General features: G+C 44.0%; 52 protein-coding genes, 1 pseudogene and 1 riboswitch (2 of these 54 running past the window's edge). Of the genes and pseudogenes, 40 read left to right on the forward strand and 13 right to left on the reverse strand.

All coding sequences use genetic code 11. From position 1 onward, the window contains the following. Window positions 1–377, reverse strand: partial view of a phosphate/phosphite/phosphonate ABC transporter substrate-binding protein gene (locus tag GM612_RS02450; RefSeq protein ID WP_155430797.1) — the beginning only. The gene continues 649 nt to the left of window position 1, outside the view; 377 of the gene's 1,026 nt are visible here — the first part of the coding sequence; it begins with the start codon at window positions 375–377; its stop codon lies beyond the left edge, outside the window. A gap of 225 nt (window positions 378–602) precedes the next feature. Here GM612_RS02450 and GM612_RS02455 point away from each other — a divergent pair, with 225 nt between their 5' ends. Both GM612_RS02455 and GM612_RS02460 read left to right on the forward strand, forming a co-directional pair. Continuing rightward, complete coding sequence (locus GM612_RS02455; RefSeq protein WP_155430798.1) at window positions 603–1,940, forward strand: dihydrolipoyl dehydrogenase family protein; 1,338 nt, start codon at window positions 603–605, stop codon at window positions 1,938–1,940. Between the two features lie 230 nt (window positions 1,941–2,170). Further along, window positions 2,171–2,758, forward strand: coding sequence for a uracil-DNA glycosylase family protein (locus GM612_RS02460; RefSeq protein WP_155430799.1), 588 nt, complete (start codon window positions 2,171–2,173; stop codon window positions 2,756–2,758). On the opposite strand, the gene GM612_RS02465 is transcribed toward GM612_RS02460, so the two are convergent. Beyond that, window positions 2,755–3,987, reverse strand: a complete 1,233-nt coding sequence (locus GM612_RS02465) for an MFS transporter (protein WP_155430800.1) — start codon at window positions 3,985–3,987, stop codon at window positions 2,755–2,757. The genes GM612_RS02460 and GM612_RS02465 overlap by 4 nt on opposite strands. Window positions 3,988–4,137: 150 nt before the next feature. Between GM612_RS02465 and GM612_RS02470 the strand changes: the two genes are divergently transcribed. The 8 genes and pseudogenes from GM612_RS02470 (at window position 4,138) to GM612_RS02505 (ending at window position 12,543) form a co-directional block, all read left to right on the forward strand. Further along, complete coding sequence (locus tag GM612_RS02470; RefSeq protein ID WP_155430801.1) at window positions 4,138–4,800, forward strand: HAD hydrolase-like protein; 663 nt, start codon at window positions 4,138–4,140, stop codon at window positions 4,798–4,800. 271 nt (window positions 4,801–5,071) lie between these two features. Next, on the forward strand, window positions 5,072–5,530 hold the full coding sequence (locus tag GM612_RS02475; protein ID WP_155430802.1) for a MarR family winged helix-turn-helix transcriptional regulator: 459 nt from the start codon (window positions 5,072–5,074) through the stop codon (window positions 5,528–5,530). A 174-nt stretch (window positions 5,531–5,704) separates the two neighbouring features. Next, window positions 5,705–6,652 (forward strand): ABC transporter ATP-binding protein, encoded by a 948-nt coding sequence (locus GM612_RS02480; RefSeq protein ID WP_425500321.1) that lies wholly within the window; start codon window positions 5,705–5,707, stop codon window positions 6,650–6,652. Next, complete coding sequence (locus tag GM612_RS02485; RefSeq protein ID WP_343031776.1) at window positions 6,645–8,168, forward strand: ABC transporter permease/substrate-binding protein; 1,524 nt, start codon at window positions 6,645–6,647, stop codon at window positions 8,166–8,168. The genes GM612_RS02480 and GM612_RS02485 overlap by 8 nt, the downstream gene beginning before the upstream one ends. Window positions 8,169–8,541: 373 nt before the next feature. Beyond that, window positions 8,542–9,906: pseudogene (locus GM612_RS02490) on the forward strand (Nramp family divalent metal transporter). 90 nt (window positions 9,907–9,996) lie between these two features. Beyond that, the gene (locus GM612_RS02495) at window positions 9,997–10,629 is read left to right on the forward strand and encodes a TetR/AcrR family transcriptional regulator (RefSeq protein ID WP_155430803.1); all 633 of its coding nucleotides are present in this window, start codon (window positions 9,997–9,999) and stop codon (window positions 10,627–10,629) included. 231 nt (window positions 10,630–10,860) lie between these two features. Continuing rightward, a complete protein-coding gene (locus tag GM612_RS02500; RefSeq protein WP_155430804.1) occupies window positions 10,861–11,733 on the forward strand; it encodes an NAD(P)H-binding protein in 873 nt (290 codons plus the stop codon). Between the two features lie 201 nt (window positions 11,734–11,934). Continuing rightward, complete coding sequence (locus GM612_RS02505; protein WP_343031777.1) at window positions 11,935–12,543, forward strand: LysE/ArgO family amino acid transporter; 609 nt, start codon at window positions 11,935–11,937, stop codon at window positions 12,541–12,543. A 59-nt stretch (window positions 12,544–12,602) separates the two neighbouring features. Here the strand turns inward: GM612_RS02505 and GM612_RS02510 are convergent, their stop codons facing one another. Continuing rightward, window positions 12,603–14,489, reverse strand: coding sequence for a heavy metal translocating P-type ATPase (locus tag GM612_RS02510; protein WP_246147500.1), 1,887 nt, complete (start codon window positions 14,487–14,489; stop codon window positions 12,603–12,605). Between the two features lie 122 nt (window positions 14,490–14,611). Here GM612_RS02510 and GM612_RS02515 point away from each other — a divergent pair, with 122 nt between their 5' ends. The 5 genes from GM612_RS02515 to GM612_RS02535 all read left to right on the forward strand — a co-directional run bounded on the left by GM612_RS02515 (window position 14,612) and on the right by GM612_RS02535 (window position 19,281). Beyond that, a complete protein-coding gene (locus tag GM612_RS02515; RefSeq protein ID WP_155430805.1) occupies window positions 14,612–14,947 on the forward strand; it encodes an ArsR/SmtB family transcription factor in 336 nt (111 codons plus the stop codon). Window positions 14,948–15,173: 226 nt separating this feature from the next. Continuing rightward, complete coding sequence (locus tag GM612_RS02520; protein ID WP_155430806.1) at window positions 15,174–15,548, forward strand: cupredoxin domain-containing protein; 375 nt, start codon at window positions 15,174–15,176, stop codon at window positions 15,546–15,548. A gap of 27 nt (window positions 15,549–15,575) precedes the next feature. Next, window positions 15,576–15,848, forward strand: coding sequence for a cupredoxin domain-containing protein (locus tag GM612_RS02525; RefSeq protein ID WP_155430807.1), 273 nt, complete (start codon window positions 15,576–15,578; stop codon window positions 15,846–15,848). Further along, complete coding sequence (locus GM612_RS02530; RefSeq protein ID WP_155430808.1) at window positions 15,848–17,773, forward strand: copper-translocating P-type ATPase; 1,926 nt, start codon at window positions 15,848–15,850, stop codon at window positions 17,771–17,773. The genes GM612_RS02525 and GM612_RS02530 overlap by 1 nt, the downstream gene beginning before the upstream one ends. Window positions 17,774–17,961: 188 nt before the next feature. Further along, window positions 17,962–19,281 (forward strand): Na+/H+ antiporter NhaC family protein, encoded by a 1,320-nt coding sequence (locus GM612_RS02535; protein WP_173021199.1) that lies wholly within the window; start codon window positions 17,962–17,964, stop codon window positions 19,279–19,281. Between the two features lie 169 nt (window positions 19,282–19,450). Here the strand turns inward: GM612_RS02535 and GM612_RS02540 are convergent, their stop codons facing one another. After that, window positions 19,451–20,857: a C69 family dipeptidase gene (locus tag GM612_RS02540; RefSeq protein ID WP_155430810.1), complete on the reverse strand. Its 1,407-nt coding sequence runs from the start codon at window positions 20,855–20,857 to the stop codon at window positions 19,451–19,453. A gap of 66 nt (window positions 20,858–20,923) precedes the next feature. Then, window positions 20,924–21,883, reverse strand: a complete 960-nt coding sequence (locus GM612_RS02545) for a zinc-binding alcohol dehydrogenase family protein (RefSeq protein ID WP_155430811.1) — start codon at window positions 21,881–21,883, stop codon at window positions 20,924–20,926. Between the two features lie 235 nt (window positions 21,884–22,118). Here GM612_RS02545 and GM612_RS02550 point away from each other — a divergent pair, with 235 nt between their 5' ends. The 3 genes from GM612_RS02550 (at window position 22,119) to GM612_RS02560 (ending at window position 24,935) form a co-directional block, all read left to right on the forward strand. Further along, a complete protein-coding gene (locus tag GM612_RS02550) occupies window positions 22,119–22,949 on the forward strand; it encodes a YitT family protein (RefSeq protein WP_155430812.1) in 831 nt (276 codons plus the stop codon). A gap of 121 nt (window positions 22,950–23,070) precedes the next feature. After that, window positions 23,071–23,301 (forward strand): hypothetical protein, encoded by a 231-nt coding sequence (locus tag GM612_RS02555; RefSeq protein WP_155430813.1) that lies wholly within the window; start codon window positions 23,071–23,073, stop codon window positions 23,299–23,301. A 245-nt stretch (window positions 23,302–23,546) separates the two neighbouring features. Next, the gene (locus tag GM612_RS02560; RefSeq protein ID WP_155430814.1) at window positions 23,547–24,935 is read left to right on the forward strand and encodes a L,D-transpeptidase family protein; all 1,389 of its coding nucleotides are present in this window, start codon (window positions 23,547–23,549) and stop codon (window positions 24,933–24,935) included. A 179-nt stretch (window positions 24,936–25,114) separates the two neighbouring features. On the opposite strand, the gene GM612_RS02565 is transcribed toward GM612_RS02560, so the two are convergent. Then, entirely contained in the window at window positions 25,115–27,859 is a 2,745-nt protein-coding gene (locus GM612_RS02565; protein WP_155430815.1) for an HAD-IC family P-type ATPase, read from the reverse strand. Window positions 27,860–28,200: 341 nt separating this feature from the next. Here GM612_RS02565 and GM612_RS02570 point away from each other — a divergent pair, with 341 nt between their 5' ends. From GM612_RS02570 to GM612_RS02585, 4 genes are all read left to right on the forward strand, one after another. Beyond that, window positions 28,201–29,775 carry an Nramp family divalent metal transporter gene (locus GM612_RS02570; protein WP_155430816.1) on the forward strand — a complete coding sequence of 525 codons (1,575 nt, stop codon included), beginning with the start codon at window positions 28,201–28,203 and terminating at the stop codon, window positions 29,773–29,775. A gap of 14 nt (window positions 29,776–29,789) precedes the next feature. Beyond that, window positions 29,790–30,227: a universal stress protein gene (locus GM612_RS02575; protein ID WP_155430817.1), complete on the forward strand. Its 438-nt coding sequence runs from the start codon at window positions 29,790–29,792 to the stop codon at window positions 30,225–30,227. A gap of 427 nt (window positions 30,228–30,654) precedes the next feature. After that, on the forward strand, window positions 30,655–31,509 hold the full coding sequence (locus GM612_RS02580; protein WP_155430818.1) for an SDR family oxidoreductase: 855 nt from the start codon (window positions 30,655–30,657) through the stop codon (window positions 31,507–31,509). Between the two features lie 77 nt (window positions 31,510–31,586). Next, the gene (locus tag GM612_RS02585; RefSeq protein ID WP_155430819.1) at window positions 31,587–32,054 is read left to right on the forward strand and encodes an Rrf2 family transcriptional regulator; all 468 of its coding nucleotides are present in this window, start codon (window positions 31,587–31,589) and stop codon (window positions 32,052–32,054) included. A 192-nt stretch (window positions 32,055–32,246) separates the two neighbouring features. Here GM612_RS02585 and GM612_RS02590 read toward each other — a convergent pair whose 3' ends face one another. The 3 genes from GM612_RS02590 to GM612_RS02600 form a co-directional block, all read right to left on the reverse strand. Beyond that, entirely contained in the window at window positions 32,247–32,597 is a 351-nt protein-coding gene (locus tag GM612_RS02590; RefSeq protein ID WP_155430820.1) for an MmcQ/YjbR family DNA-binding protein, read from the reverse strand. 54 nt (window positions 32,598–32,651) lie between these two features. Then, window positions 32,652–33,341: a GTP pyrophosphokinase gene (locus tag GM612_RS02595; RefSeq protein WP_155430821.1), complete on the reverse strand. Its 690-nt coding sequence runs from the start codon at window positions 33,339–33,341 to the stop codon at window positions 32,652–32,654. Between the two features lie 231 nt (window positions 33,342–33,572). Then, on the reverse strand, window positions 33,573–33,896 hold the full coding sequence (locus tag GM612_RS02600; protein WP_155430822.1) for a winged helix-turn-helix transcriptional regulator: 324 nt from the start codon (window positions 33,894–33,896) through the stop codon (window positions 33,573–33,575). A 94-nt stretch (window positions 33,897–33,990) separates the two neighbouring features. Here GM612_RS02600 and GM612_RS02605 point away from each other — a divergent pair, with 94 nt between their 5' ends. The 9 genes from GM612_RS02605 to GM612_RS02645 all read left to right on the forward strand — a co-directional run bounded on the left by GM612_RS02605 (window position 33,991) and on the right by GM612_RS02645 (window position 43,472). Further along, on the forward strand, window positions 33,991–34,875 hold the full coding sequence (locus GM612_RS02605) for a LysR family transcriptional regulator (protein ID WP_155430823.1): 885 nt from the start codon (window positions 33,991–33,993) through the stop codon (window positions 34,873–34,875). A 123-nt stretch (window positions 34,876–34,998) separates the two neighbouring features. Next, the gene (locus GM612_RS02610; RefSeq protein WP_155430824.1) at window positions 34,999–35,742 is read left to right on the forward strand and encodes an SDR family oxidoreductase; all 744 of its coding nucleotides are present in this window, start codon (window positions 34,999–35,001) and stop codon (window positions 35,740–35,742) included. A gap of 11 nt (window positions 35,743–35,753) precedes the next feature. Then, the gene (locus GM612_RS02615) at window positions 35,754–36,161 is read left to right on the forward strand and encodes a cupin domain-containing protein (RefSeq protein WP_155430825.1); all 408 of its coding nucleotides are present in this window, start codon (window positions 35,754–35,756) and stop codon (window positions 36,159–36,161) included. Between the two features lie 13 nt (window positions 36,162–36,174). Further along, window positions 36,175–36,495, forward strand: a complete 321-nt coding sequence (locus GM612_RS02620) for a carboxymuconolactone decarboxylase family protein (protein WP_155430826.1) — start codon at window positions 36,175–36,177, stop codon at window positions 36,493–36,495. Between the two features lie 118 nt (window positions 36,496–36,613). Further along, window positions 36,614–36,781 carry a hypothetical protein gene (locus GM612_RS02625; RefSeq protein WP_155430827.1) on the forward strand — a complete coding sequence of 56 codons (168 nt, stop codon included), beginning with the start codon at window positions 36,614–36,616 and terminating at the stop codon, window positions 36,779–36,781. 338 nt (window positions 36,782–37,119) lie between these two features. Next, complete coding sequence (locus GM612_RS02630) at window positions 37,120–39,891, forward strand: cation-translocating P-type ATPase (RefSeq protein WP_425500322.1); 2,772 nt, start codon at window positions 37,120–37,122, stop codon at window positions 39,889–39,891. Window positions 39,892–39,907: 16 nt separating this feature from the next. Next, window positions 39,908–40,579 carry a TVP38/TMEM64 family protein gene (locus GM612_RS02635; RefSeq protein ID WP_155430828.1) on the forward strand — a complete coding sequence of 224 codons (672 nt, stop codon included), beginning with the start codon at window positions 39,908–39,910 and terminating at the stop codon, window positions 40,577–40,579. A 235-nt stretch (window positions 40,580–40,814) separates the two neighbouring features. Beyond that, on the forward strand, window positions 40,815–42,017 hold the full coding sequence (locus GM612_RS02640; protein ID WP_343031766.1) for a class I SAM-dependent methyltransferase: 1,203 nt from the start codon (window positions 40,815–40,817) through the stop codon (window positions 42,015–42,017). A 288-nt stretch (window positions 42,018–42,305) separates the two neighbouring features. Continuing rightward, window positions 42,306–43,472, forward strand: a complete 1,167-nt coding sequence (locus GM612_RS02645) for an NADH-dependent flavin oxidoreductase (RefSeq protein WP_155430829.1) — start codon at window positions 42,306–42,308, stop codon at window positions 43,470–43,472. A 238-nt stretch (window positions 43,473–43,710) separates the two neighbouring features. On the opposite strand, the gene GM612_RS02650 is transcribed toward GM612_RS02645, so the two are convergent. Both GM612_RS02650 and rpsN read right to left on the reverse strand, forming a co-directional pair. Continuing rightward, on the reverse strand, window positions 43,711–43,830 hold the full coding sequence (locus tag GM612_RS02650; RefSeq protein ID WP_155430830.1) for a putative metal homeostasis protein: 120 nt from the start codon (window positions 43,828–43,830) through the stop codon (window positions 43,711–43,713). A gap of 15 nt (window positions 43,831–43,845) precedes the next feature. Next, entirely contained in the window at window positions 43,846–44,115 is a 270-nt protein-coding gene (gene rpsN, locus GM612_RS02655; RefSeq protein ID WP_155430831.1) for a 30S ribosomal protein S14, read from the reverse strand. A 337-nt stretch (window positions 44,116–44,452) separates the two neighbouring features. Continuing rightward, window positions 44,453–44,550: riboswitch (TPP riboswitch) on the forward strand. Between the two features lie 73 nt (window positions 44,551–44,623). On the opposite strand from rpsN, the gene cytX reads away from it, so the two are divergent. Together cytX and thiW are read left to right on the forward strand one after the other, a co-directional pair. Next, a complete protein-coding gene (gene cytX / locus GM612_RS02660) occupies window positions 44,624–45,808 on the forward strand; it encodes a putative hydroxymethylpyrimidine transporter CytX (RefSeq protein ID WP_155430832.1) in 1,185 nt (394 codons plus the stop codon). Window positions 45,809–45,837: 29 nt separating this feature from the next. Next, window positions 45,838–46,344, forward strand: a complete 507-nt coding sequence (gene thiW, locus GM612_RS02665) for an energy coupling factor transporter S component ThiW (protein ID WP_155430833.1) — start codon at window positions 45,838–45,840, stop codon at window positions 46,342–46,344. Window positions 46,345–46,561: 217 nt separating this feature from the next. Here thiW and GM612_RS02670 read toward each other — a convergent pair whose 3' ends face one another. Continuing rightward, window positions 46,562–47,506 (reverse strand): FAD:protein FMN transferase, encoded by a 945-nt coding sequence (locus GM612_RS02670; protein ID WP_155430834.1) that lies wholly within the window; start codon window positions 47,504–47,506, stop codon window positions 46,562–46,564. Between the two features lie 665 nt (window positions 47,507–48,171). Here GM612_RS02670 and GM612_RS02675 point away from each other — a divergent pair. The 3 genes from GM612_RS02675 (at window position 48,172) to GM612_RS02685 (ending at window position 51,358) form a co-directional block, all read left to right on the forward strand. Next, window positions 48,172–48,609: a GNAT family N-acetyltransferase gene (locus tag GM612_RS02675; RefSeq protein WP_155430835.1), complete on the forward strand. Its 438-nt coding sequence runs from the start codon at window positions 48,172–48,174 to the stop codon at window positions 48,607–48,609. A gap of 426 nt (window positions 48,610–49,035) precedes the next feature. Beyond that, window positions 49,036–50,382, forward strand: coding sequence for an NADP-specific glutamate dehydrogenase (gene gdhA, locus GM612_RS02680; RefSeq protein ID WP_155430836.1), 1,347 nt, complete (start codon window positions 49,036–49,038; stop codon window positions 50,380–50,382). Window positions 50,383–50,752: 370 nt separating this feature from the next. Beyond that, window positions 50,753–51,358: a hypothetical protein gene (locus GM612_RS02685; RefSeq protein ID WP_155430837.1), complete on the forward strand. Its 606-nt coding sequence runs from the start codon at window positions 50,753–50,755 to the stop codon at window positions 51,356–51,358. 160 nt (window positions 51,359–51,518) lie between these two features. On the opposite strand, the gene GM612_RS02690 is transcribed toward GM612_RS02685, so the two are convergent. Next, entirely contained in the window at window positions 51,519–52,331 is an 813-nt protein-coding gene (locus GM612_RS02690) for a hypothetical protein (protein WP_155430838.1), read from the reverse strand. Between the two features lie 396 nt (window positions 52,332–52,727). On the opposite strand from GM612_RS02690, the gene GM612_RS02695 reads away from it, so the two are divergent. The 4 genes from GM612_RS02695 to GM612_RS02710 form a co-directional block, all read left to right on the forward strand. Beyond that, the gene (locus tag GM612_RS02695) at window positions 52,728–54,113 is read left to right on the forward strand and encodes a class II fumarate hydratase (RefSeq protein WP_155430839.1); all 1,386 of its coding nucleotides are present in this window, start codon (window positions 52,728–52,730) and stop codon (window positions 54,111–54,113) included. A gap of 21 nt (window positions 54,114–54,134) precedes the next feature. Beyond that, a complete protein-coding gene (locus tag GM612_RS02700) occupies window positions 54,135–55,529 on the forward strand; it encodes a flavocytochrome c (protein ID WP_155430840.1) in 1,395 nt (464 codons plus the stop codon). 25 nt (window positions 55,530–55,554) lie between these two features. Continuing rightward, entirely contained in the window at window positions 55,555–56,973 is a 1,419-nt protein-coding gene (locus tag GM612_RS02705) for an anion permease (protein ID WP_155430841.1), read from the forward strand. 168 nt (window positions 56,974–57,141) lie between these two features. Next, window positions 57,142–57,671 carry the 5' portion of a LysR family transcriptional regulator gene (locus GM612_RS02710; protein ID WP_155430842.1) on the forward strand. 367 nt of this gene lie beyond the right edge of the window, so the window shows 530 of its 897 coding nt (coding positions 1–530); the start codon lies at window positions 57,142–57,144; its stop codon lies beyond the right edge, outside the window.

The raw sequence follows: 57,671 nt of genomic DNA on the forward strand, positions 1-57,671 counted from the left end.
GCATCTTTCAGGGTACCTGATTTACCAGAGTAGGTGACGATTGGAGTGACGGCAGCATTTTGTTTGTGGGCTTGAATGTAACTATCTGGTCCCATCAAAGCGACTTGCGCTTTGCCGGATGAAATGGCTTGAATCGCCACGTTGTAATCAGTAGTCGTTTTGACAGCGACCTTTTTACCGGTGGCCTTGTGAATCTCATTGGCTAATGCGGTTCGGGCTGGACCAGCTTCCTTAGCAGAATCTCCGGGAAGAAAGACTACGGTTAAGGCCTTGGCCTTTTGTTGGCCTCCAGTGGCGTTGGTTGAGCTACAGCCAGCAGCTGCCAAGGACAGGCCTAGGATTCCGGCCGCGAGTAAAGTCGTTTTCAAAGATTTCATGGTATATCTCTCCTAATTAATTTTTTGATACGCTTAATACTAACGATTTATTGTAAATACGAGATAAATCCTTGGTAAATGTTTATGTATTATGTGTAAAACTTCCGTAAATTAATGCTTAAAAGTAATTATTTAAGACGGGTTAAAGCTTATTATTGGCGTCTTTGATAGGGGAGTAGTATGTTTGATGGTGAGTGATAAGATTGTGAATAAGGAGGGATTGGCATGGCGTATGATTACGACACGATTATTATTGGTGGAGGGCCTGGTGGTCTAGCGGCAGCATATGCACTGAATAGGGCTCAGAAAGTTTTAGTAGTGGAAGGCAATCTTTGGGGCGGAACTTGTCCAAACTTTGGTTGTGATCCCAAAAAGATGTTATATGGTGTCATTGAAACTAAACGACAAGCTGTTCGGTATCAGAATAGCGGATTACCAGAGGCCCCAACAGTCGATTGGCCCGCTTTAATGAGATTTAAGCATAGCTATACGGATAAGATTCCAACTGGTACTGCGGCCGGATTAAAGGCGGCGGGGATTGCACAGATTCATGGTCGGGCTAGTTTTGTAGATGCGCACACATTGACCGTGGCTGGTCAGCAGGTAACGGGTGCACAGATTATCATTGCTACTGGAGCTACACCAACCATTCCTGATATTCCTGGAAAGGACGCTTTTCAAACCAGTACAGACTTTCTAGACCTACCTCATTTACCAAAGAAAATTGGTTTCGTAGGAGCTGGTTACGTGGCAATCGAATTAGCTAATATTGCTGCTGAAGCAGGCGCTGAGGTTCATATTTTTCAGCACAATAATCGACTTTTAAGGGGTTTCCCACAGGAATATACTGATAAACTAAAGAAAATTTTAACTGATAAAGGGATTACTTTCCATATGAATACAAACGTGACGGCATTAAGTACAAGCGGGGAAGATCAGGTGACTGTTAGCACTGATATCTCAGCACCGATCAATTTAAACGTTATTTACGCCGCAGCGGGTCGACGTCCAAATCTCGATGGACTTAACCTACCTGGAATTGGTGTGGATACTAAGCCACAGGGAGTCGAAGTTGATGATCATTTAAGAACTAGCGTGCCGACCATTTATGCCATTGGCGATGCAATTGCCAAAAACGTACCGAAGTTAACACCAGTCTCAGGTATTGAAGGCGGATACGTAGCTAAACAAATATTAGGTACTTCAAATGAACCTATTCGATATCCAGCCATTCCGCACACGGTTTTTGCCGGACCAGAATTAGCCCAAGTGGGAATTAGTTTGGATGCCGCAAAGCAACAACCAGAGCGTTATCGGGTGAGTGACCAAGAGATTGGCCAATGGTACACATATCATCGGATTCAAGATGACAATGCCCGCGTTACGACCATTGTTGATAAGACAAATGGTAAATTAGCTGGGGCTATTATGCTGGCAGTCAATGCTGAGGAGTTAGTGAATGATTTCAGTGAGATCATTACCCATGGTGAGTCCGCTGATGAGGCTACCAACTGGACGCCTATTTATCCGAGCGTTTCTAGTGACTTGAGTTACTTCTATTAAGATGGCGCGGATAAAAAATGAAGCAGTAATATTATTTAGTTAATAATAGGGCTGCCTGAGATGAATTGATTGCAATTCATCTCAGGCAGCCCTATTTGAATGAGCTCAGATTTAAAAGAGAGCTTAGCATTCGGTTTTTTGATTATTTAAATTCAGTGGTAGATGTAACTTCTAGTTTGTCGTGATATGATTGGAACAACATTATTAATGAAGGGGTGTACAGGAAATAAATGATTGATGCAGTCGAAAAAATTACCCAGGAAATAATGGCTGATCCGCAAAATACTGATTATACCAAACAGGGAATTGAACCACTTTATCACGTGGAGCCAGAAGCTAGAATTCTCATTATCAGTCAGGCACCTAGTCGAAAGGGACAGGCCTCAATGACCTACTGGGATGACCCCAGTGGCGACCGCCTACGCAGTTGGATGGGGATGAGTCGCGAGGAATTCTATCACTCTGGAAAACTGGGTGTCGTTCCATTGGACTTTTATTTCCCGGGAAAAGGTAAGCAGGGTGATCTGCCACCAAGAAAAGGGTTTGCGGAGAAATGGCATAAACCAGTATTGGCTTTAATGCCACACGTTTCGCTAACGCTTTTGATTGGGGCTTATGCTCAAAAATATTATCTGCAAAAGCGTCGCCAAAAAACGCTAACGGCCACGGTTGAGCATTATCAAGATTATCTGCCGGACTATTTTCCAATCGTTCATCCATCGCCCTTGAATTATGGTTGGATGCATCAACACCCCTGGTTTGAAGCTGATGTTGTGCCAGATTTGCAGAAGCGTATTCGAAACTTACTGAATGATTAGGAAATTGGGTGCAACCAACCGTGAACTAAGTGACGGTGACGGTAGAGTATCGGTAATAATAAAATAAGTGCCAAAATGCCGCAGGAGGGGAACCCCCAGAGCCCCGTTGTGACGTCCATGATCCCACCGACAAAGACGCTACCAATCGGTGTTGTTCCTTGGTTCAGGAGCACGTACACGCTCATTACCCGTCCACGCAATCCGTTTGGAATTGAAAATTGAAACGAGGCGTTGGACTGATTCAGGAAAATCATATTGCAAAAACCGATAGCAACCATCATCACCATCGCGAGCTGGTAATTCTGGACAAACAGCATTAAAGCTTGAAGACTGGCTGTTCCTAGTGCAACGCCTAAATAGATGTTTCTTTGAAGCCCAAATCGGGATAAATAGCTCATTAAAAAGGCCGCTATTAGTGAGCCAACACCAGTTGCTGATAATAAGCTAGCGTAAGTTTGTGCGCCGGAGTGTAAGACCGTTTTGGCAAAGATTGGAATGATGACATTGTTATTAAAATTGAGCGTGCAAACGATAATCATCAATTCGGCACTCATACGGACATTTGGGTGTTGCCAGACGTAGGCTAACCCCTCTTTAACATCCTGCCAGATGTGCTGGCGTTTAGAGGATATGATGACAGGCTTTTGCTTAATTAAAAAGAGGCCCAGTAGGACAGCTAAATAGCTGATTGCATCTACCAAAAAGCAAAACCCTAGGCTAAATTGAACCATTAAGATACCAGCAAGTGAAGGACCAGCAATTTTAGCGAGGTTGAAGATGGTGGAGTTTAAAGAAATTCCATTCATGAGGTCCTTTTGGCCAACTAGTTCAACCACATAGGATTGTCGAGTAGGCGTATCAAAGCTTTGCAGAATACCGTAACCTATAGCAATGAGCAACACTTGCCAGTATTGTACGATTTTTGTGTAGACGATGATGGTCATGACGACCCCTAAAATAAGGAAGCCGCCTTGTGTTAGCAATAGGATGCGCCGTTTAGGGTGACGATCAATTACTGTGCCAGCGACCAGTGTTAAAAATAAGATCGGCACAAATTGGCAGGCAGAAAGGACGCCTACTAGAAAAGCGGAGCCGGTCATTTGATAAACTAGCCAAGTCTGTGCAGTTCGTTGGACCCAAGTTCCCATGACCGAAATGACTTGTCCAAACCAAAAATAACGAAAATTTTTATTTTGAAGTGACGAGAAGATGTTTTTAAAGACGCTCAATGAAAACCGCCAGCCTTCCAGTGTAAGTTGTTGAATAGTTAATAGGCTACACTATCCCTCAATAATGTCAATATTGTTTAATAGTTTGCTTGTGTCTGTTGTGCAATTAGAGTAGTCTATAGACTTAATCTTCTAGAATGGAGTTTTACAATGAATAAGCAAGTCTTCTTTGATTTCGATGGTACCTTGGCGGATTCAGAGCGGGGGATCATTATTTCAATCAAAGAAATGGTTAAAAAATTAGGCTTACCACAACTAAGTGATGCTGAATATCGAACCTTCATTGGCCCCGCAATGACAGCTAATCTAAAACGGGCCTATCCTGATTTGTCTGAGGCTAAAGTGGCCCAAGGCGTTGCTGAGTATCATCGTAGCTATGCTCAAGATGGGTATGCTGAACTCGATATTTATCCCGGGATTCAAAGTGCATTGGAGCAGCTTAAAGCTGAGGGCTTTCGACTAAACATTGCTTCAGCCAAACCGGTTGATGTGCTGCCGCAGATTCTAGACCGTTTCCACTTAACCAATTATTTTGATGGTGTTTATGGGGCAACTACTGATGAAAAAATGCGCAGTCGAAAAGCTGATATCTTAGCTTATGGAATAGCACAAAGTGGTGCTGATCCTAAGCGGAGTGTGATGGTTGGTGATCGCTATACGGATATCAATGGCGGAGCCGAAAACAACGTTCGAACAATTGGCGTAAGTTATGGATTTGGCGATGCTGCGGAGTTACGTGCTTCAAATGCAAGTGCAATTGTGGCTAAACCGCAAGAAATCCCTGGTGCTGTAGATTTACTATTGAATTCATGACGTTCGGGTAAATGGCTAGGACATTAAATAATACGTTTGGAAACCCCCTTTAAGATTCAGAGGTGCTTTCTGAACGTATTTTTTGTGTTTCTCGTCTTAACTCAAGAAAACATAGCTGTATTTTAATTTTAAATGATAGCTAAAGGGTTTAGTTAAATGCCATTTGTTTTTAGAAATTCAATAAAGTAAATTCTAATGGTTGACATGGGTAGTTTCATACGATATGATTTAGTCCGAAATCAGACAGTCCATTATTTTACGAGGTGGTCTAATGAAACGAGATGATATCCACAGGTATACCGAGGAATACCGAAAGCTCCGTGACGCTCAGTTTTCGGTATTTACGATGTATGCAAAGGAACACGATTTAACAACCAAGGAGTTATTTGTCCTTTATATCCTTTGGTTTTCACCAAATGGGCGTCAACAATCGCAAATTAGGGAACGGCTTTCGGCGACCAAACAGACGATTAGTTCAATTATTAAAAAGTTACGTCATGAAGGACTTGCTGAAATAACTGAATCTCAAGCTGATCATCGGCAAAAACTGGTCAGATTAACACCGGAGGGAAGTCGATTTACTAAGCCAATCATCGTCCCTGCAGCTGAGGCTGAAATTGAAGCTATGGCAGAACTATCAGAAAAAGATGTCATGGAATTAGTTAGAATAACGAGCCTCTTTTCAAACAATTTAAAGAAGCAGTTTCACGCAGTTAATAAGAAGCGTTAATAGACACACATCTATGGCCAAGAGTAGGGGGCCGTTGATGCCCATGAGTATAGAGTATGGTCATGATCTTTATTACGAGCAAACTATATTTTAAACAATTTGATTGCAGACAAGATTTAGAATAGTAGAATTAAAATTGTTGAGCGAATTGAAAGTGTCACCGAGGTGAAATTAGTGATTGAATTAAATAATTTAAGTAAAGAATATGACGGCCAGTATGCACTGGATAATATGAATCTGACCGTTAATGACGGGGAATTATTCGTGCTCGTTGGGCCTTCTGGAAGTGGCAAAACGACCATTTTGAAGAGTATTAACCGGCTGATCATACCTAGTTCGGGGACGGTTAAAATTGATGGCGAAGATGTCTCAAAGGTTGATTTACAGCAGTTGCGACGGCGAATCGGTTACGTTTTGCAGACTGGCGCGCTATTTCCCAATATGACGATTGCTGAAAATGCAAGTGTTCAACTTGATAATCTAGGTTGGCCAGCTGATAAGAAGCAAGCCCGAATTGCCGAATTAATGAATCAAGTGGGACTAGATCCGGATCATTTTTTGAGCCGAATGCCAAGTGAACTTTCTGGTGGTGAATCTCAGCGAGTTGGAATTGTTCGGGCACTAGCTAGCAAACCCCGACTGGTTTTGATGGATGAACCATTCAGTGCCCTTGACCCAGTTTCAAGACGCCAACTGCAGCAGATCGTTATCGATCTTCATCAAAATATGGATACCACTATTGTCTTCGTGACTCATGATATGCAAGAAGCGCTTCGTTTAGCTGATCGAGTGGCCGTAATTTATGAAGGCAAGCTGCAGCAAGTTGGCACGCCTGAACAAATTTTAACGGAGCCAGCTAATGCATTTGTCAGCAACTTCTTTGCCGATGAACAGCAGACCAATCAGCTTTTGGGGCAGGTGCTAGCTTCAGGCTTTGGTCGTCACATCACCGATGCAGATACCGGGCCTAAGCTAGTTAAAGGACAGAGCATCTTCGAGTGGGCGACTGCTTTAAAGAAATCGCAAACGGATCAGATTATTGTGGATGACACCGTTTTGACGGATCATGATTTAATCGATTACGTGGCATCATTGGAAACGGAGGGTGACGACCATCAATAGCTTGATCTCCTACATTCAAAAGAATAGTCATGACCTGTTACAGGCACTGTGGCAACACATTTCGATTTCTCTGATTGCGATGGTCATTACGATTCTCATTGCGATTCCGTTAGCCATTGCGCTCATTAATCATCGTCGGCTGGGCGAACTGTTTCTGCAAATTACGGGTATCATTCAAACGATTCCAAGTCTGGCAGTTCTTGGGATTCTAATTCCGATTGTGGGGATTGGAACCGTGCCTGCTATTATTGCTTTAGTGTTATACGCAATCATGCCGGTCTTTCAAAATACCTACGCGGGACTTACCCACATTGACCCCGTGCTGCTTGAAGCCGCTGATGCACTGGGTGTTACACCCCGTTTCAAACTGTTTCGGGTTGAATTACCGTTAGCAATGCCAATGATTCTTTCGGGGATTCGTATCGCTACTGTGTTAGTGATTGGGACTGCAACGTTAGCTGCACTGATTGGTGGCGGTGGTCTTGGGACTTTCATTTTACTTGGAATTCAAACCAATAATAATACGGCGTTATTAGTAGGTGCAATATTGTCCGCTATCCTAGCACTGTTAGCTAACTGGCTAATTGAGTTGCTCTCAAAGGTTCCTTTGAAGCGACTCGGAATTGGGGTTTTAGTGCTCGCTGTTTTGGGCTTTGGCGGTGCTGGCGTCCACGCACTTCTTACCCCTAAGACTGAAAACGTGACGATTGCTGGTAAACTTGGTGGTGAGCCAGAAATTTTGATCAACATGTATAAGGACCTGATTGAACAGGATAATTCAAAGGTTAAAGTGACCTTGAAACCTAATTTTGGCGGTACTAGTTTTCTGTTCAAAGGTTTGCAAAGCGATAAAATTGATATTTATCCGGAGTTTACGGGAACGGTTTTACAGTCATTGGTGAAAACGAAAACCGGTATTAGCCGCAATCCTAAAGTTGCTTACAAAGACGCCAAAACGCTGCTTAGACGGCAATTTAAGATGACTTATCTAAAACCAATGGCTTATCAAAATAACTACGCAGTCGTTGTTCGTCGGTCAACAGCTAATCAATATCATTTAAGGACGATTTCAGACTTAACTAAAGTTTCGAGCCGTTTTGCCGGGGCGTTTGATCCTGACTTTTACCAGGAATCTAACGGGTATCCTGGGTTACAGAAGACATACGGACTCCGACTAAAATCGGCGCGAACAATGGAACCTTCATTGCGGTATGAGGCCTTAGCCAACGGCCGGGTCAACGTTACTGATGGCTATACAACTGATCCGCAAATCAAGGAGTACCATTTGGTTGCTCTAAAGGATAACAAATCTTTCTTTGCAATTTATCAGGGGGCACCTTTAATGAAGACCAGTTTTGCAAAAGCCCATCCGGACGTTGTCAAACGGCTGGATAAGCTAAGCGATAAAATTTCAAATGCTGATATGCAAAATATGAATTACCAAGTCACGGTTAAGCATCGGAAAGCATCAGTAATTGCCAGAAATTATTTGAAAGCTCACCACTATTTAAAGTGACGTGTAAAACAAGGCATTTTTAAAGTAAAATTGGAAGCGCGGTAAACTGTTAAATACAGGTTTGCTGCGCTTTGTTACATATTTAGGAATATCCAAATTATTACTTCGTAGTAGGTTTAAGAAAAAAGGAATAAAGCCTTACTTAATGCGCTTACATGGCGAAGTTTTGCTTGTAATTAATCCTAAAGGGTGTATTATATGGTTTGGAAATTGAGCGGGCGCTCAGTTTAAAAGATAATTTAATTGCTTTGAATGTTTGGATCGAAGAAAGCATAACTTGATATGAAATTAAACCAGATGTTTTATCTTATATCAAATCACGCATTTCAATGACCGACCGAATTTCTAAGTCAATAGAAAAGAGGTTTCACTAATGAAAAAAGCAGATACAGAAAAGCATTCACACTTCGTTGAAACTACGAGTGCCGATGGCAAGAGCCTAGACGAAGTTAACGGGAGCGTTCAGGTTCCCAAGAACGCCGGATTCTTCAAGACGTTAATAGCCTATACAGGGCCAGGAATCCTGATTGCTGTTGGGTATATGGACCCAGGAAACTGGATCACTTCGATTGCCGGTGGTGCACAATTTAAGTATAAATTACTGACGGTGATCTTAATTTCCAGTTTAATTGCGATGTTGCTGCAAGCAATGTCTGCTAAGCTTGGAATTGTTACTGGTAAGGATTTAGCACAATTGACCCGTGAACGAACCAACAAGGCTGTTGGAATCATCTTATGGGTAATTGCTTAACTTGCCATTATGGCGACTGACATTGCCGAGATTATTGGGTCTGGGATCGCGTTGAAGCTGCTGTTCAAGATTCCGTTAATTGTCGGAATTTTGATTACCGCTGCTGACGTTTTGATCCTGTTGTTATTAATGAGGCTTGGCTTCAGAAAAATCGAAGCCATTGTTGCTACTCTGGTCACCGTGATCTTGCTAGTTTTTGCTTATGAAGTTGCACTGTCAAATCCCAGCATTGCGGGTATCTTGGGTGGCTATATACCATCCTCTGACGTAATCACTAACCACTCGATGCTATACCTATCATTGGGAATCGTTGGTGCGACCGTCATGCCTCATGATTTGTATTTAGGCTCATCAATCTCACAAACACGTCAGCTGGATCGTTCTGATCGAAATGATATTGCCAAGGCGATTCGGTTTTCAACGATTGATTCGAACCTCCAACTGTTCATTGCGTTCATTGTCAACAGTCTACTGCTGATCTTGGGTGCGGCACTGTTCTTTGGTACGAACAGCACACTAGGGCGTTTCGTAGATTTGTTCAATGCTTTGAGTAATCCACAGATTGTTGGTGCCATTGCTAGTCCGATGTTAAGTATGTTATTTGCGATTGCGCTGTTATCCTCAGGTCAAAGTTCAACGATCACCGGAACCTTGGCTGGCCAAATTATCATGGAGGGTTTCATTCGCTTGCGCATTCCGCTTTGGGCACAACGATTGATCACACGTCTTCTCTCAGTTACACCGGTACTGATCTTTGCAATTTACTACCATGGAAATGAAGCAAAGATCGAGGATCTGTTGACCATTTCCCAAGTCTTCTTGAGTATTGCCCTGCCGTTTGCGGTGGTTCCACTGGTTTTGTTTACCAGCAACAAGAAGCTGATGGGTGAATTTGTTAACCATGCATGGGTGAAGTACACAGCATGGGTCGTCACAATCGTACTGGTTGTTTTGAATCTGTACCTGATCGCACAGACTTTGATGTAAATGATTTAGTGCTTTAGGGTCAGTCTTCTAATTAGAGGGAAGCGGCCCTTTTTCATAGGGACCAACAGGACAACAAAATGGGGTGGAATCATGAGTAAGCGAGAAGTAAAAAGTGACCAACAAAGAGAAAAAATAATTACAATTTCCCGGGAAATGTTTGCCGAGCATGGATATGAAGCAACGACGACCCGGATGATTAATCAAGCTGCCGGTATTTCTGAAGGTTCTCTGTACTACTACTTTCCACATGGTAAACATGAGATCCTAGATACGATTGTTTATCAAGGGATCGTGAATAGAATGAGTCAAGTTAAGATGTCATTTTCTGAATGCATGTCAATAACGGATGTTGAAGAACGTTTAATGGCTATCTTTCAAGCTATTTGGCGTATTTTTCAAGACGATGAAAACTACCAGTCCTTTATGATTACGATTCATGAAAGAATGTTACTTTCAGATAACCAAGCTAATTGGTTACTGAAAGTGCTTGATAGTCTCGTAGTGGAAATTGCCGTTAAACTTAAGCAAGCAGAGCCACTACGAAAAATGAGTGATGAACAGCGTCAGGCTACGGCTCAGGTTATCATCTCGATTTTTCAAAAGGTCATTTATGATGAGTTGTTAATCAAGAACACGCGCAAGCTTTCTGCAAAGATGAAGGCGTCGATTTTACCTCAACTACAAATCGTTTTGAATGTTAATGATTTGCAAAAGACTGAGTAACCAGCGATTTACCGTAAAAATCTCATTAATCATAAGCCGATAATCTAGAAACTGTATTTCCTCAAAAATGGCGGGAATGGTTTCTAGATTTTTTCTTATTTCTGAACTTTTGCGACGAAGTGCGATCTGATCTAATTTCGATATTAAAAAAACCATAATTCTTTTTTTGATGCGACAACGATATTAAAATAAAACTAATCGTGTTGAAAATTCACGAAAGGAAGTTTTGAAATGAAATATACAGTCACTGGAGCTACTGGTCATTTAGGCCAGCGTGTTATACAAGATTTAATTCAACGAGTGGATGCTAACTCAGTGACAGCAGCTGTCCACACACCTTCTAAAGCTGCCGCATTATCCACCGCGGGTGTGAACGTGGCAGCCATTGATTATCTTAATATTGACAGCATGACAGCGGCATTCAAGGGCAGTGACGTTGTGGTTTATATTCCAAGCAAGACCTACGACGTTCTACAGCGCATTACCGAGTTTGAGCATGCTATTAGTGCGTTGAAAGCAGCCAGTATTCCAAGCGTTATTTTTGTGAGTTTTTTTGCTGATCAAGTCAATAACCCGTTTACAATGTCACCTTACTATGCGTATGCGCCAAGAAGGCTGGCCACCAGTGGGCTGCGTTACGCAGTCGTGCGAAATTCACTGTATGCCGATCCTTTGGTACCCTACTTACCCGAATTGATCAAACGTCAGCACCTAATTTACCCTGTCAATGATCAGGCAATGTCCTTTATCACGCTGGACGATAGCGCCCTCGCCATTACCGACTTAGTTCTAACCCCAACGTTTCGTGATGCTGGCCAGCTGTATACGCTGACCCAAGATCATAGTCTGACGATGCCTGAACTTGGTCGGATCATGACTGGGGTGACGGGACATCAAATTGGTTACGATCCAGTATCAAGTGAGGAGTTTGGCCGTATTTACGCTGGTGAAGGGGACGGGACTGAATTAGCCAGCATGTATCGTGCGGGTGCACTTGGCCTGTTTGATGTTGTGACGCCAGATTTTAGACGGATTACTGGTCAGGCACCAGAGGGCATGAAGGCTTTTCTTTCTCGCAATTACTCAGACAATCTTGGAAACTGAAATGAAGGTGTTAAGTCGCTTGACTTTTCGCCTGACTTCCCGTAATCTATCTGAAGGAATTTAAATTGCTAATAGCTTGGTCATCATCGGGTGACCTCGATAGGCATCTACTCATAGTCGTAGATACAACGTCAATTTGGCGTTGAAGACTAGGAGCAGGTGCCTTTTTTTGTGATAAAAGGAGGACCTACTTTGACAGCCGTGATTTTAAAGGGAATGCTGATCAGTTTTGCCTTGGTTTCATCCATTGGCATGCAAAATCTATTTATCTTCAACAGTGCTATGAGCAATCGGCTTCGACGGGCTTTCTTGATCGCCGTCTTTGTTTGGTTGGCGGATGCGACTCTGACTGCTATTGCGTTTCTTGGTATGGGTGCGCTTGTTAGCCACTACCTCTGGTTAAGACTTGGAATCATGTTGATTGGTGGTTTGATCGTTGTTTGGATGGGCTTTGGTATTTTACGTTCCGCTAGCCAAATCGAGTTAGGTAAAAATGATTCACAAATGCCACTGAAAGAAGCCTTTGCGAGTGCTTGGATCGTTGCGTTTGCAAATCCTCAAGCCATTATTGACACCAGCGTGACACTGGGTGCCTTGCGCGGGACGTTGACTAACGCGCAAGCATTGCCATTTCTGTTTGGGATTGTTTCTGCCACCGCCATTTGGTTTTTGGTGATCACCTTGATCGTTGGTGCGTTAAAGAACCGATTACCCAGACGTGTTTTGATGTGGGTCAATATCATTTCGGGAATCGTTGTGATGAGTTATGGTGTTATTTTGATTTTTAATGCGCTTAAACTCATTTTTTAGGACAAAATAGCCTTGATTCAAGCTCGATTTAAAATCGGTCCTGAATCAAGGCTGTTTTACTATTCCCTCTGGAGTCGCAACGCGTTGATGATGGCAATTAGTGTCACCCCAACATCGGCGAAGACGGCTTCCCACATGCCGACGATGCCAAATGCGCCAAGGCTGAGGAAGAGAATTTTAATCACTAGTGCAAAAATAATGTTTTCCCAGACGATTCGTTTCGTATGCTTTGCAATCGCCATTAATTTGGCAATTTTGGAAGGCTGATCGTTCATGATCACAATGTCAGCAGCTTCAATTGCCGCATCGGCGCCTAAGCCACCCATGGCAATCCCAACGTCGGCCCGTGCTAAAACGGGTGTATCATTGATACCGTCACCAACAAAAGCCACTCGATGGTGGGCTTGGTGAGCGTTGTCGGTGAGACGATCGACTTCGGTCACCTTTTGTTCGGGCAACAGCTCTGCAGCGATGTGACTCATACCCAGTTGTTGACCGATCGTATTGGCCGTTTGCTGATTATCACCCGTTAACAGGACGGTTTGGTGAACACCATGCTGTTGCAAAGCATTGATTGCTGCTTTGGCGTCTGGCTTGGGCTGGTCAGCGACTTGAATTCGACCTGCAAGTTGGCCGTCAATTGCAACAAACACCGTCGTGCAGGTTGGCTGGCTATTTGGAACTTTGATGTCACCTGCTTGCATTGCCTTGACGTTGCCCGCAATCACTGAATGGCCGTCTACATGACCGCTGATGCCATGACCAGCAGTCTCGTGCAGCTCATCCAAACGGTATTTGGACAAATCACCCTGATACGCTTCAACGATTGAACGTGCAATCGGGTGTATTGACTGGCTCTCAACAGCGGCTGCCAGACCCAGTAATTCATCCTGATGCCATGGCTGGAGCGGTAATACGTCAGTCACGCTAAAGTGGCCCTGAGTCAGGGTACCCGTTTTATCAAATGCAATTGTGCTGACCTGATTCATCGCCTCTAAGAAATTACTTCCCTTGACCAGAATCCCGTGACGAGAGGCTGCTCCAATGCCGCCGAAGAAGCTAAGTGGTACTGAGATGACCAGTGCACAGGGACAACTGATTACTAGAAATACGAGTGCGCGGTTGATCCAGGTGGCCCAGCTACCGACCAGCAAAGGCGGGACAACAGCAAGCAAAACAGCCAGGCCGACCACGACCGGCGTGTACACCTTTGCAAACCGCTTAATAAACTTCTCCGTCGTAGTTTTCTTCTGGCTGGCATTTTGAACAAGGTCCAAAATGCGGGCAATGGTAGAATCTCGGTAAGGCTTTGTCACTCGTACGTCAATCACGCCGGTTAAATTAATTGCGCCACTGAGCACCTGGTCGCCAACCTGAACGTCTCGGGGCAACGATTCGCCGGTCAGTGCAGACGTATCAAGACTTGTATTGCCCTGAATCAGTTCCCCATCAAGGGCGACACGTTCTCCCGGCTTGATCCGCATTAATTGTCCAGGTTGGACGTTTTCTGGTTTCATAGCGCGTTCACCATTAGCGGTAACGATAGTGGCAATTGTTGCTTTAACCTTCAATAAAGCAGAGATCGACTGTTTGGACTGATTGACTGCCACGTCCTCAAATAAGTCACCAATTTGGTAAAATAGCATGACGGCGATAGCTTCTGGATAATCACTGAGCAATAAGGCGCCAACGGTAGCTACCGTCATCAGAAAATGTTCGTCAAGCACCTCACCGTGGACGATATTTTTAATCGATTGCCAGATCACTGGATAGCCAATAATTAAAAATGCAGTTAAATATAGTAGAATTGTTAGCTCTGAAACTGGTAAAAAGAGCGCAATTAATAATATAATGGTTGAGCTGGCAATCATCAGCAAGTCACTTTTATGGTTAAAGATGGCTGCCAACGTATTACCAGTACGCCTTGGGACAGAGAGTGTTTTCAAATGATCACCTCACTTATATTTACATATGAACATATCTCAATGTGTATTGTAACGTCTCTAGCGTTAAAATGCAACCGGAACCAAGCCCGTTATTCAGGCAAATATGGAGGTAACAGAAATTTATGGAAGACCCTAAACATCTAGAAATCGTTAGTCATCTTAAGGAACACTTGCCCGTGTCATCAGAACTGGAGAACGTGGTCGCACTTTTTAAAGCGCTTGGCGATGTGACGAGGGTTCGGATCATTTTGGCGCTGGCCCAGTCCACGTTGAGCGTCACAGAACTTACACAGGTTCTTGATTTAAACCAGTCAACTGTTTCTCACCAATTGAGCTTGCTTAAGCAGCGCAATCTAGTACGGGGGACTCGGAATGGTAAAAACGTGCATTATGAACTATCTGACCGACACATTATGACGATTGTTGACCAGGTAAAAGCTCACGTGACAGAGCATTGAGTGTTTGAAGTGGGGTTACCGAGGTAAAAACTTGTCTGTAAATAACGCCAGTCCCAGATAGACGTGCTGTTTTGCCGTCTTTGTGATTGCAATATTGTCATATTAGCTACAAGATGCAATTTCTGCATTTTGTAGCTTTTTGTTGTTGACATTTGTAAACGGTGGGACTATCATACAGTTAAGGTTTACAGATGTAAACAATAAAACGAGTTGAAAGGGGATCCGAATGATGATCAAGATCATTGTTTTAATCGTTGGATTAACACTGATTGGTTTTATTTCTTGGTGGTTCTTTGGCAAGCATGCTGTTGCAACCGAGACCGCCAATGTTGAAAATAACGTTCAAAAAGTTGACGTTGAAGTTAACGGTGGCTACTCACCTGAAACGGTGGTGTTGAAACAAGGGGTCCCAGCTATTTTGAACTTTACCCGACAAGATCCGTCTAGCTGTTTGGATCGCGTTGTTTTCCCAGAATTTGGTATTAACCGTGAATTACCGAAGGGCCAGCTCGAACCTATTAAGATCGATACCAGTAAAGCTGGCGAATATCAATGGGCTTGTGGCATGGATATGTTTCACGGCAAGCTGATCATTAAATAATTGAAGAACGTCTAGGAGGCCTTGATGATGAGTGAAAAAGTACAAAATGTAAACGTTGAAGTTGCTGGTGGTTATCAGCCAAGTGTTGTGAACTTAAAAAAGGGTGTACCGGCAACCATCAGTTACACTAGAACGAGTGATCAGGGCTGTTTGGATGTCGTCCACTCCAGGGAATTGAACTTTGAAGAAGCACTCCCCTTAAACGAGACGAAGACGGTTCAGATCAATACTGATCAAGCAGGTGAGTTTGGCTTCAGTTGCGGCATGGACATGTTTCATGGGAAAGTGGTGATTCAGTAATGTCAATTACATCCCGTTTTTGGATTTCATTGGTGCTTTCACTACCAATGTTAGCTGAGATGATCTTAAAGCCGTTTGGCTGGATGCTGCCTGGTGGCGAGTGGACCATGCTGGTATTGACAACGATCATCATGGCGGTTTCAGCAGGTCCGTTTTTGCAAAGTGCTTGGGCGTCGTTTAAAAAGCACCACTCTAACATGGATACCTTGGTTGCGATTGGCACGGCTACTGCGTATTTTTACAGCATTTATGCCATGATCACCGGACAAGCAGTTTTCTTTGAAAGTGCGGCTTTCGTGACGACGTTTGTACTCCTAGGGCAAGTGTTCGAGGAGCGGATGCGTCATAACGCTTCTAGCGCAGTGGAGAAGCTAGTTAATTTACAAGCTAAGGAAGCAGAAGTGCTTCGGGATGGTAAATTCATTAAGATTCCGCTGGATCAAGTTGTTGTTGGCGATGAGATTCGGGTCAAGCCCGGCGAAAAGATTGCAGTTGACGGTCTGATCACTAGCGGCAGTTCTTCAATCGATGAATCAATGGTCACTGGTGAGAGTATGCCCGTTGAAAAGAAGCGGGGCGATCACGTGATTGGTTCAACAATCAACAGTAATGGTTCGTTTACGTTTAAAGCTGAAAAGGTTGGCAATGACACGATGCTTTCTCAAATTGTTGAGCTGGTAAAAAGGGCGCAGACCAGTCACGCCCCCATTCAAAAGCTAACTGATAAAGTTTCCGACATCTTTGTGCCGATCGTTTTAATCATCGCTATTTTAACCTTCCTCGTCTGGTATGTATTTATCGGTGCCAGCGTTGCCAACTCACTGATTTTTGCCGTCTCCGTTGTCGTTATCGCCTGCCCTTGTGCACTCGGTTTGGCAACCCCCACGGCCTTAATGGTGGGAACTGGTCGTTCGGCTAAGATGGGTATCTTGATCAAGAATGGTGAAGTTCTTGAAGAAGTTAATGACATCAACACGGTGGTCTTTGATAAGACTGGGACAATTACCGTTGGTAAGCCGGAAGTTACTGACGTTACTGGTGACGAAAAACGGGTTCTATCAATTGCCGCTAGTCTCGAAGGTGCTTCCGAACATCCGTTGGCTGCAGCTATTTTGGCCAAAGCTAAGGCTGATAAACTGGATGTACCAAGTTCTTTTGATTTCAAAGCCATCGAAGGTAAGGGTGTCCGGGCCACAGTTGATGGTCAGACAGCGTTTGTTGGCAACGGCAAACTGCTGGCAGACTTTGATATCTCGGCTGATATGAAACAACAGATGGCTCGCTTACAAGACGAAGCTAAAACGGTTGTCTTTGTTGGCTTAGGAGATCGGGTCATCGGTTTGATTGCAATTCAGGATGCTCCCAAATCAACGTCTAAGGAAGCGATTGCTGCTTTGAAGGCCCGTGGCTTGAAGACCATCATGTTAACTGGTGATAACGAACGTGTTGCACGAGCGATTGCTAATGATGTTGGGATCGATCAAGTTATCGCAGATGTGTTACCTGGTGATAAGGCCGACCGTGTGAAGGAATTGCAAGCTAATGGTAAAGTTGCATTCGTGGGTGACGGTATCAATGATGCACCGGCCCTGACGGTTGCTGATGTCGGGATCGCTATGGGTTCCGGTACCGATATTGCGATTGAATCTGGCGGCATTGTTCTGGTTAAGAACGATCTGCGAGACGTTGACCGAGCGCTTGCGTTGAGTCGGAAGACCTTCAACCGAATCAAATTAAATTTGTTCTGGGCCTTTGTCTACAATGTTTTAGGAATTCCAATTGCTGCTGGTGTTTTCTTCGCAATTGGCTTGACCCTGAGTCCTGAGCTGGCTGGTCTAGCAATGGCATTTAGTTCATTGTCAGTGGTGACAAGCTCCGTTCTGTTGAACAAGGCCAAGATATCTACCAATGTTGCTATGGCTTAGGATGGTCAATTACAAAATAATAATCACTCTTTTCTGCGTGAGTATTAGCTGAAAAGAGTGATTTTTTGGTATTCTGATATAGGCAGCATCGGCGATAACAATGTGATAACTCTCAGTAATCTCCCATTTTGCTCAAAATTGCGACCAGTATAATATCATTAATAGAATGTCGAAAGAGAGAGATTATTTTGAAGGATAATGAGCCATCACCAAATGGGAACTTTGTCGGTTTGCTGCCGTTAATATTTTTCCTTGTGTTATATATCAGCTCCGGCATTTTAACCGGTAGCTTTGATAATTTGCCACTGTTAGTCGCAATGATGCTGGCCAGTGTCGTCGCCTTTTTACTGAAGGGCGACCACCCTGAAGATACGTTTGAAGATAAACTGACGGTATTTTTCAAAGGGGCCGGCCAAGAGACCATGATCTTGATGATTGTCATTTTTATGTTAGCCGGAGCCTTCTACTACATTACTAAATCGATGCACGCCGTTGAAACGATCACTAACATTGGGTTAACGTTCCTTCCAAGGTCGTTTTTAGTCCCAGGAGTCTTCATTTTGGGCTGTATATTAAGCTTTGCCATGGGCACTTCAATGGGAACGGTGGCAGCGCTCATGCCAATTGCAGCCAGCATTGCCCAGATTGCACACATCAACATGCCATTAATGGCTGGAGTTGTTGTCAGCGGCGCGATGTTTGGTGATGATTTGTCCCTGATCTCCGGTTCGGCCATTGTATCGGCGAAGACGCAGGGGGTCACGATTTTTGAAAAATTCAAAACGAATACAATCATGGTCGTTCCAGCCGTGCTGATCACGATCGGTCTTTTGATGACTGTGACGGTGGGACATGCCAATCTAACTGGTCTTGGTGCTATTCACTGGTTAAATATTCTGCCCTACGTGGTCGTCATTGCCTTGTCATTCATGAATATCAACGTTTTGATCGTTTTGCTATTAGGAATCGTGACTGCCGTGGTCATCGGCCTTAGTTCTGGAGCCTTTGATTTCATTGGTGCAATGGATTCGATCCATAAAGGGATACTGTCAATGGCTGATATTGCAATGATCTCAATTATTGTCGGTGGCCTAGCGCAATTGATGCACCATATGGGTGGTATTCAGTGGTTATTGACGCGAATTACAAAGCATGCCAACGGTGCTCTTGGTGGTAAATTTGCCGTGGCGTTTTTAATTCTACTACTGGACTTGATCACTACCAATAATACCGTTTCAATCATGATCGCTGGTCCAATTGCCAAAGATCTAGCGGAGACCTACCATATTTCTAAGTCGTATACGGCTAGTATCTTGGACGTTTTTTCCTGCGTTGGGCAAGGCATCATTCCATACGGCGGTCAATTATTGATGGCGGGCGCAATTGCGCAAGTTTCAGCAGCTTCGATCGTCCCTTATAGCTGGTACTGCATGGTTTTAGGAATCGTCTCGGTCATTTTCTTGTTAACCAAATTTTCGCCGCGAGATCGTCGGCTTTCAGCAATGTGAGTAACTGAAGATTATCCGCTAAACCGCGCAACATCATTGATCGCAGTGAAGTACGTGTTTAACCGAGCTGCCTCAAACACAAACAAAAAAGATGACTAGCAGGCCCAAATTAGCTGATAGTCATCTTTTTCAGTTTATGCTGTAATAGTAAAATGCAGTTTGTGACACATTAGTCATTTAACGTAAACTGCAATTTCATCCGTGGTTCGCCAAGAGCTAGCATTTGCCCCAGGAGTGTATTTGAATTCTTCTGTGCAACTTCAGCCATTTGTCCGTTTATCTTTTCCAAGTAGGCTGACAGGTCAGACTGTTTAGCTGCCCCAGCATCTGCTTTAATTTGAAGGTTACGGCATGCAGCAACTGTATGTTCTTCAAACAAGTTTTCTTGGTCTTCATACAAGCCAAAATTATTGTCTCCAAGTAATGCCAGTACGTTTGGTAGCCAATACATATTGGTCGGATCGCAATCACCCGTTGTATTCTTATATGCTTTAGGAGTATCCGTTACGTTGGCGTAAAATGGGACGACAGCATTAAAGGTGTTCGGTCCAAATGCTAACCAATGGATCGCCGCAATTTCAGCTGGCACATCGTTACGGATTTGGAGAATGTGCAATTCTTGATTCCGGTTGATACCAATTGGCCGGAACTGTTTCTTCTGGGCTTCGGTTCCAGTTCCATACGGGTCATAAGGGGTATTTTGATAGTGTGAACTCAAGACGAACTTCATATCCTCGATACTGATCTTCTTGCTTGTCCGACAAATGAACGGCAAGTCTTGGTCGATCGGAGTTGTATCGAATTCTGGGTTGAAGTATTTTTGGCCATACCAGGCCCGTGGGTTGTTATAGCGCGTATCTTTGATGGTTGCACTACCGAAAATATGACGCAGGTTGACCTGGTTACTATCAGGATTCATATGATATTTTTCAATAATATCCGGTAAGTCCTTGGCAAATAATGTATCATCAGAGTTGAAGTCGTATTTGTCAATATTTAAGCGGTTTGGTGCAATCACATACGCGTCGTCAGGAATCCGAATCGCCGCCCAGTGGTGGCCGCCAATTGATTCGAAGTACCAAACTTCATCTTTGTCAGAAAAAGCCATGGCATTCATTTCGTAAGTGCCATACTTCTCAAGTAAACTGCCCAAGCGTTTAACACCCTCACGCGCAGAATGAATATATGGCAGCGTAATTGTCGTGATATCTTCTTCACCAATGCCATCGTCCACTAGTGGATCGACACCCAAGATACGTGAATTGGAAGTAATCGTTTCAGTTGCGGTCATTGCCACGTTCTCACTATTGATACCCGCTGCTGCCCAAGTTCCATGACCATCAGTAGCGTCAGGTGTTGAGGTATAACGCAAAGGGTCATCAGGTAAATCGATGGCGACTTTGCTGAGAACCGCCTGATAGTGACGCGACTGGTCTTGTGGTTTAACAACGATAAATTTTTGAGGATTCAGCGGACCGGCGCCATCTTCATTTCTTGCAATCATGGTGGAACCGTCGATTGAGGCCTTCTTACCCACTAAAACAGTGGTACATGAGCCCTTGATCCGTTTTGTCATGCAAACACTCCCTTTAATTTAGTTACTGCTTTAATTGTAGCACGATAGCAGTTACTTCAGCCATATTTAGGGCAAGACGACAACTTTGCCTAAACTCTCACCACTTTCTAGGTAGGCGTGTGCTTTAGCGGTATCTTCAAGTGAAAAAACCCGGGTCGGACTGACATCAATGTGGTGTGCCGCAATAAAATCGAGTAACTCCTGTAATAACTGACCAGGATTTTCGTCGGATGCAAAACCAGTTAAATAACGGTCATTTGGAATACCCATAATTGGATCAAAATTGGGGATAGTCCACTCCCCACCCAAGTCGCCAGTAACGTTTAAGATACCGAAACGACGAAGGTGCTTGAAACTATCTGAAACGGTTGTCGGGCCGACTAAATCAATGATTTTGTCAAATGCCCCTGCTGAATCGGGAACGTGATCGGCGTCAGGTGTGACGATCACATCATTAAAGCCATTCTTTTTCAATCGTTCAACCTTTGCTGCCGAACGGGTGGTGCCGATGATTTGGTTATCCAAGCTATGGCCGCGAATCAATTTTGCTGCGGCAATTCCAACACCGCTGGATGCTGCTCGAATCAAAATTCTATCATTTTTCTTCACCTGCACGCTTCGAACGGCACCATAAGCGGTATAGAAGGTCTCTGGGACGGCGGCCAGATCCTGCCAGCTCAGCGAAGTGGTGACCGGATAAATTTGTTCGTTTGGTAGCAGTGCATACTGTGCGTAGCCACCGTCGAATGCCCGACCCATTTCGCCCATAATCGAAACGACTTTTTGACCAGTATGGAATTGTTTGGGAGCCGAAGTTGCGTCAATTTCTCCAACGGCTTCGATTCCTAGGATGCGAGGAAATTTAACTGATGGTGAATCACCTTTTCGCGTAAAAATCTCTGAGTGATTGATTCCAAACCCCTTAACTTTAATGCGGGTCCACCCAGGCTTGACAGCAGGTGTTGGCACGTCTGTATATTCCAACACTTCTGGTCCGCCTGGGTGTTTAACAACGATTGCTTTCATGATAGATTCTCCCATATCTGTTAGGGAATGTTTCATGTGAAACATTCCCTCACTTACTGTCAGTTACATTCTTTATAAGTATTATGAAGTTGCTTATCACTATTATAACCGGCTGGTTTGAAGATTGCATCATCCAATGTTCAATGTTGATACTTGTGAATTTAAACGAGGTTGCTTAAATGGTAATTTATAGCGTAAAGTAGATCATAAATATAGTTAAGGGGGAGATTGGCCAATGAAGCAAATCGTGAAGAACGGTCTTGAAATTATTTTTGGCGCCATGCTTTACGCCATTGCGATCAACTATTTTTTGATTCCTAACCGAATCGGTGAAGGCGGCGTCACCGGGCTGACAACGATCGGTTATTACACACTACGAATCACCCCCGCACTGACTAACCTAGTACTAAATGGCATTATTTTGATCATCGGCTTTCGTTATCTTCCCCAACGAACAATATTCTATACGTTTTGGGCGATTCTATGGATCTCAATATTTTTAAAATTGCCAGTTTTATGGCCATATCAGACCAATCAGACGTTGATTGCCACTCTAGCTGGTGGCGTTTTGATGGGGGTGTCCATGGGCCTGATTTTCCGCGCAAATGGCACGATAGCCGGTAGCACGATCTTGGCTAAAATCGTGAATCGTTATTTGGGTATTCGTAACGGTTCAGCGATGCTCTTTTTTGATTTGATCGTAGCAATCCCATCTGGCCTAGTTATTGGCTTTCAAAATATGTTACTGACAGTCATTGAATTGTATGTGTCAGCAGTGGTATTAAATAAATATCTCGATGCATTTGGCGCTAAAAGGTCGGTCTTGGTTTTCTCCGAACGTAATCAAGCAATTGGGAAAGCACTGTCTGAACAACTGGGGAAGGGCGTGACAATGATTCAGGCTAAGGGATTCTACAGCCAGAAAAATGAAGATGTTTTATACTACATATGCAGTAGTAAAGATTGGACAACTGTGATCCCGATTATTTCCTCGGTTGATCCGCACGCGTTAGTCGTAACCGACCAAATTCGTAGCGTTCGCGGTTGGCATGTGGCTGATTTATAATCTAGTTTGATAGGGGCAGGTTGTGTCGTACAAAACGCCTGCTCTTTTTTATTCGATTATGCAGATATATATTTTAGGTGTACCTAAAAATGTGTTATAATCATCCTGGAGGCGAAGAATAATGACAACCATTTACATGCACCCAACTGCTAAGGATGAAATTGCAAAGTTGTCGGATGGCAGCCGTGCTTTAGTTGATGTTGAAAAGACGTCCGAAGGGCAACGGTATGGTTTCAAGTTTACAGGTCATTGTCATCCTAATTTTTGGTGCAGTCAGCCGTTGCAAGATGGTTTAACGGTCAGGGTTGATTCGATCGATGGACCAGAACAGTTTAAGATTGCATTGCGTTGATAAGTTGAAACATGGTCATATGTTGGTAGAATATGTGAATGTATTTCAGATTAGACAGCCACGATAAAAGTTTCCTGGGGAAAGATAAAATGACATCATTCGACTTGACTAGGGGGGTCAAGCGAATGATGTCATTTTTGAGTTTGCTGCTAATTCTTTAAATCAAAGTTAAGATTTGCCACCTTTACTTCCTTTTAAGCTTAAGCCTTCATACTATAATCACGTAAGACAAAGGCGGCGAAAAAATGAAACATCGAACAAATCGGCAACTTAAGGGCCTTCGGTGGCTTATTGCTGCCCTGACATTTCTAGTTGTTTTGGGTATCGGTGGTATGGGATATGCGAGTTACTATTCTCAGCGTTTTAAACCGGCACAGATCAATGGTGTCAAAGTGACAAACTTGACTGCCGCCCAAGCGACAAAAAAGCTTAATCAAGCGGATAGTCAGACTAAAAGGAAGACGTTAACGGTCACACAATCAAGGGTAACGGTGAGTCAAACCACAGTTGAAAAAGCTCTTCGAAAGCGCAATGAGGGCTCAAGTCCTTTGAAAACGGTTCAGTTAACAGTTAAAGCACCCGTTTCAAAAGTTCAGTTACAGGCTAGAAAGACGACGTTGTTGAGCCAATTTAAGCAGCAAATTGAAACGATCAATGCAACGCGCACAAAACCGATTGCAGCTAAGGTAACACTTAAAAATGGTCAAACCACTGTTACTGCTGGTCGAAACGGTAATGCTCTTGATGAAGCCAAAATGGTTGCCAGTTATAAGAAACAGATATCAAGCGCAGCGGTTATTCGGGTGAAGGACAGTCAATCACAGGTTGGCAGTACTAGCAGCAGTAATATGAAAGCTACTAAGGTGAAGATGCAGCAGTTATTGAATCGGATGGTTTCTATTAAGCTGCCAAACCGAACAATTACGCTAAAAGCGCGTGATTACCTTAAAAACGGTTATATGACAACTGCGGGGCAAACCTACTTTGACCCAACCACCGTTCAGCAACTGGTGGCAAAACTAGCAAAAGAGTACGACACACAGGGTAAATCAATGCGCTTTACGACTCATAGCGGAAGCAAAATCACTGTCCCAGCTGGTGGAACGTATGGCTGGTCTATCTCTCAGGCTAAATTAACGGCTCGTATTCTTCAGGGCTTTGAAGGTAGTGCAACACAAGCAATCAACCTTAAAAACGATGTCGCTGGGACAGGTTACGGGTCTACTAACGGAATTGGAAAGACTTACATTGAAGTCGACCTTAAGAATTTACGGGAATACGCGTACGTAAACGGTAAATTAAAATTCTCAACAGCGGTTATGTCTGGAACGATCACCGGTGGGAATAAAACGCCGCAAGGGGTCTACTACATCCTCTATAAACAACGTAATACAACGCTCACGGGCGCTAATGACAACGGTTCGACTTACCATTCAAAGGTCAAGTACTGGATGCCGATTACAAACGATGGTGTTGGCTTGCATGATTCGCCTTGGCAGCCAAGTTACGTTTATGGTAATCCTAGCTATCGTAGTACTTATCATTCCCATGGCTGTATCAATAACCCGCCATCTAAGATCGGCAGCTTGTACAAAATATCCTATGCGGGTGAACCAGTCGTGATTTATGATTGATCAGCAACTCGGAGTTTGAACAATAACTTAAATTCTAAATAATTAAAATGGTCGTAACTGAATTTTCTAAATTTGAAAATTCAGTTACGACCACTTTTTTCTGACCTGTAAGTACTTATGCTTGCTAGCTTTAAGTCTAATTGGGTCATCTTAGATTACGTTCATCACGCTATCTGATGTCATCCTACGCGGCCCTGGTAGACTTTTGCCCAGCGTGACCGTAAGAATTTGACGATTTCAGTAACCACTAGCACAATGATACCCGCAATGATTGGGATTCCCCAGCCATACCAGAAGTTAACGCTGGTAGTGTGGAAGACACCCTGCATAAATGGCAGGTAAATAATCGCCATTTGCAGGAGAATTAAAATCGCAATGATGTAGAAGGCCATCTTATTTTGGAAGAAGTACTTCGAAATCACGGGATGGTTATTCCGTAAATTGAAGAGGTAGAAGATTTTTCCGAAAATGACCACGTTTAGCGTCATTGTACTGCCAACTAGGGCGTTGATCGTACCATTTACTAACGTATCATAGGCAATGATGCCCAAACCAGAAATCAGCAGTGAAACATAAACCACTTCAACAACGTCCATTTTAGACAAGATGCCGGCTTTAACATTTCGTGGGCCACGAATCATGATTCCTGATTCAACGGGTTCGAAAATAAAGGCGAACTGAATCGTTAGAGCTGAAACCATGTTGATCCAAAGCAGTTGTGTTGGATAAAGTGGTAATGACTGATCAAGCAGGATACTAAGCACCACGATCAGACCTTCAGCAAAGCTGGTTGGCAACAGGAAACGGATCGTTTTGCGAATATTATCGAAAACATGCCGGCCTTCTTTGACTGCCGCAAGAATGGTCGTGAAATCGTCATCGGCTAATACCATATCGGCGGCACCTTTAGCGACGTCAGTGCCTTTAATTCCCATTGCTACACCAATATCAGCCTGTCTAAGGGCTGGCGCATCGTTCACACCATCACCGGTCATGGAGACAACGTGGTCGTTGACCTGTTGTGCTTTGACTATTCGTAACTTATCCGAGGGTGTTGTTCTGGCGAATACCGTGTAGTTGTCAATCACTTTTGAGAGCTGCTCGTCTGTTAGTTGATTTAATTCCGGACCGGTAATCGCTTTAGGCTGGTCTGACAGGTTGAGCTGCTGGGCAATTGCCGCCGCAGTATCTGGATCGTCACCGGTAATCATTTTGACTTGAATACCGGCATAGCGCAGTTGCTTTACGGCCGTTGCAACTTCAGGTCTTGGTGGATCAATAATGCCAACTAAGCCAACTAAATTGAGACCATTACCAATTTGGTCTGGATTAATTTCATCTATTTCCTGGGAAATGATTTGGTATCCCAAGGCGACAACTCTTTTACCCTGCTTGGCTAATTGAGTCATTTGGCTACGAAGGGTCTCTTCTGCCGCAACTTCACCACCATGCTCGCGAATCAGCCGAGCTAGCGTTTGGGGAGCACCCTTGACCATTAAGACTCTTTGACCACTTTGATCGACTAACCTAGCGGAGTAACGGAAGGCAGAATCAAAGGGCAGTGAATCAATTTCATTGACGATGGGATCAGTGTGATTGAGCTTATGGAACAAAGCGATTAATGCGCCGTCAGTCGGTTCACCAGTTAGAACCCATTTGCCATCTTCATTGTTGAAGACGGCATCAGAAGTTTGGCCGGCGATTTGAACTAGCCAGTTCAGGCTTTCATTACTTTGCCAGTTCACTGGTTTACCATCAGTGGATTGAATCTGCCCTTCGGAATCGTAACCGACCCCTGAAACTTGGTACTGGGCATCAGGAGTCAATATGTCGGTGACGGTCATTTCATTTTTGGTTAACGTGCCAGTTTTATCCGTGTTGACAATATCGACTGCACCTAAGGTCTCAACCGCTGGCAACGTTTTGACGATCGCATTTTGTTTAGTCAGTTGGCGAGTTCCCATTGCTAAAACTACTGAGGTACTGGCGGGTAATCCTTCTGGCATTGACCCAACCACCATCGTGATGACGGCAATAAGAAGCGTTGGCAAACTGTAGACCTTAATGATGGCACCTAAGATAAACAGGACAATTGCGGCAATGACGATCGCCAATGAGAGACCAAAGCCTAAGCGGTTTAAGTTCTGCATCAGCGGCGTTGGCTTAACTTTAACGTCAGCGACATCTTGCTGAATCTTACCAATTTCGGTATGGGTGCCAGTCGCCACGACGATCCCCAGTCCAGAACCGCTGGTCACGGCCGTGGAAGCATAGGCTTGGTTACGACGCTCTGCAAGCGGAAGGCTCACTACATCAATTGGCTCTTCGATCTTTTCTACCGAGTCGGTTTCACCGGTTAGGATCGATTCTTGGATCTTTAGGTTATCCGCTTCAACCAAGCGGAGATCAGCTGGAACGGAATCACCTGCTTCAAGCCGGACAATATCACCGGGTACGAGTTCCCTAGACGGTAGGGTGACTTTTTGGCCGTCACGAATGACAAAACTTTCAGAGACCAAGAGATCTTTGATTTTTGCTAGGGCATTGTCGGCTGAGATCTCTTGAAAATACCCGATGAAGGCGTTTGCGACGATGACTAAGGCGATAACGATTGAATCTGAATAACGGTGAAGCACGAAGGTAATAATCGCTGCCGCCGCCAAAATATAGATGATACTGTTGTTGAATTGTTTTAGAAACCGCAACAAATTTGACACTTTCTTGGCTTCCAGCTCGTTGGGACCATGTGCTGCGAAACGTTTCTTTGCCTCAGCTGTACTAAGCCCGTTATCGCAGTTGGTTTGCCATTCATGTTCAAGCTGAGAAGTGGATTGGCGCCAAATTTGTTGCTGACTGGGTCCGGCGTCAGTATTTTCGTCGGTGGCCCGAGGTGGCACTTGTTGATTATTTGAATCTGTTGCCATGTTATGAATCATCCTTTCTTAGTTCAGTTAAGATTAGCGGTCTGGAATTGCCAAATTAATAAAACGACCCTTCAATGATATCCCTTCCTTTCGTATTGTTATGTAATAGATTATATATTATTGGAAGTAAACGCAAGCGTTATCCAATCAAATTGTGACACATTTAGGCGGAAGTTCATAATTTTGAAAAAATTTTATTTTTATTATTAATTGGTATAGCGGGAATGAAAGCGGCAACAACTATCGTTTGGATTAAGGCACACCTAAAAAGTGTTTTACAAACGTTCAAATAAATGTACAATTAACATGTTAAATAAATCAATGAAAGGTGGCATTTTATTTTGAAAGATGAAAAAACACCTCGTAAACACCATTTGATTGAATACGCAAACGGTAAATCGTTGGAAGAGATCAATGGTTCAATTGAGGTTCCAAAGGGGAAAGGATTCTGGCGGACGCTATTTATGTACTCCGGACCAGGTGCGTTAGTCGCAGTTGGCTACATGGATCCAGGTAATTGGTCGACATCAATTACCGGGGGACAAAATTTTCAGTACCTGTTAATGTCTGTTATCTTAATGTCAAGTTTGATCGCGATGCTGCTGCAATACATGGCGGCTAAACTTGGCATCGTGAGTCAGATGGATCTTGCTCAAGCAATTCGGGCACGAACCAGCAAAGCGCTAGGAATTGTGTTGTGGATCTTAACGGAATTTGCAATTATGGCAACTGATATCGCGGAAGTTATCGGGGCGGCAATTGCCCTTTATCTTTTATTTCATATTCCACTTGTGATTGCAGTTTTCATTACAGTTTTTGATGTTTTGCTCTTGCTATTATTGACTAAGATTGGTTTTCGGAAAATTGAAGCCATTGTTGTCTGCTTGATTTTAGTAATCCTGTTTGTTTTCGCTTATCAGGTAGCCTTATCACAACCTAATTGGGCTGGGGTATTTGGCGGTTTGGTTCCAAATGCTGATACCTTCTCAAGTTCCATTAAGGTTAGCGGCAGTACGCCGTTGACTGGTGCACTGGGTATCATCGGTGCAACTGTAATGCCACATAATCTATATTTACATTCAGCTATCTCACAGACTCGAAAGGTTGACCACGCCGATGAAGATGATGTTGCTCGAACAGTTCGTTTTACAACTTGGGATTCAAACATTCAACTTACGGCTGCCTTCTTTGTTAATGCGCTCTTACTGATTATGGGTGTTGCGGTATTCAAGACTGGTGCAGTTAAGGACCCTTCGTTCTTCGGATTATTCCAAGCCCTTTCGAATACCTCGATGCTTAGCAATGGTGTCTTGATTGGCGTTGCCAAGTCCGGTGTCCTTTCAGTTTTGTTTGCGGTTGCGCTGTTGGCATCCGGGCAAAACTCGACGATTACTGGGACGTTAACTGGTCAAGTGATCATGGAAGGGTTCGTTCACATGCGGATGCCACTGTGGTTACGTCGGTTAGTGACCCGATTGATCTCCGTGATTCCAGTTCTGATCTGTGTTGCCATGACTGGTGGCGAAACACCGATTCAACAACACGAAGCGCTGAATACGTTGATGAATAATTCTCAAGTCTTTTTAGCCTTTGCGCTACCATTCTCAATGCTGCCACTCCTAATGATGACGGATAACCGTCTGGAAATGGGTGACCGATTCAAGAACAGCTTAGTCATTAAGATCCTCGGCTGGTTCTCCGTCATCGCGCTAACGGTATTAAACATGAAGGGACTACCAGCAAACATTGAGGCCTTCTTCCCGGCTAATGCAACTGCTGCGCAGCTCCGATTGGCCGATGATATTGCATACGGTCTGATTGCTGCAGTGATTGCACTGCTGATTTGGACAGTATACGATCTTCACCAGGGTAACAAGCGCTTAGCGGCCAAGTTAGGTGCTAACACTGCGGCATAAACGGAGGATAAGAGATGGCAGAGAAAAAAGTATTTAAACACGTTTTAGTTGGTGTAGATGATTCGGAAGATGCGCTGTTAGCCTTTGACTACGCAATTGGTTTTGCTAAACGGCGAGACGCCGAATTGACGATTGTTTCAGTTCTGGAAGATCATAATTTGAGTGTCTATCAAGCTTTGGATAAGGACTATATTCACGGCGAAAGAGCTGATTTGGAGGTCCACCTTCAAGATTACGTCAAGCAAGCTCAGGCTGCTGGCGTGGAAAAAGTGAATGCACTGGTCACCGAGGGCAATCCCGGTGAAGCCATCGTCAAAGATGTTATCCCGCATGCTAAGCCGGATGTACTGGTCATTGGTTCGATTTCAAAGAAGGGTCTCCGACGCCGTTTTGGGAGTCAGGCCGCCTACATGGCAAAGTACGCACCAATCTCTGTACTAGTGATTCGCTAAGAGTCTTTTAATGATTTAAAAATGGGGAGTAGGACTAAATTTAGTTGGGTCCGAAATGATAGAAAAGAGCGTCGTGGATTCCTAATTGGGAATCTGCGACGCTTTTATTTGCATGAATGGAACCTGAGGGATGAAGCACTAGACTAGGTGCAGATTCGAGATTGAGCCGTATTTTACGTTAAAAGGCCAGTTCAATACCTGCCGACATTGATTTTTATCTCCATTCCTTTTGAAATAAAAACTTGCTGTCAATTGGTATTTGGATCCATCGACTACCCTGAGATATTTTGGCGACATTTACACATCATCGTTTAAAGCCAATCATACTGAGCACAATTTGACCTTTTTTTGGTAACGTGTTACGTTGTAAGTAACATGTAAATTATAATATAACACGTTGAAACTAAATTAAAGAAGGTCGTTAAATATGACAAGATATGCAGTAACTGGCGCAACTGGCCATTTGGGTACAAGGGCAATTCAGACGTTATCAAAGTTGGTTGAACCAAGTGACATCGTTGCACTGGCTCGTAATGTAGAAAAGGCTAAAGCCTCAGTACCCGAAGGCGTTGAGGTTCGTCACGCTGATTATGATCATGAAGATAGTTTCGTGAAAGCGTTGCAGGGTGTTGATAAACTGCTACTGATTTCTTCTCAGCCTGGAGGCCCTGTATCCCGTCAACAGCAGCACCAAAACGTCATTGATGCAGCTAAAGCTGATGGCGTGGAATTTATTGCCTACACCAGTTTTGCGCACATTGAAACTGCTAAGTCGCCATTGGCTAATGATCACCGATTTACCGAACAGGCAATCGTGAAGTCAGGAATCGCACATAGTTTTCTGCGAAATAACTGGTACTTAGAAAATGAAGCTGCTACTATTCAGGCGGCCTTAAAAGGGCAACCATTTGTTTACGCCGCTGGAGAGGGCCACATAGGCTGGGCGGCTGAAATTGACTATGCAGATGCTAACGCTCAGGTCATGGTATTAGAGCAGCCAAAGGAAATTTACGAATTTGCTGGCCAATCGAGAACCTACGCCCAACTAGCAGACGTTGTTAAAACGGTCAGTGACCACGATTTTGAGGTTCAATCCATTAGTGAAGCTGAATACCAAAAGAATCTTGAGGCCTCTGGTCTAAATACTCAAACTGCAGCGGCCATTGCATCACTTCAGAAGTTCATTAAGTCGGGGGACCTCGCTGAAAACAGTACGGATCTGCAAGACGTTCTAAAACGCCCACTAACAGATCTCGCTACTGTCATCAAAGCGATGAAATAGCGCGATTTAGCATCAATACTTGCGTCTTTTAGCCGTCTAGCTTACAATGACAACACTAACCAATCGAGGTAATTAATATGAAGTATTCTCACAAACTAAGCGATGCTGTTCATATCTTAGCTTTTGTCGAAATTTTCAAAAATGATGGCGATTTATCCAGTAAGGGTATCGCGCTTAGCATTGAGTCTAATCCTAGCCTAGTGCGGCGGTTAATGGCGTCTCTGGTTAAAGCGGGCCTTTTAAAAACACGCCCAGGAGTGGTTGCCCCTGAACTAGCCAAGCCCCAAAAAGAAATTAGCTTATTAGATATTTACCGGGCTATTGATGATGATCACAACTTGTTGCACGTTGATGACAAGACCAATATGAATTGTCCAGTCGGCGCTAATATTCAAGATACGTTAAATGTTGTTTACGCCAAAGTTCAAGCTGATGCAGAACAGAGCATGGCTCAAATTACTCTTGATCAGATTGTGACCGATTTACAAGATCGGCAGGCTAGAAAAGAGGCAGCTAAAGCCACTAGTAAAATATCGACTAAGTGAACACTCGATGTCCCAAGTGTTAGCCACTTCTCAGTTGAAACCTAACGCCAAGGATGTAACCGACAAGTACTCCGTTTTAGAGATATAAAAAGCAATGATCAGTTTTGAAATTGACAAACGATCATTGCTTTTTTGATACTGTCAGATTGTTAAATGGACTGCTGCGGTTCAACCCCAGACTTAATAATTAGTTTACTCGGTGGCTGAAAAACTACCTTCGATTAGGTCTGCTAACTCGTCAATAGTTTTAAAACGGGGGAGGATGGCCGTGATCCAGTGGGCTTTAGACATGTGGTAACCTGGCAGAAAGTTTGGTTGCGTCTGTAATATCGAGTTTAATTCTGGATCGACTTTCAGGTCTAAAATATCAATCTTGTCTGAACCGGGTAAACCAAGTTTATCGGCAGGGACGTCCATGATCAGTGCAAACCACTTCCCATTGAGGTGCCGGATGGCAACATAGTTTGGAAAATGTTTGAACGGTTTAGTGATCTCCGAGTTATATTCATTGTGACAGTAAGTAATAATTTCGTCCCTAGTCATAAAAATACCTCCTGATTAATGTTTCATGTGAAACATTAGTTAGTCTAATCGGCATCAATCGTCCTGGAGATCCTTAAAAATCATTTGTAAATTGGTTTCGATTTGATTAAGTTCTGAAGAATAGCCCCGTAATTGATCACCATACTGTGCCACTTTATCCTGATCAACATTGGTTTTATAGCGCAATTTGTGCTCCAAACTTGCCCACATATCCATTCCAACAGTCCGTAGCTGAATCTCTACAGGCGTTTCAACTGGGCCATCAATTTGAAAGACCGGGACGGAAAGGACCAGGTGCAAACTGCGATAGCCACTTGGCTTTGGGTGGTTAATATAGTCTTTACGCTTCAACAGTTTCACGTCGGTCTGGTTTGTCAGGGCCGTTTCAACAGTTTGGATATCATCTAAGTAGTTAGTGATGACACGGATACCTGCAATATCGAAAATATGGTTTTTCATTGATGCAACACTGCGGGGAAGTTCTTTCTTAGCCATTTTATTAAATAAGCTGCGCGGTTCTTTCATCCGTGTCTCCATATGGTGAATGGGGTTATGATTAGTTCGTAATTGAAATTCGGTGTCGAGATTATCTAATTTTGTGCCAAATTCATTAGAAGCGGCCTGGCATTGTTGATAATAAACGAAGAACTGACGAAATTCAGTGGTATTCGCGGTTCCAATTAAGCGACTGAGTTCAGTAGAGATCTGATCGAGGTTGGGTACGTTGCTGCGTTGTAAAATCATTGATTGTCTTCCTTTTACGTTTAATAGCCCTAATTTTATCACTGACAACCAGATAACCCAAAATACTGTGTCCTAAATTTTCTCGTTTATTAATAAAGTGAGTGATGGACAAAATTAAGCTTTTGCTGATTGCTACAAAAAAGAAATTTCCAAAATTCGGAAATTTCCCCTTACAGATCAACCTTTGAAAGTTAAACGTTCACTTTTCTACTGATCAGTTTAAAATCGTTATTACTGATGATGCTCCTGATGCAAGGCAACTGAACGAGTTAATTGACGGTCACCCCACGCACTCAGATTGGTCAACATTTGCTGCAAATATTGACCGTCTAAAGTCAGCCGGTAATGATAGTCTTTGGTATATACGAGACCTAATTCGCCTAATTCCTGCAGTTTAAGTAATAAATTAAAGGTCGAAATGCCACGCAGATCAGTTCTTAAGGTCATAAATTCCTCTAGCTGATCAGATAAATTCAGTAGAATCAACGCGTACCACTTATCTGAAATGACAGCTAAGCCAGCTTTTGTACCAATGTTTAAATCTCGCATGACCATTGATCTCAATCCCTCCAGTGCATTTAACTATTAGTTTATACACTTTACTTTACTATGACCAGCAATTAGACTTAAAAACTAAGGGGGTGACGTTATGGAACTGAGAATATTGCGTTATTTTTATACCATTGCGGAGGAAGGCAACGTGTCTAAAGCGGCCGAAGTTTTACATATCACGCAACCAACGCTGAGTCGGCAATTAAAAGCCTTGGAAGATGAATTAGGCACCGCACTGTTTATTCGTCAGCATAACCATTTGGAATTGACGCCAGCTGGGATGTACCTGCGAAGTCGCGCAGCTGAAATGCTGCAACTTGCGCAGCAGACCAGCATGGAATTTGAAAACCGTAAACGGGAGTTATTCAATGGTCATGTGACTATCGGCTGTGTTGAAGCCGATAATTCGGATACCTTATCCATGCTGCTTGAAGATTTCACCCATGATTATCCTAACGTGACGTTTGATATCTTTAGTGGAACTAGCGATATTATCAAGGAACGGCTGGATAAGGGGCTGCTGGATATGGCGATTTTGCTGGAGCCGGTTGATACGCGTAAATACAGTACGGTAACGCTGCCTCGGCGTGAACGCTGGGGTTTACTCGTGCCGTTTTCGTCACCGTTGGCGCGTAAGGGAGCAATTTTCCCAGCTGATCTGCAACCATTGCCGCTGCTTATTTCTGGTCGGCCAGAAATTCAGCAAATGCTGGCCAATTGGGCGCAGATGCCATTTTCGAAACTGAACGTCCGTGGCCACTTTAACTTGTCATTCAACGTCATTTCATTGGTCGCCCACGGAGTTGCTGATGCAGTCATGATTGAAGGAGCCATCACTGGTCGTAAGCCCAAAGAAGTTTCCTTTGTGCCACTGTCACCCGAGATTCAAACAAACTGCGTGCTAGTGTGGCGACGTGAGCGCGTTATGTCTCCGGTGGCTGATAAGTTTATTTCTTATTTTAAAACGAGTTTTCAAAACTAATTCTTATGGGTTGGTATGCTGAGTAAGCATGCCAATCCTTTTTTTAGGTATTTCACGAATGCCAAATTTGGCGATACACTGAGTCTTGTTCAACAGAATAAGAAAGAAACGGAGTATTAGTTTATGACAATAAAAAATAAGGTCGTCGTCATTACCGGCGCGTCCTCTGGAATTGGCGAAGCATCGGCCAAGTTACTTGCTAGTAGCGGTGCCAAGGTAGTGCTGGGTGCTCGACGTGCGGCGCGGTTACAGACGATCACCGACGATATTAAACGGAATGGTGGCCAGGCGATTTACCGGGTGACTGACGTGACGCATCCAAATGATTTGGCAGCTCTAGTCGATGCCGCTCAGCAGGAATTCGGTGGTTTAGACGTCATCTTTAATAACGCAGGCATTATGCCAACGTCTCCAATCAGTGCCCTGAAGACTGACGAGTGGAATGAAATGGTCGACATTAACTTAAAGGGTGTCCTGAACGGTGTTGCTGCCGTGATGCCAACCTTTACTAAGCAAAAGTCCGGTCAGATTATTACAACCTCATCAGTCGCAGGTATTAAGAGCTTCCCTGGCGCTGGTGTTTACGGGGCTACTAAGTTTGCTGTCCGTAACTTAATGGAGGTTATTCGAACTGAAAGTGCTCAAGAAGGCACTAACATTCGGACAGCAACCTTGTATCCAGCAGCAATCAACACTGAACTGTTGAGTACGATCTCAGACCAGCAGGCGCTAAGTGGCATGCAGCAGCTATATAGTGCTGTTGGGATAACCCCTGATGCTATCGCACGTGTCGTGGCATTTGCCATTGACCAACCCGTCGAAGTCAATGTTAATGAATTTACAATCTATCCAACCAAACAAGCTTAGGAGGCAAAATTATGGCTAAAAATGAACAAGTAAAAAACGGTATTTTCCCAATGGGTCCCAAAAACGATGCCTATGCTAAATATTTTGTTGGTCAAAGTTATTTACAGGGCTTAGTCAATGATCCTGAGGTCAACGTTGGTGTTGGTAACGTCACTTTTGAACCTGGTTGCCGCAATAACTGGCATATTCACCACAACGGGTTCCAGATTTTATTGGTTACTGGCGGTGAAGGCTGGTACCAAGAAGAGGGCAAGCCAGCGCAGAAGTTGACGGCCGGTGATGTGATCGTGACCCATGACGGCGTTAAGCACTGGCATGGAGCCACCAAGGATAGTTGGTTCTCTCACATTGCAATCACAGCTGGGACGCCTGAATGGCTGGAACCAGTCTCTGATGAACAGTACAATGCGTTAGGCTAAGGAGGAGTTAAACATGGCAAAAAAACAAACTGCAGGCCGCGATAATTTAGGTGATTTTGCACCTCAATTCGCTGCTTTAAACGATGATGTCTTATTTGGACAAGTATGGGCACGGGAGTCAGAAATGTCACCTCGTGATCGTAGTTTGATCACATGCTCTGCACTGATGGCCCAGGGATTATTCCCACAGCTTGAATCACACATGAAGATTGCTAAGCAAAATGGTGTCACTAAGGATGAGATGGTCGAGTTGATCACTCATTTGGCTTTTTACGCTGGTTGGCCAAAAGCCTGGAGTGCCTTTGGCATTGCCAAGAAGATCTTTACTGATTAGTTAAAAACCGGTCATCTAAACTGAAATGTACAGATTGTGTAAATGTGACTTGACTTCAGACGGATAAGGCGTATTATATTCTCAAATAACTGATGCGTAATTGAAGGGAGCTGGGCACATGAAACGCACTTGGAAGATTACTGGAATGAGCAACGGATTTGGCCAAAAATTGATTCAAAACCTGATTAAAAAGGGTAAGCAGGCCACAACCAATGCCCAGAACGAATTAAAAATTAAAAATCTCGACCATGGACAAGTTGATGTTTTAATCAACTTACGCGGTTAAGCATCGATTTAAATTAAAGGGTGTGGAACACAGCACAGTTACGTTCCATCGTCCAAATAAATAGCGTCGTGGATTCCTATTTTGGAATCCACGACGCTATTTATTTGCATGGTGGGACATGAGTTTTTGACGGGGGTTTAGTCTAGTTAGTAGTTCTAATGATTGCAGATTCATCAGGAGTCTTGATTAGAGACCAAGTCATGTATTTATCGATCCCAGTTTCGGCACAGTTTTTGATTCCCATTTGGGGGTGAACACATCTTTGAAAACAGTTGCAAAATGGCGTTTACTGGCCAATAATTGTGGGTAAGGAGTAGCGTTGAATCCAAAATAGTTAGCTGGTGAATGAAGTGGGAGAAGAAAATAAAGCGGCCACGATGCCCATGAATGACCTGTTAGAAAGTTTAAAGACAAGCGAACTCGGGTTAACTGAGGGTGAAGCGACCAAACGACAGCAAAAATATGGACCAAATACGATTCACCGTGAGAAACAGCAATCACAATTATTAGTGTTTCTGAAGAATTTTATTAGTCTGATGGCAATCTTGCTATGGGTCAGTGGCATCATTGCCATGCTGAGCGGCTCTATTGAACTTGGGATCGCTATTTGGGCGGTTAATATCATCAATGGCGTCTTTAGCTATTGGCAGGAACACCGTGCAGCTAAGGCAACTGATTCGCTGATGGCAATGTTACCGACGTACACAAGGGTTTATCGCGACGGTAAGGTCAAACAGCTCAATGCACTGGACTTGGTTCCCGGTGACGTTTTTGACCTTCAAGCCGGCAACGCCGTTCCAGCTGATGCCCGTTTGATAACCGCGACTTCCATGCAGGTCGATCAGTCGGCGCTAACGGGTGAAACAGTGCCTGAATCAAAGAGCGTGGCGTTTGCCTCGGGTGAAGGTAAGTATGCCGAGACCAATATTGTCTACGCAGGAACTGCCGTTGGCGCAGGGACTGGTAGAGCGGTGGTTATTGCAACCGGAATGAACACTGAATTTGGCAAAATAGCTTCATTAACTCAGAAGCAGAATAAGGAATCCAGTCCGCTGCAATTAGAACTAAACCGTCTAACTAAGCAGATTTCGTTGATCGCCATGGGAATCGGCATTTTATTCTTTATTACGGCCATTTTCTTCGTCCACTACCCTGTTGATCAATCGTTTATTTTTGCATTGGGAATGATTGTTGCTTTTATTCCAGAAGGTCTGCTGCCGACCGTGACCCTTTCACTGGCACAGGGAGTCCAAAAAATGGCTAGGCGGCACGCTTTGGTTAAAGATTTGAACAGCGTTGAGACCCTTGGTGAAACGACGGTCATCTGTTCAGATAAAACCGGGACTTTAACTCAGAACCAAATGACCGTGAACCATATTTGGTTGCCAACTGGTGAGTATACGGTGTCCGGCCAAGGGTACGTTAATAACGGTCAGGTACAACGAAATGATCAACCAGTCGACTGCACCAGCACGACTGATCTGAACCGGCTGATGTCTATTGCCGCCTTAAATAACGATACGAAAGTTCAATCTGATACCCAGTCTAAAAAAGCAAAGATCCTAGGCACCCCAACGGAAGCAGCACTGGTGATACTATGTGAAAAAGCCGGTTTTGACACTGCCCACACCCTTAAAATCATGCCCCGAATCAAAGAACTTCCATTTGATTCACGGCGGAAGATGATGACCACGATCCACCGTGAAAATGACCAATTATTTATTTACGTCAAGGGTGCCCTAAGCGACTTGTTGGCCCACTGTACGACGATTCAGGAGAACGGAATTTCCCGGGCAATAACTGCTGCCGATAAAAAAGCAATTAATGCGGCGAATGAAAAATACGCAGCGAAGGGGCTTCGATCACTGACGTTTGCTTACCGTGAAGTACCGTTTAAGAATCAAAACCAAGTTGATGGTTTAGAAATTGCAAATGCTGAACGGCAACTAACCTTTGTTGGGCTGACCGCTATGTCTGATCCGCCGCGACCAGAAATTTATGACGCTGTTAAGAAATGCCATGAGGCAAGCATCAAAATCATTATGGTCACCGGTGATAGTCAATTGACAGCAAAATCGATTGCTACCGAAATTGGGTTAACTTCAAATCAGGCTCGTGTTGTCACCGGCAAAGAACTGGATGAGATGAGTGATGCTGACCTTAAAAAAGCACTCAAAGGTGAGATCATTTTTGCCCGAGTAGCTCCTGAGCAAAAATATAAAATTGTTTCCACTCTGCAGACGATGGGCGAAGTCGTTGCCTCGACTGGTGACGGGGTAAATGATGCCCCCGCGCTGAAAAAAGCTAATATCGGCGTGGCCATGGGTGTGACCGGTACGGATGTTGCCAAGGATGCAGCCAACATGATCTTAACGGATGATAATTTTGCTTCAATCGTGGCTGCCGTTGAGGAAGGGCGTGCAGTATATAGTAACTTACAGAAATTCCTGCTCTATATTTTCAATTCTAATATGCCGGAAGCTGTTCCATCTGCACTCTTCCTGTTTAGCCGTGGTCTGATTCCACTGCCATTAACGATCATGCAAATTCTGACAGTTGATTTAGGAACTGATATGCTGCCTGCACTGGGACTTGGATCGGAGAAGGCCGAACCGGGTGTGATGAAGCTGCCTCCACGGGCGCGTAATGCCCACTTACTAAATAAGCGGATCATTTGGAAAGCCTTTGCATGGTATGGTGCAATTGCCTCCGTTGTTTCGACTTTAGCGTACTTCTTTGTCAATATTGAAGCAGGCTGGCCGAATCAGCCTTTGATGTCGAGTGGCGTTGGCTATTCTCGCGCCACTACAATGACCTTAGCAGCCATTATTTTCTGTCAAATCGCCGCAGCAATGAATTGTCGAACTACGACCGAATCGATTTTTAAATTAGGTCTTTTCAGTAACCACTTGATTTGGACTGGGATCATTGTTGAAATTATTTTGCTAATGATTTTGTCTTATACACCTGGGCTGCAAGCAGTTTTCCATATGACACCGTTACTCGGCAAGGACTGGATCTTTCTATGCATAATCCCGATTCCAATTGTTCTGATTGAAGAATGCCGCAAGTGGTTCTTTAGAAAACGGCATAGCACGTCCATTAATTAATATTAGGGGGTAGGCTATGAAAAAAATGACACGGGGGATTTTGATCATTCTTGCAATACTGCTCATGTTAGTGGCTTGTTATGTGCTTTATCTGCATAGCCACCCCAACTTAAACCGGTTTCTCACGGTTGCTAATTACCGACACGAACTGTTACGAAACATTGAGCAATACCGGCGTAATCCGCTAATTTTAGTTGTGATTGAAATCTTGATCGTTTTTCTAACCGCGATTCCATTTCTCCCAGTGTCCGTAGTTTGCATCGCCGTTGGATTAGGTTACGGCGGATTACAGGGTGCCTTGATCAACTCAATCGGTATCAGCATTGGCAACTTGCTGGTACTGGCTGGTATTAAATACACCGGGCTGGCGAGACGAATCCAAAATCGGCACGCCCCCTTGATGGATGAAGTAGCGAAGATGAGACAACCCTTGATTGGGATAACGGCCAGTTACGCCATTCCAATGGTGCCCTCGTTGCTGGTTAATCTGACTGCAACGCGCTTTAAATATTCCCTACGTCAAATGCTGATACCAGTTGTGGTTGGCAGCATTCCTGTCTCCATTATTTATGCATTTGGCGGTCAATTATTCTCAATTGGCGATGTGCGCGTTGATGCTGGTGTGATTTTTGTTTTTGCTGTGATGCTACTGACTGTTGCACTGGCAAAGCACTTCCGAGATAAGTAAGAAAATAATGAGAAAATTTGCGGGTGCAAAGCCGCTTTCAAGTGGCCTGCACCCGCTTATTGACGGTCACCGACAACGGTTAAAAGGCTATGATGGTAACACTGGGTGGTGGTCCTATCCGTTGACAAACCAACGTTAGACTTGTAATGTAAACAAATAGTAGTTTTTCATTGTCAATTAAGTTAACAATGTTAATTAAATTATTTGTACCAATTTTTAGAGAGAAGGCAATCAAGTGTTAGAAAAGACCGTTTATCGACAATTACTGAGCCGCGCATTTGACATTCCTGTGTCCGTGACTTATTGGGATGGCAAGGAAGAGAAGTATGGTGACGGCGAACCGGTTGTTAAGGTCCGGTTTAATGAACAAATTCCTATCAAGAGTTTTACTGATAAGCCAACGTTGGTATTGGCAGAGGATTACATGCGTGGTGCCATTGAGATCGATGGCAGTATTGAAGAACTTGTTGCTTCTGCATACCGCTCAGCAGGTAGCTTTTTAACGAATAACCCATTTTTGAAACATTTACCAAAGATGTCTCATTCTGAAAAGAACAGTGAAAAAGATGTTCAAAGTCACTACGATATTGGTAATGATTTTTATGAAATGTGGCTTGATAAAACGATGACGTATTCGTGTGCCTACTTTGAAAATGATGACGACACGCTTGAACAAGCACAAATGAACAAGATTCACCATATTTTGAATAAACTCCATCCCGAAGCAGGTAAGAGTTTATTAGATATTGGGAGTGGCTGGGGCACGTTGCTGTTCGTTGCTGCTGAAGAATATGGTCTGAAAGCTACTGGCATTACTTTGAGTCAAGAACAATACGACTACACAAAGCAACAGATCCAGGAGCGTCACCTTGAAGGTAAAGTTGATGTTTTGCTGGAAGACTACCGTGAAGTCAATGATCAATTTGATTATGTGACTTCAGTTGGGATGTTTGAGCACGTTGGAAAAGAAAACCTTGGCCTGTATTTCCAAAAGGTTGCCGACTTTATGAAGCCGGATGGTCGCGCATTGATCCACGGTATCACTGGTCAACACGTCGGTGCCGGAGTTGATCCGTTTATCATCAAATACGTTTTCCCAGGCGGCTACATTCCTAACGTTTCTGAAAACCTGCAGCATATTATGGATGCTAAGTTGCAGTTTGCGGACCTTGAACCACTGCGCCGTCACTACCAAAAGACGCTTGAGATGTGGTACGCCAACTATCAAAAGGTTGAGGATAAAGTTGAAGCCAAGTATGGTAAGGAATTTGCCCGCATGTGGGGAATGTATCTCCAAGCCTGTGCCGGTTCATTCGAAGGCGGTAACATTGACGTGATGCAGTATCTGCTTGAGAAGCAACCAAGCGGCAATGGACTACCAATGACTCGTCAGTATATGTATGATGCTGATAAGGCCAAAGTTTCACAGGAAGCTTGATCGACATTTGTTGCGGTTTTTAGAATTTACATTTAGAGGGCGGATGCCGTCCAGAATGTGAAAGGGCCTTGGTGCTGTGTTTTCTAAGAATCCACTCAATGTTTTGAAGATCCTTTCTAGTTCGAACTAGAAATCATAATTTAGCTAAATAAGACGTTAACAAACGCGTTTCCAAGCAAGGGAACTGAATTTGTTAACGTCTTATTTTTTAAACTGGTTATTTTAAGTAAGTGGTTCTATAATAATCTTGTAATTTATTTCACAATTTTATTCAAAGGGGCTGTAATCTTGACTAATTATAAATTTCTAGAACCTTATACCTTTGCTAATGGTGCCACGGTTAAGAACCGTATCGTGATTCCGCCAATGACGGAAGAATCCGCAATGGCAGACGGGACCGTTTCCCGTGATGAACTTCATTATGTTAGTCTTCGAGCAGGTGGCGTAGGGATGTTCATTAGTCCAGTCGCCAACGTGACACCTGATGGTAAGGGGTTTGAAGGCGAACTATCAGTTGCTGATGACCGCTTTATTCCAGGTTTGTCTAAGTTAGCCCATGCGATGAAGGGTCATGGTTCTAAAGCTATTTTACAAATTTTCCATGCCGGCCGAATGTCATCAAGTTCCGTGCTGCGCGGCACGCAGCCGGTCAGTGCAAGTGCTGTTGCAGCACCGCGTGAAGGAATGGAGACGCCTCGTGAGTTAACTGAATCTGAGATTGAAACCATTATTCAGTCTTTTGGCGATGCAACGCGGCGAGCTATCGAAGCTGGCTTTGACGGTGTGGAAATCCATGGTGCCAACACGTATCTGATCCAGCAGTTCTTCTCACCGAACTCCAATCAGCGGACTGACAAGTGGGGCGGAACGGTTGATAAACGGATGACGTTTGCACTTGAAATTATTAAAGCCGCTAGAAAAGCAGTTGACGACTATGCTAAATCACCGTTTATTCTGGGGTATCGTATCTCACCAGAAGAGGTTGAAACACCAGGTATTCGACTAGCCGATACGCTGCACTTTATCGATACGCTGGCTGATCAACCGATCGACTACCTGCATATTTCAATGGGTAACGCTTGGCGGACCTCATTAAATGATCCTAGTGAGCAGACGCCAACTATTTTACGAATCAAGAAACAGGTGAATGGTCGAAAGCCTTTGATCTCAGTTGGTTCGATTAAAACCCCTGCAGAGGCCGAAAAGGTAATGGATGCCGGAATTGAGTTTGCTGCTATCGGGCGAGAATATCTCTGCGAGCCTAACTGGGTCGAAAAGGTCGAAGCTGGACTGGAAGATACGATTCATTACAGTATTAACCGGGCCGAATTGGACGATTTAGGCCTAACACCAATTTTAATGACCTTCCTGGAAGGCATGCAAGCTAACATTCCGTTTGAGGGTGAGTCGGAAAATAAGCAGGGCATTGAGGCTAGTCCGATTTTAAATGAATAAATCGATAAATAATTCAGGGTCGAGATAAAAGTTGAGTTGGCTAGTCGTAAACTGGCTGCCTAATGCAAAGGTAGTTAAAGGTTCGTTCAGTTTTAGACTGTTATCAAGTCAAACTTCCGTTAAAGCACAGGTTTCGGCCATGTAAGTAAATAGCGTCGCGGTTTCCAAGCAGGAATCCGCGACGCTATTTAATGCTACTCTGGAATCTAACCGAATTTTGTCACACGCTTTATTTTTGCTACTTAGTCTTATTATTAGTCCGTTTAGCATCGCGAATAACCTTCATCGCTCGCTTACGAGTTTTCAGGCTCGGACTTTTCAGTCGGCGATATGCACTGGCTAAATCTGTTTTTTCCATGCGTTGACCTCCATGCTACCAAGAAGCTTTACGGACACCAGGAATCTGTCCTAGGTGGGCATACTTACGGAAATTTAAACGAGACATTTCAAATTTACGCATATAGCCACGAGGACGCCCGTCGAGACGGTCACGATTGTGCAACCGGATAGGATTCGAGTCCTTGGGTAGTCGTGCTAAAGCTTCGTAATCACCCTTTGCTTTCAGCTCGCGACGAATCGAAGCGTACTTTTCGACCAGTGCGCGCTGTTTGTTAAACTTAACGATTTTTGATTTCTTTGCCATGTTTTCCTCCAATAACTTAGTGATGGTATTCAGTCCAATAAGTAATTGCAAGCCTCAGGCTAGTATTATTCTGTTCGTCACAACAATGAGTTAACTTTACCAGTATTGCCTGGGAAATACTAACGATTTGACTCACATATCTTGTAAATAGTAAAAGTTACTATTTACATTAAACCACCTTTTGGAAACGAAGTAAAGAATAATGGGTCGCTTAAACAAAGTAAATTTGTCTATCAAAATGATTGAAATGGGACCAGCAGATAGGCATTTCCCAAAAGTACTTTAATCCTAGACGTATCTACTACTGTCAGATATGTTAAAATAATAGCAGTCAATAAAACTACACTAGGGGCGCCAAACGGCTGAGAAAGAATTATCTAGTCCCTTTGAACCTGTTAAGTTAATGCTTGCGAAGGAAAGTGTAAACAACATCTAATCAGATGGTCTTTCAGCGCGCAAACGAAACGTAGCTGGAAGGCTTTTTAAATTGAAAGGGGAAATTTGTTTCATGGGAAATACCAAATCGAGCGGACTGTTTCTGCTCTGGATGGGAGCGGCTATCTCCATTGCTGAGATCGTCACGGGCACCCTGATCGCACCATTAGGCTGGCAAAGCGGCCTGTTAGCAATTATTATTGGTCACGTAATCGGCTGTTTCGTCTTTTTGCTACCGGCGGGCTACCTGTCTGCTCAGCAAAACCGAACCGCGATTCAGTCTACGAAAACTGTATTTGGCGAACATGGGGTCCAGCTCTTTTCACTTTTAAACGCCATTCAGCTTCTCGGCTGGACCGCTGTGATGATCGTGAACGCCCAGCTAGCGATGAACGGCATCTCTAAAGTACTTTTTCACTACCGTTCAGTGCTGGTGATGTCACTGATCGTTGCGGTGCTGATCATTGTTTGGCTGTTGATGGATCATGAATGGCTGTTTCGGATCAATAACGCGATCGTGGTGCTCTTGGCACTCGGGATGGTGCTGATGCTTTGGACAATTATTCATGAGGGTCGTCTTAATGCAAGTACAAATCTGGCACCCATCAGTTTCGGCAGCGCAGTTGAACTAAACGTCACCATGGCGTTGTCATGGCTGCCACTGATCGGTGATTATACCCGGCATACTGAGCATCCCTTCAAAACTAGTATGGCTAGTGTTAGTGGCTACTTCTTGGCTAGTATCTGCATGTTTTCACTGGGGCTCTTCACCGTTATCTTAACCGGCCAGTCTGATTTCACGACGGTGCTGTCCCGTTCAAGTATGGGCATGATTGCACTGCTAGTCATTGTGTTCTCCACCGTAACCACTACCTTTATGGATGCTTATTCCGCAGCCACAAATATTGCTAACATTGTTAAAACAAAAGCGATGAACTGGATTGCCGTTGGTATTACGGTGCTTGGCTTACTCATTGCATTGTTTGTTTCGATGGCCTACTATCAAAATTTCTTGTACGCTATCGGCGCGGTTTTCACGCCACTTTTTGCCATTCTGTTTGTGAGCGTCTACCTGATGCACGAGCGGCTATCGATCCCGCTTAACTTCATCTGGTGGGTCATCGGCGTTATCGGTTATTCTTGGTTACAAAAATTAGACTTTTTCTTGGGGACGACTTTCTTCCTCCTGTTAGTCCTGGGTGTAGGGGTTTACCTCACCGGTTTAGTCACCAAGAAATATCCGTTGATCACAGATTGAGTTGAATAACATGAAGGAGTTTGATCGAGATGAATAAGCGAGTTTACTATTTAACGTTAACTTCCGTACTTGTCGCGTTGGGTGTAATTGGTGGCAGTTTGTTTGAATTTACAGTGGGTGTAGCGAAAGTCGCCCCGATGCAACACCTCATCAACGTCGTGTCTGGTGCACTTCTAGGTCCATGGTGGGCAGTTACCCAGGCTTTTTTGACGTCGCTGGTTCGTAATTTGTTGGGGACGGGTACGATTTTGGCCTTCCCAGGCAGCATGTTCGGGGCGTTTTTGAGTGGCTTGTTTTTCAAATACACAAAGAAGTTGCTGGCAGCCGTCTTCGGCGAACTTATTGGAACTGGTATCATTGGCGCCTTCGCGGCTTATCCGCTGGCAGCTTGGCTACTGGGAGCGAAGGGTGCCCTTTGGCTATTTGTGCCGAGCTTTTTTCTGAGTGCGCTGGTTGGCGCAATTGTCGGTTACGCCTTGTTGAAGAGTATCTGGTCTTCTGTAATTCAACCGCAACTAAATAGAATGCAAAAGTAAGCGGGTGATAAAACTCGTTTTAGCTTCGGAGCGTAGGAACAAAAAAGCAATTTCCTCACTGGGAAATTGCTTTTTGTCGCTATGCTGCCGGGATCTAAGTTTTGTCACAGCTTCTTTTAAAATTGTCTTTTAATCGTGCTGAATTTACGTTGTCCGCTTAGCTTGCATTTCCATTAACCTAACAACATTGAATTCCTAAAAAGCCTGGGACCTGTGACTAAATCAGTTGATAATGACTGTCGGTTAAAGTGAAGACATCCTTTAATCCGGAAGTAATTGCCACGCGATAGTCACGGGTGACAAAGATTGCGTCTAGGCCTGGCTGATTTTCAATTAGTGGCAGACCCTTATCAATATCTTGATAGAAGGCCTCAGTGGTCCAAATATCACCGTCGATGGATAAGTCGCTAATGATGGTGACACTCTCCAAATCATTTTGAATCGGATAGCCAGTTTTTGAATCGAACATGTGATGGTAATTTTGACCATTGATTACGAGATAACGTTCGTAGATCCCAGAAGTCACAATTGACTTTGCCGGTGTGGTCATGACGCCGAGGGCAACGTTTCGTTTCTGAACGGGATTTTGCACGCCAATTCGCCAGAGACCATTTGGGCGGGCACTTTTACCAACCAGTAAAATGTTGCCACCGAGATCAATGATTCCGCTCTTCACACCCATAGAGACCCAAAGATACTTGATGGCATCTGCAATATAGCCCTTAGCAATCGCACCCAGATCGATCTCCATTCCCGGTTTAGTGAGAAAGACTGTCTGCGCTCCGTCATTTAATTTAATGTCTGCGGGGTCGATCAATTTAAGCCGTTCCTTGATATCCGAATCAGCCGGCAAATTAGCCCCGTCAAAGCCAATTTTCCAGAGCTTGACTAACGGGCCGATTGCCGTGTTAAACCCTAAGTTCCAAAGACTGACCTCTACTGCCCGTTTAATTAATTGATAGGTGATCGCAGACACGTGAACCGGTTGATCGCCGGCTGCGTGATTAACGTCCATGACTTCCGAAACGGGTCGGTTGACAGTTAAAATATCCTCGTAGTGCTGAATTAACCGGTGACCAGCATCTAGGTCGGCCTCCGTTGCCGGCTCTTCAACTGAGAGGGTAATAGTGGTACCTAAACCATAATACTGCTTTTGAATCATCAAGTTTCACGCCTTTCTTGGCAAATGTTTAACTCCAAGATAACACAAAACCGACTTAACAGCAGACTGTTAAGCCGGTTTTGAATCTGGGGTGAGAGGTCCCAGAATTGTGTGAATATCGGATTTGCACTTCATTATCGTGCTATTGATGAAAGGAGTCCGTTTGACCTGATGCTTGATGAGTCTTGTTTTCAGGTATCCACGGATAAAATCATGGCTAGGTTGTAGTTTCTTTCATTGGCATTCGCTCCCTCTAAACATTCCCCTAAAAACTATGTAATCGAATCCTTTACCAAACATATATCACCTCCCGCTACAAATGGGTAAGAAAAAACCAGGAACCTTGAACAGCTCCTGGATAGACCAACGCTGCCCGCTCTATTTTGCGGGCACTAAACTGTGACCCGCCTGCTTATAAAATCACGACGCGAATAATCACACTGTTTAATTGTACGTTAGTCTTTGTCATTTGGATTACCCCTTTGTTTGAATTGCATCTAATATAGCATTAAAACATGATGAGTGCAAGATTAAAATAAAATTAAATTAAAAAAGTTAAAATTCAGTATCATCGCTCTTAGCAGTGAACATTTAGCTTGCTAATTATGGTTCGGCAGCGTACCTTAAATGGTGAATAGACACGCACTGGAAGAGAGGAAGACATTGTGAAAGTTGAAAAAATGGATCATATCTCATCTACTGACCTTCAGACATTGATGACCCTCTGGCTGAGTGGTAACTTGGATGCCCATCCGTTCATCAGCGAAGAATACTGGCAAGAGCACGAAAACGAGGTTGCAGGGGCTTTGAAAACCGCTGAAGTCTACGTTGTTCGTGATGATAATGGCGAGATCGTCGGTTTTGCCGGGATGCAGGGTCAGCGACTAACTGGTATCTTCGTTAAAGCTGGTCAACGAAATGATGGTCTTGGAAGCCTGCTGATGTTTGCTCTGAAGTCAGACTATCGGTTGATCAAAGCCTCAGCCTTCGAGAAAAATGCCAATGCAATTCACTTCTATAAGCAGCATGATTTTGACATCAGTGAACGCGAATTAAATCAGGAAACCAATGAAGTTGTCGTTAAGATGATTTGGCAGGCTTAATTGAGATACAAAAACACCGGGTGCTCGCAGTCACCCGGTGTTTTTGTGTTTGGAGGAGTTGATATATATATTGTTTTAGAGCGTTAACCGATAAATTTTCGCTTCGGGTCTTCTTGAAGGACCACTGGCGGAATTTTTATCGGTGGCTGTTTTTCAGACTTGATCAGCTTTTGCATTGGGGTTTGTGACATGACAACTGACATTAGCATCGTCCTTTCACTCATTGCTTGTAGCAACTTGATGTGTCTTACTATACGGAGGATGACTTAACCGGAGCTTAAAAGTAGTTAAAGAAAAGATTATGGTCTGAATAATTATTAAAGAAATTTAATTTAATTCTCATTTTTATGTTTACTAGTAAACACTGTTCTGCTATACTGACCTCATTGTATGAAGATTATTGATGATAACAGAGAGGACGATTTCATGACAGCAGCAACTGACTATTTAGCACGGGTTCGTGCTGAGATTGCACACCGTGATCCTAACCAAACGGAATTTTTAGAGGCTATTGATAACTTCTTTAAGACTTTGACACCAGTTTTAGAAGCTCATCCCGAATATATTGACGCTAACATCGTTGGCCGTTTAACGGAGCCTGAACGAGTCATTCAATTTCGGGTACCGTGGGTCGACGACGAAGGCAACGTCCGGGTCAACCGGGGGTTCCGAGTTCAATTTAGCGCTGCTATTGGGCCATATAAGGGCGGCTTACGGCTGCATCCAAGTGTTAACCTGTCGATCATTAAATTTCTTGGCTTTGAACAGACCTTCAAGAACAGTCTGACAGGGCTGCCAATCGGTGGCGGCAAGGGCGGTTCTGACTTTGATCCTAAGGGTAAGTCGGATAATGAAGTCATGCGCTTTGCTCAAAGTTTCATGACGGAGTTACAAAAGTACATTGGACCAGATCTGGATGTTCCTGCTGGTGACATTGGTGTTGGCGGTCGTGAAATTGGTTATTTATTTGGTCAATATCGTCGTTTAAACGGTTATCAAGCAGGTATTTTGACGGGTAAAGGTTTATCCTACGGTGGTAGTTTAGCCCGAACTGAAGCCACTGGTTTTGGCCTTCTCTACTATACCAAAGCGTTGCTAGAAGCTCAGGGCAGTGACCTTAAGGGCAAAACGATCAAGGTTTCTGGTGCAGGTAACGTTGCCATTTATGCCATTCAAAAAGCAACCGCGTTAGGCGCAAAAGTTGTCACGGCCTCCGATTCCAACGGTTACGTGTATGATCCAAATGGCATTGACTTTAAGGTCGTACAACAAATCAAAGAAGTTGAGCGCGGCCGGATCAAGGAATATGCACAACGTGTTGAGACCGCTACCTACCACGAAGGCTCAGTCTGGGACTTTGACGTTGACTATGATATTGCGTTGCCATGTGCGACTCAAAATGAAATTGATGGCGGTCGAGCGGCCCGGTTAGCTCAAAACGGTGCTAAAGTTGTCGCCTGCGGTGCTAATATGCCATGTACACCTGAAGCCGTTGAAGTTTTTAAGAAGCAAAACGTGCTGTTAGGACCGGCTAAAGCAGCCAATGCTGGTGGTGTGGCCGTTTCGGCACTTGAAATGAGTCAAAACAGTGAGCGGCTATCATGGACGTTTGAAGAAGTTGATGATCGGCTCAAAGATATTATGAAGAACATTTTTGATGAATCAGCAGCAGCCGCCAAGGAATATGATCTTGGCACTGACTACCTTGCAGCGGCTAACATTGCTGGCTTCACCAAGGTGGCTGATGCCATGATGGCACAAGGTGTGATTTAATTGCGGTCGTTGATGGAGGGAAATTAAGTTAATCAATTTATAAAAAATCAGTGGCTAGCTTTAGAAATTTTGAGGCTTACCACTGATTTTTGCTTGGCTAAAAAGGAATTGGAAACACCAGGTTAGTCGATAAGTGAGCGTTTCTTCGTCGTTTTTTACTAGTTGTAATTTAGCTGTCAAGAGGCTTGATTCATGGTAAGCTCCGATTCTTGGAGTCATTTTAACCAGTTAAATAGTGCGTTATATATGGATTTATCTGCCAATCAATTTACCCCCCTAGTTCCGATTCCTAATTGGGCTTATAATGTAAATCAGGAATGTAAATCGATTTAAAAAAACGAGTTTAGGAAAACATAGGGGGGATAATCTGATGGGGATCATCTTAGTATTTATATTTAGCATTATGACCATTCTAGGTGTGCTTTCGTGGTGGTACGCTGCACACTACAACGGGTTGGTCGGGACGACTCGCACCCTAGCTATTATTAGTATCATTGGACTGCTGTTTAGCTTTGGCTACGTTTATAAGAAGGGTTGGTCAAACAACAGGCCTAATAGTCAAACGACTACCAGTCAAAAGACAAATGTTAGTTCAAATCAGTATTTTGCACAAAAAAACTCCGAATCGGCGTCAATTGCTCAACAGCATCAAAACGAGCAGAGTATTTTAAAGCAGCTCAATAAGTCCTATAACACCAACGTTGGTCAGGTCACTTTTGACCAGGCAACGAAGACGTACACGGTCACACCAACTAAGGCCAGTTATATCAAGTCAGTGACGATTATGTGGAATTATCCTAAGACCAACGCTAAGTCAATCAATTCTATGAAGACCAATTACGTCAAGATGTCAAAGTCGATCGATAAATCCTTAAAGGGCAGTTATACCCTACAGGTGAAAAAATCACAAAAAGGGCCAGTGATTCTTAAAATTAAAAATGGTCAAGCACAAGTGTTAAATGAAGGCACTGAATAGGTTTTGAGAAGGCCTAATTTAAAAAAAGGTTCATGATTCAACTTAAGCTAAAAAGCGATACCGGCTTAATTTTCCAAATCAGGAGGATTAAGCCGGTACCGCTTTTTGGTAGTGAAACGAACTTTAGTTTATCTATTCATTCTTCTAGTAACGGCTAGTTTTAATTACCTGTCACACCATTAGTTTTCGACTGGTCGTAAATAATTTTAGTTTGTTTATTGGTTACTGTGAGCAAGTAGTAATGCATCCCCGTCACATCCACGCGGTAGCCCCCATAAACTTTGCGACCGATTTGAAAGGGCTGAATGCGTTGATTAAACGTAAAGTTACTCAGTGAGATCTCGTTTGCCATGATGACGTTAGCATCCCCATATTGGACGGTTTTAACGGGATAGATCTTCAAGGCAAATTGTTCACCCTTTCCCTGTCGCGAGGACGTGAGGGCATACGGTGTTGGCGCTGCATAACTGCTAGGGTTATCGTGGATCGCCTGATTAATTTTAAGATATTGCTGAAGCGCTTTGATCTGGGTCGGATCACTCTTTGACTTTTTTAAAGCATTCAAATCGGACTGAATACCCTTGATGCTAGTGGCAACGATTTTTTGCTGCCCAGACACACCGTCGCGAAACGCCTGCCTGTCAGCTCGCTTGCCGAATTGAATTTGTTTTGTTGTAGACATGGTCTGCAGCCGTTTAAGGGTGACCTTATTTTTTCCCGTAGGCAGCATATAAGTCGTTGCTTGGCCATTGCGAAGGACAAAAATGCTGTTGACCGTGGATGAAGCCGTTAATTGTTTCTTTGAAGATTCCAAGTGATACCACAATCGTGGGCGTGCACCACGACCGGATCTGACTAAAGCTAACTTACTGACTGGCTGCTGAGATTGAGTTTTTTTGGTGCCACAAGCAGTCATCAAAATTCCTAAACTTAAGATCAAAATACCAACCAGAACGTGTCGAATGCGCTGCAAAAAATCCCCTCCCAAATGTTGTTCCTAACATAGTGTACGCAAATTGACTGTTGAATGACAGAATAATCAGTAAGATTTTAAAAATTTTCTTGTTCCTTGGCTTTCAGGAACTAAATTTTATAAGCAGAATGGTCATTTAGCCGTATAAAACGCTTACATTGATAGGTTGTGAAAAATATACAGTAAAATCCTCCTGCTTCCATTCTTTCGTTTAGATCAAGTCAGATTACCTCAATAGCTGCAAAGACTTATTTATCAAGCTCATAAGTAAATGCAATGAGGTCTTCATAGTTTGACTATAGGACTTGTGTGCAATTAAACTATCTTTGTTAGTGAAATACATCACTTAAAATATTTGAACTTTTACTCAGTCATCAGACAATGGAGGTCAACAACATGGCAGACTACAGAATTGAATCAGACACGATCGGCGAAGTTAAGATCCCGTCTACCGCCCTTTGGGGTGCTCAAACGGAACGGAGTCGTAACAACTTTCCCACCGGTGAAAAGATGCCGCTTGAATTGATCAAGGCTTTGTTACAGATTAAAAAGGCTGCAGCCACCGCTAATAAAGAATTAAAGAATATTGACGCCGCAAAGGCAGACTTGATCGTTGAGGCAATCAACACCTTGTTAGCACTGGATGATGAGGATCTGCGTAAAGACTTCCCATTGGTGATCTATCAAACGGGATCCGGTACTCAAACCAACATGAACGTTAACGAGGTCGTTGCCCACCAAGCTGCAAGGCTAAACAGCGACATTGAGATCTTACCTAATGACGACGTTAATAAGGGTCAAAGCTCAAACGATATTTTTCCAACTGCCATGAACATCACGGCTGCTAAGGCTGTTAGTAGTTTGGAAAAATCACTGCAACATTTAATTGATGAATTAAAAGTTAAACAAGACAAGTATTGGAAGACTGTAAAAATTGGCCGAACCCATTTACAGGACGCAACACCGTTAACATTCGGCCAAGAAGTTTCCGGTTGGGTGTCTGCTTTGGAACATGACTTAGATTATTTAAAGACGCTCGGCAAGACCTTGAGCGAACTGGCAATGGGTGGCACAGCTGTCGGGACGGGTCTAAATGCAGCACCAGGCTTTGCTGACATCATTGCCGAAAAGATGGGTGAGCTTTATGGTCTTCACTTTACCGCAGATACTAACAAGTTCTACGGTCTGGCACACCATTCCGGTCTTAATGTCGTTCATGGGGCGATCAAGACGTTAGCTGCTGACCTAATGAAGATTGCCAATGATGTGCGTTTCTTAGCTTCCGGTCCACGAGCTGGGTACGGCGAGTTAAACATTCCAGCTAACGAACCTGGTTCCTCGATCATGCCTGGTAAGGTCAACCCAACCCAGGCTGAAGCCATTACGATGGCCGCAGTCCGTGTGATGGGTAACGATGTGGTCGTTGATTTAGCTTCCAGCCAAGGTAATTTTGAAATGAACGTTTATAAGCCCGTTTTAATCGCTGCTTTTCTCGAATCGGCTGAATTATTAACCGGTACTATGAGAGGCTTCGCTGACAAGATGATCCACGGCTTGAGTGTTAATTCAGAACGGATGGAAGAATTAGTCGATCGGTCATTGATGACGGTGACTGCATTGTCACCGCATATTGGCTACCACGAAAGTGCCACGATTGCCCAAGAAGCTTTGGCTGAAGGCACAAACTTGAAGGAAGCCGCTTTGAAGTCTGGCTTAGTTACCGAAGAACAGTATGACAAGTGGGTCGTGCCGATCAACATGACCAATATCGATCAAAAATAGTCACAGAATAGGAGTTTAGTAATGGCTGAAAAATTTCATTTTGAACCAACGTCACTAACGAAGTTAAGAAAGCACTACGACGTGATCGTCATCGGTTCAGGCGCGGCTGGAATGACGGCTGCCATTCAAGCTCATGAACTGGGCTTGAAACCCGTGATTCTAGAAAAGATGGACAACCTAGGTGGTAATACTAACCGGGCGTCGTCAGGGATGAACGCTGCCGAGACCAACGTTCAGTTAAAGCACCACGTGGTCGATAGTTTTGAAGAATTTTACGACGAGACACTCAAGGGTGGCGGCAATCAGAACAACACGGAATTATTAAAATACTTCTCAACGCACGCTGCTTTAGCAATTGATTGGTTAAGCGACCATGACATTCACTTAGATGAAATTACGATCACGGGTGGCATGAGCAAGATGCGGACCCACCGGCCAAGCTCACTGGCACCGATTGGCGCCTTTCTCGTCACGGAATTACTAAAACAAGTTCAAAAGGCTAGAATTCCGTTATTTGCCGGTTTAAAAGTCACTGAATTAACCACTGAAAACGGCCGCGTGACGGGTGTTCGCGCAACCACTGGTAAACAAAGCGGTCCGTTAACGGCTGACGCAGTAGTCTTAGCGGCTGGTGGCTTTGGTGCTAATCAAGATATGTTAGCTGAGTACCGCCCAGATTTAAAGGGTATGAAGACCACTAATCAACCTGGTGCAACCGGGGATGGTATCAAACTGGCACAGGCATTAGGTGCTAAGTTGGTTGATATGGACCAAGTCCAAGTCCACCCAACTGTTCAGCAAGACACTGACCATGCTTACTTGATTGGTGAGGCTGTTCGTGGTGAAGGTGCTATTTTGGTCAACCAGCACGGTGAGCGGTTTGTTAACGAGCTGGATACCCGAAAAAATGTGACCGCTGCTATTGATCAGCTAAATGAGGGTGGCGCCTACCTGATTTTTGATCAGGGGATCCGTAATCGTGTGAAGGCAGTGGAATTTTACGATTCCATCGGCCTTGTGCATACGGGACAGTCCCTGGATGAGATTGCCGACCAGCTCGGATTTGATGCCGCAACTTTAAAACAAACGGTTACTGACTGGAACAAAGCTGTCACAGATGAAAATGATGCGGCCTTCCACCGGACCACTGGTATGGATCGCGATATTGAAAATGCACCGTTCTTCGCCATTCACATTGCACCGGCCGTTCATTACACCATGGGTGGCATCGCCATCAACCATAAAACGGAAGTTCTAAATGAAGCTGGAGACTCCATCAAGGGACTTTATGCCGCGGGGGAGATCGTTGGCGGACTTCATGGCAATAACCGAATCGGCGGCAATTCAATCGCCGAAACCGTTATTTTTGGTCGCCAGGCAGGCGAACAAGTTTTCAACTACGTAAGTCAAAAATAAGGTACCTTAATGGGGAGCTAATGACATGACACTGAACAAAATTAATTATCGCAAATTTATCTTGCCACTTGCTGTGGGATTGATCATTTGGTTTTTATCACCATTTAAGCCAGCTGGTGTTTCAATGGTCGCATGGCACATGTTAGCTATTTTTGTTGCTACTATTTTGGGTTGTATTACCCAACCCCTGCCGATTGCTGGGGTCGCTCTTATTGGCATGACACTTGCAGTATTGCTTGGCGTGGTCAGCATCGATGACGCCACCGTAGGGTTTGGTAATGGCACGGTTTGGATGATTGGGATGGCTTACTTCCTATCGCGTGGCTTCATTAACACGGGTCTTGGCCGCCGGATCGCATTGATCTTCGTGAAACTGTTTGGTAAACGGACTTTGGGCTTGGCCTACGCCTTAATTGGGGTCGACCTTGTTACTGCACCTGCAACGCCAAGTAATACGGCGCGTGCCGGTGGAATTGTTTTTCCAATTATTGAGTCACTGTCAGATACTTTTGGTTCTTCGCCGAAGGATGGTACCCAGAGTAAAATCGGTTCCTACTTGATTTTCTCAGAATTTCATGGTGACATCATTACATCCGGAATGTTTATGACTGCGATGGCACCTAACCTGGTTGCCGTAGCGTTGGCGAAGGGGTTGCACGTTCAAATTTCATGGATCGGCTGGTTTGTCGCAGCAATCGTGCCAGGCATCATTTGTTTAGCACTAGTTCCTTGGTTGATCTACAAACTGTATCCGCCTGAGATCAAAGAAACTCCTAATGCAAAGGAATGGGCAGATAAAGAACTTGCTGAAATGGGCAAGGTCTCGTTACCTGAGAAATTAATGGCTGGCGTCTTCGTCATTGCTTTGGTCCTTTGGATGATTTCTAGTTTCATTGGTTTGGATGCTACCACCGTTGCGTTCTTAGCCGTTGGTCTGTTGCTGCTATCTGGTGTGCTTAGTGTGAAGGACATCCTAGCTGAGACCGGTGCTTGGAACACGATCGTTTGGTTCGCAATTTTGATTTTTATGGCTAACGAGTTGAATACCTTAGGCTTCATTCCATGGATGTCGAAGGCATTGGGTAATAGCCTTCATGGCATGAGCTGGGGAATCGTGATGGTCGTACTGGTAATCTTTTACTTCTACAGTCACTACCTCTTTGCTTCCGGAACGGCTCACGTTACTGCGATGTATAGTGCTCTGCTGGCCGTCGCCATTTCCGCTGGTGCACCAGCAACGTTTGCGGCCGTGATGCTAGGCTTTGTTGGCGCAATTTTCGGTTCAACTACGCAGTATGCAAACGGGCCAGCCTCCGCCTTGTTTGGTGCTGGTTATAACAAGCAAAGTGACTGGTGGCGGTTAAACTTCATCCTTGGGTTAGTCTACCTCGTCGTTTGGGGCGGGATTGGTTCGTTGTGGATGAAAGTACTTGGTATGTGGTAAAAGGTAACACGAACTATAAAGTTTCAAACAAAAAAGGTGACTTCAGCTGTATTTCTAAGTGTGGAAAATACAGTTAGGGTCACCTTTTTTGTGAGAGCTAAAACAACTATGTAGCGCTCGTCTCTTATGTGCTACACTTACTTCAATACCACTTTCGAGGAGTGTAACATGAACACAAAGGACCTTGCCTATTTTAAGGCGTTAGTTGAAAAACGAAACTATACGGCGGTCGCTGAGTTATTTAATGTCTCGCAGCCTACCGTGACACAGGCCATCAAACGATTGGAAAAAGAATTTGCTGATGAACTGGTGCATGTGGATCGTGCCCATCACAGAACAGAAATTACGCGTTCGGGACAATTGTTGTATGAGAAGGCCAGTGAAATTGCAACCAGCTTGAGCCTTGCTCATCAAGAAATCGACAACGCCAAGTTATCCCAAATTCGTTTTGGGCTGCCACCGATCATTGGAACATTATACTTTCCGTCCCTTGCTGGTCGTTTGCTGAAGGACGGTCTTTTGCAGCGGCTTAAGGTCACTGAAATGGGTTCCGGTGGGTTGTTGGATGCCGTTAAGGCCGGTGAGATTGATATTGCGTTATTAGCCTCAGTCCTACCACTCCACGAACCATCACTTGAAGTCCATCGAATTGGCAGTCGACCCTTCGTTATCGTTGTTAGCCGTCAACACCCGCTGGC

The sequence above is a fragment of the Secundilactobacillus folii genome, assembly GCF_009720675.1.
GTDB lineage: Bacteria > Bacillota > Bacilli > Lactobacillales > Lactobacillaceae > Secundilactobacillus > Secundilactobacillus folii.

Coding starts and splice junctions, on each gene's coding strand:
- GM612_RS02700 (WP_155430840.1), top strand. CDS start 54,135: ATGGCTGAAAAATTTCATTTTGAACCAACGTCACTAACGAAGTTAAGA.
- GM612_RS02525 (WP_155430807.1), top strand. CDS start 15,576: ATGAGTGAAAAAGTACAAAATGTAAACGTTGAAGTTGCTGGTGGTTAT.
- GM612_RS02625 (WP_155430827.1), top strand. CDS start 36,614: ATGAAACGCACTTGGAAGATTACTGGAATGAGCAACGGATTTGGCCAA.
- GM612_RS02530 (WP_155430808.1), top strand. CDS start 15,848: ATGTCAATTACATCCCGTTTTTGGATTTCATTGGTGCTTTCACTACCA.
- GM612_RS02635 (WP_155430828.1), top strand. CDS start 39,908: ATGAAAAAAATGACACGGGGGATTTTGATCATTCTTGCAATACTGCTC.
- GM612_RS02590 (WP_155430820.1), bottom strand. CDS start 32,597: ATGACTAGGGACGAAATTATTACTTACTGTCACAATGAATATAACTCG.
- GM612_RS02670 (WP_155430834.1), bottom strand. CDS start 47,506: ATGATTCAAAAGCAGTATTATGGTTTAGGTACCACTATTACCCTCTCA.
- GM612_RS02615 (WP_155430825.1), top strand. CDS start 35,754: ATGGCTAAAAATGAACAAGTAAAAAACGGTATTTTCCCAATGGGTCCC.
- GM612_RS02515 (WP_155430805.1), top strand. CDS start 14,612: ATGGAAGACCCTAAACATCTAGAAATCGTTAGTCATCTTAAGGAACAC.
- GM612_RS02620 (WP_155430826.1), top strand. CDS start 36,175: ATGGCAAAAAAACAAACTGCAGGCCGCGATAATTTAGGTGATTTTGCA.
- GM612_RS02610 (WP_155430824.1), top strand. CDS start 34,999: ATGACAATAAAAAATAAGGTCGTCGTCATTACCGGCGCGTCCTCTGGA.
- GM612_RS02460 (WP_155430799.1), top strand. CDS start 2,171: ATGATTGATGCAGTCGAAAAAATTACCCAGGAAATAATGGCTGATCCG.
- GM612_RS02550 (WP_155430812.1), top strand. CDS start 22,119: ATGAAGCAAATCGTGAAGAACGGTCTTGAAATTATTTTTGGCGCCATG.
- GM612_RS02560 (WP_155430814.1), top strand. CDS start 23,547: ATGAAACATCGAACAAATCGGCAACTTAAGGGCCTTCGGTGGCTTATT.
- GM612_RS02555 (WP_155430813.1), top strand. CDS start 23,071: ATGACAACCATTTACATGCACCCAACTGCTAAGGATGAAATTGCAAAG.
- GM612_RS02565 (WP_155430815.1), bottom strand. CDS start 27,859: ATGGCAACAGATTCAAATAATCAACAAGTGCCACCTCGGGCCACCGAC.
- GM612_RS02470 (WP_155430801.1), top strand. CDS start 4,138: ATGAATAAGCAAGTCTTCTTTGATTTCGATGGTACCTTGGCGGATTCA.
- thiW (WP_155430833.1), top strand. CDS start 45,838: ATGAATAAGCGAGTTTACTATTTAACGTTAACTTCCGTACTTGTCGCG.
- GM612_RS02580 (WP_155430818.1), top strand. CDS start 30,655: ATGACAAGATATGCAGTAACTGGCGCAACTGGCCATTTGGGTACAAGG.
- GM612_RS02575 (WP_155430817.1), top strand. CDS start 29,790: ATGGCAGAGAAAAAAGTATTTAAACACGTTTTAGTTGGTGTAGATGAT.
- GM612_RS02695 (WP_155430839.1), top strand. CDS start 52,728: ATGGCAGACTACAGAATTGAATCAGACACGATCGGCGAAGTTAAGATC.
- GM612_RS02650 (WP_155430830.1), bottom strand. CDS start 43,830: ATGGAAAAAACAGATTTAGCCAGTGCATATCGCCGACTGAAAAGTCCG.
- GM612_RS02585 (WP_155430819.1), top strand. CDS start 31,587: ATGAAGTATTCTCACAAACTAAGCGATGCTGTTCATATCTTAGCTTTT.
- gdhA (WP_155430836.1), top strand. CDS start 49,036: ATGACAGCAGCAACTGACTATTTAGCACGGGTTCGTGCTGAGATTGCA.
- GM612_RS02475 (WP_155430802.1), top strand. CDS start 5,072: ATGAAACGAGATGATATCCACAGGTATACCGAGGAATACCGAAAGCTC.
- GM612_RS02685 (WP_155430837.1), top strand. CDS start 50,753: ATGGGGATCATCTTAGTATTTATATTTAGCATTATGACCATTCTAGGT.
- GM612_RS02500 (WP_155430804.1), top strand. CDS start 10,861: ATGAAATATACAGTCACTGGAGCTACTGGTCATTTAGGCCAGCGTGTT.
- GM612_RS02520 (WP_155430806.1), top strand. CDS start 15,174: ATGATGATCAAGATCATTGTTTTAATCGTTGGATTAACACTGATTGGT.
- GM612_RS02540 (WP_155430810.1), bottom strand. CDS start 20,857: ATGACAAAACGGATCAAGGGCTCATGTACCACTGTTTTAGTGGGTAAG.
- cytX (WP_155430832.1), top strand. CDS start 44,624: ATGGGAAATACCAAATCGAGCGGACTGTTTCTGCTCTGGATGGGAGCG.
- GM612_RS02455 (WP_155430798.1), top strand. CDS start 603: ATGGCGTATGATTACGACACGATTATTATTGGTGGAGGGCCTGGTGGT.
- rpsN (WP_155430831.1), bottom strand. CDS start 44,115: ATGGCAAAGAAATCAAAAATCGTTAAGTTTAACAAACAGCGCGCACTG.
- GM612_RS02595 (WP_155430821.1), bottom strand. CDS start 33,341: ATGATTTTACAACGCAGCAACGTACCCAACCTCGATCAGATCTCTACT.
- GM612_RS02600 (WP_155430822.1), bottom strand. CDS start 33,896: ATGGTCATGCGAGATTTAAACATTGGTACAAAAGCTGGCTTAGCTGTC.
- GM612_RS02605 (WP_155430823.1), top strand. CDS start 33,991: ATGGAACTGAGAATATTGCGTTATTTTTATACCATTGCGGAGGAAGGC.
- GM612_RS02705 (WP_155430841.1), top strand. CDS start 55,555: ATGACACTGAACAAAATTAATTATCGCAAATTTATCTTGCCACTTGCT.
- GM612_RS02545 (WP_155430811.1), bottom strand. CDS start 21,883: ATGAAAGCAATCGTTGTTAAACACCCAGGCGGACCAGAAGTGTTGGAA.
- GM612_RS02495 (WP_155430803.1), top strand. CDS start 9,997: ATGAGTAAGCGAGAAGTAAAAAGTGACCAACAAAGAGAAAAAATAATT.